The following is a 57,671-nucleotide window of genomic DNA, read 5'->3' as shown; positions in this document are numbered from 1 at the left end:
CGTTGTCGATTGATATGTATCTTCCGGCGCTGCCTGTTATCTCTGAACAGTTTGGTGTGCCAGCAGGTAGCGCGCAGATGACCCTCAGTACCTATATTCTGGGGTTCGCAGTGGGGCAACTGTTCTATGGGCCAATGGCAGACAGCCTTGGACGCAAGCCAGTGATCCTGGGCGGGACGCTGGTGTTTGCGGCGGCGGCTGTGGCCTGCGCACTGGCGCAAACCATCGATCAACTGATCGTGATGCGTTTCTTCCACGGCCTGGCTGCTGCTGCAGCGAGCGTGGTTATCAACGCCCTGATGCGTGATATCTATCCGAAAGAAGAGTTTTCGCGCATGATGTCATTCGTCATGCTGGTCACGACAATTGCGCCATTAATGGCACCGATTATCGGTGGCTGGGTGCTGGTATGGCTGAGCTGGCACTATATCTTTTGGATCCTCGCCATGGCGGCTATTCTGGCGTCGGTGATGATCCTTACACTGATCAAAGAGACTCTGCCGGTAGAGCGTCGCCAGCCGTTTCGCCTGCGTACTACTATTGGCAACTTTGCCTCGCTGTTTCGTCATAAACGTGTGCTGAGCTATATGCTGGCCAGCGGATTCAGTTTTGCCGGGATGTTCTCGTTTCTGAGCGCCGGACCCTTTGTCTACATTGAGATCAACCACGTTTCACCGCAACATTTCGGTTATTACTTCGCACTGAACATCGTATTCCTGTTCGTGATGACTATCATCAACAGCCGCTTTGTGCGTCGGGTTGGGGCATTGAATATGTTCCGTACCGGCCTGTGGATCCAGTTCGTGATGGCTGGCTGGATGGTCTTTAGCACACTGTTTGGGGTAGGGTTCTGGGCCCTGGTTGTGGGCGTTGCGGCGTTTGTTGGCTGTGTGTCGATGGTGTCATCTAACGCCATGGCGGTTATTCTGGATGAATTTCCACATATGGCAGGAACGGCGTCATCGCTGGCAGGGACATTCCGCTTCGGCATTGGCGCCATCGTTGGGGCGCTGTTGTCTCTGGCGACCTTTAACTCGGCCTGGCCAATGATATGGTCGATCGCATTTTGCGCTACCTGTTCAATTCTCTTCTGTCTTTACGCCAGTCGCGCCCAAAAACGGTGATCTATTACACATCCTGGGGGCCTTAAGGCCTCAAGAGTTGATATACATCAACCGCAAATCTATCATTTCCCCTGGTTATGTTTATTTTATGTAAAATCAATTTATGTAAAAAGTCACATCATTGTAGTTAAAAAGGTTGAGTTAGATCGCAGAAACGAGTACATATAGCCCGGAAATATGCCAGAACCATTGAATAATTTTAATTACCTGGTTCGGAAAGCGGCATAAAGACAGGGTGTAAACGTTTACCAACTGTCTGAAGACGTATTGTCAATGATGTGTTAATATTGATGTAAAATAATTGTGAAGTGATTGTGCTTCCAGGGAAAGAAAGTGATGACATTACAACTCTCAATCGTTCATCGTCTGCCGCAGAGCTATCGTTGGTCGGTGGGTTTCGCAGGTTCAAAGGTTGAACCGATTCCGCAAAATGGTCAGAGCAATGAGAACAGCCTGGTGGCGCTCAAATTGCTCAGCCCTGATGGTGACAGCGCATGGTCAGTCATGCATAAGCTCAGCCAGGCCCTCAGCGACATTGAGGTTCCTTGTTCCGTACTGGAATGCGAAGGGGAGCCGTGCCTGTTTGTGAATCGCCAGGATGAATTTGCCGCGACCTGCAGACTGAAAAACTTCGGCGTGGCCATCGCAGAGCCGTTTTCAAATAACAATCCGTTTTGAGCGTCAGCTTAGCGCAAGCAGCTGACGCGTATAGGCTTGCTGTGGCGCGTTAAATACGTGCTCGCATTGCCCTTGCTCCACAACCTCCCCCTGACGTAGCACAATAACCTGATGGCATAACGCGCGTACTACGTGCAAATCATGGCTGATAAAAATATAAGCCAGCCGATGCTTTTCCTGTAAGGACTTTAATAACGTCAGGATTTGCGCCTGTACGGTTCTGTCTAGCGATGATGTTGGCTCATCCAGGATAATCAAGGAAGGTTTGAGAATCAATGCTCTGGCGATGGCAATACGTTGACGCTGACCGCCGGAAAACTCAGCCGGGTAACGATGCCGCGTTTCGCTATCCAGTCCCACTTCCGTCATCACCGCTTTCACCTGCGCCTCGCGTTGTTCGGCTGACAGGGTTGGCTGATGAACGCGTAACCCCTCCTCGATAATCTGTAGCACGCTCAGGCGTGGGTTAAGCGAGGAGTTGGGATCCTGAAATACCACCTGAATACGGTGACGGACCGGCAACAGCTGGCGACGATTTAAGGTATGCAGCGCCTGACCATCGAACACAATACTTCCTTGTGAGGAGATTAACCTCAGGAGCGCCAGTCCGGTAGTGCTTTTCCCCGACCCAGACTCACCTACCAACCCCAGCGTTTCACCGGGCCGCAGAGAGAAACTGATATTGTTAACCACGACGTTGTGGTCCACCACACGCTTCAGGATACCTTTGCGGATGGGGAAGGCGACGTGCAGTTTTTCCACTTCCAGCAGCGGGGCTTGTCCGGCCGGTAAAGGTACCGGGTCGCCGGAAGGTTCACTGTTTAGCAACTTCTGCGTGTAGGGATGCGTGGGCGCAGTGAGCAACTGTGCTGCTTTATTTTGCTCAACGCACTGACCGTTTTGCATGACCGCCACGGTATCGGCCAGCTTTTTCACAATGCTGAGGTTGTGGGTGATGAACAGTAATCCCATGTTCAGCTCGCGCTGTATTTCCCTCAGCAGTTGCAGGATCTGTGCCTGAACGGAAACGTCCAGCGCGGTAGTCGGTTCATCGGCAATCAGCAGCTCCGGTCGTGTCAGCAATGCCATGGCAATCATCACGCGCTGGCGTTCCCCGCCGGACAGTTGGTGCGGGTAGTCTGCGAGACGTTTGGCCGCCTGACGGATGCCGACGCGATCCAGACAGGTCAGGATTTCTGCTCGCGCGGCCTCCCGACGCATTCCCCTATGCAGCGACAGCACTTCATAAAGCTGTTTTTCCAGATTGTGGAGCGGGTTCAGTGACACCATTGGTTCCTGGAAAATCATGGCGATTTTATTCCCCCGCACGCCGCGAAGCGTTTGCTCATCGGCGTGAAGTAATGATTCACCATGAAAACGGATGTCGCCGGAAAGGTAGACGACCGGAGGGGAGGGCAATAACCGTAAAATAGATAGCGCGGTCACGCTTTTACCTGAGCCGGACTCCCCCACCAGCGCCAGCGTTTGTCCGGCATCAACGCGCAGTGACAGATTGTTGACCACGGTGCGCACGGTCTCTTGTTGACGAAAACCTACCGATAAATTGTCAATAGCTAACAGAGGTTGTGTCATCTTAAATCGCCTTGTTGGGATCGAACGCGTCGCGTACCGCTTCACCAATAAAGATCAGAAGCGATAAGAGCAGGGCAACGGAGATGAACGCGGTGATGCCAAGCCACGGCGCCTGCAGGTTGTTTTTACCCTGTAACAGAAGTTCTCCGAGCGATGGCGAGCCAAGCGGTAAGCCAAACCCAAGAAAATCCAGCGAGGTTAGAGTGGTTATCGAGGCGCACAAAATAAACGGTAAAAAGGTCAGAGCGGCAACCATCGCATTGGGTAGCATATGGCGCAGAATAATACTGCTATCGCCCACGCCGAGCGCCTGAGCGGCACGAATATAATCAAAGTTTCGGGTACGTAAAAACTCCGCGCGCACCACGCCAACCAGGCTCATCCAGCCAAACAGCACGGTAATACCCAGCAGCCACCAGAAGTTAGGCTGGACAACGCTCGACAGTAGAATGATGAGAAACAGCGTTGGCATACCGGACCAAACTTCAATGAATCGTTGCCCCCACAGGTCCACCTTGCCGCCATAATAGCCCTGTATTGCGCCAGCCATAATGCCCATCACGCTCGAACATAGGGTGAGCATTAAGCCAAATAAGACAGAAATACGTGTGCCGTAGAGGATCCGTGCCAGTACATCACCGCCGTTGGCGTCTGTTCCCAGCCAGTTTTGTGCAGAAGGCGGGGAAGGGAAGGGCTTATCGGTGGCAAAGTTAATGCTGGTCGCCCCGAAGCGTATTGGTGCCCACAGGATCCAGCCCTGGTTTTCCAGGCGCTGCTGTAGCCACGGATCCTGATAATCAGCCCGGGTCGCCAGCGGTCCGCCGAAGTCGCTTTCACTGTAGTTTTTGAACAGGGGGAAATACCAGCTATTGTCGTAGCGCACCAGTAACGGCTTATCATTGGCAATCAGTTCTGAACACAGACTAAGACCGAACAGCACCAGAAAAATCCACAGCGACCAGTAGCCGCGACGGTTGTGGCGAAAGCGCGCCCAGCGGGCCTGATTGACGGGGCTTAATCGCGACATTAGCGTCCCTCAAAATCAATACGGGGATCGACCAGCGTATAGCTGATGTCGCTGAGAATATTCAGCAGCAGACCGATCAGGGTGAAGATATAGAGTGTGCCAAACATTACCGGATAGTCGCGCGATACGGTGGATTCATACCCCAGTAGTCCCAGACCGTTAAGCGAGAACATCACCTCAATCAGCAGCGAACCGGTAAAAAACATGCTGATAAACGTCGCCGGGAAGCCGGCGATCACCAGCAACATGGCATTGCGAAACACATGTTTCCACAGAATATTTTTCTCGCTGACCCCTTTAGCGCGTGCGGTGACGACATACTGTTTGCGCACCTCATCCAGAAATGAGTTCTTGGTCAGCATAGTCAGCGCGGCAAACCCACCAACTACCGTCGCCAGCACCGGCAGGGTAATATGCCAAAGGTAGTCGGTCACTTTCTGATACCAGGGCAGGGAGTCAAAATTGGCGGAAACCAGCCCGCGCAGCGGGAACAGGTCGTAGTAGCTGCCCCCGGCAAAAAAGACGATCAGCAAAATGGCAAACAGAAAGGCCGGAATGGCATAGCCAATAATAATAAATGCGCTACTCCAGACATCAAAACGGCTGCCGTTGTGAACCGCTTTGCGGATCCCAAGGGGTATCGACACCAGATAGATGATGAGCGTACTCCATAGGCCCAGCGTAACGGAAACCGGCAGGCTGTCTTTGATAAGCGTCAGCACAGAGGCGCTACGAAACAGGCTGTCGCCGAAATCGAAACGAATATAGTCCCAAAGCATTTTGAAATAACGCTCATGAATGGGCTTATCGAACCCGTAGCGCCGAGTGATTTCCGCGATGACTTCCGGGTCCAGACCCCGGCCGCCGCGATAATTACTGTCGCTGATGTTACCAACGCCGGTTTGCGCATGGCTGGCGCGAACGCCTTCGCTACCCGCGCCAGGTAATGCCCCGCTTTGCCCGAACTCAATGGCGGCGACGGCCTGTTCAACCGGACCGCCGGGGGCAATTTGCACGATAAAAAAGTTGATGGTGATGATGGCCCAAAGCGTTGGGATCACCAGCAGCAGACGTCGAATCAGATAAGCGCCCATCTTATTCTCCCTGCCGTCTGGCTGCGGGCAGTTTCGCCGCTTTGTTGACGTCATACCACCAGTTGTCGAGGCCAATGGTATAAATTGGGCGAATAGCCGGATGCGAAAATTTGTCCCACCAGGCGATACGATCCTCGGCCATAAACCACATCGGCAACATGTAGTAATTCCAGGTTAAAACTCTGTCCAGTGCCCGGCCGAGTGGGATCAGTTTGGCTTTATCACCTTGCGCGGCAATGATTTGACCGATCAGCTTATCGATAACCGGGCTTTGCACACCGGGGGCGTTATAGCTGGAGTCAATATATTGAGAAGCCCACAGAATTTGCAGGTCTGAACTCGGCCACGGCATTGCGCGATACAACCTTGGCATCATGTCATAGTCGCGACTGCGTAAGCGGTTGGTGATTTGTGAGTTATCAACCTGGCGAATGTTCATGGTAATGCCTAAGCGTTGCAGGTTGTGCTGGAACGGCAACACCCACTGACTGTTGCTGCCCGCCGGGAGCAATAGTTCAAAGCTCAGAGGTTTACCGCTGACGCTGTTTACGCGCTGCTGCCCCTTGAGTACCCATCCGGCTTGTTCCAGTAAGGTATCGGCTTTCAGCAAGTTCTCACGATCGTAGCCATCGCCTTTTGATTTTGGCGGCTGATAGATTTGGCTGAAGACCTCAGGAGGGAGATCTTTTTTCAAGGGCGCGAGTATCACCAGCTCATCTGCATCGGGGTAATTTGTCGCAGCATATTCGGTATTCTGAAAATAGCTGTTGGTCCGGCTCCAGGCGTTATAGAACAGGGCTTTATTCATCCATTCAAAATCAAAGGCCAGCGTGATGGCTTCCCGCACCCGTCGGTCACTGAACACCGGACGCTGAATATTAAAAGCCAGCCAGCGCGTATCCTGGGCGGATTCATTTTTTTGTTCATCTTTGATGATGTAATGATTCGCAAAATTTTTCCCGGTATAACGCGTCGCCCAGTTTTTGGCATCATTTTCAAGACGCAGATCAAACGCACCGGCCTTAAACGCTTCAAAGGCGACGTTATCATCCAGATAATAGTCGTAGCGGATGGTATCGAAGTTCCAGCGTCCACGATTGACGGGTAGATTAGCGGCCCAATAATCTTTGACGCGCGAATAGACAATATACTGGCCCATCTTCCATTTGGTAATGCGATAAGGGCCGCTGGCGAGCGGTGGCGATGATAAGGGATCGCTGAGCTTATGGTCTTTCCAGTACTTCTCTGGCATCACGGGTAATGAAAACAGGCTGAGCATGTCCTCTTTACTCGGTTTGGCTAATTCAATGCGTACGGTTAATGGCGCGATGGCTTTTACCGTTGTTCCCTTGTAGACCAGACGAAACTGTGGCACGCCTTCAGTCATAAATTTGTGGAAGGTGAATGCGACGTCGCGGGCGGTAATGGGTGATCCATCGTGAAAACGCGCTCGTGGATTAATGGCAATTTCTACCCAGGAATAGTCGTCAGCATAGCGTGCGCTGTCGGCAATGAGCGGGTAATAGCTACCAGGCTCATCGTCAGAGGTTGTAAACAGCGTATCGTAAAGCGTTTCGGTACGTGCGCCTGGATTACCGCGCATTGCATAGCGGTTAAAGTTGTCAAATGTGCCAATGGCGGAGAGGGTGATTTGACCACCTTTAGGGGCTGCGGGATTAACATAATCGAAGTGATTAAAGTTAAACGCGTACTTCGGTTCACCCAGCACGGCAAAAGCATAGCTTTCTTTGATGGATTGCGCCTCGGCGCTAAACCCGATGAGGGCGATAAACAGCAGCAATACGCGAGGGATCATATAAAAGCGATTTCCTTTTCCTGCCACAACCCGACGGGCATCATGCCTGAAAGATAGGAGATGTAGCGGCGAGTGAGAATATATGAATCGCATACTGCGATCACCACGTCGGCTTATTGGGCTGTGCCATCCAACGCACGAAATCAGCAAGCTTTAATGGGCGGCTAATCCAGTATCCCTGGAAAAAATGTACTCCACGTTCGCGCAGCCAACGGGCTTGCTCAGGTGTTTCTACCCCTTCAGCAACCGTCAGCATATTAAGACGTTTAGAGAGTGTCAACACGGCGTCCAGAACCGGAGAGGTCAGGGTTTCCGTCCCAATGGCATTAATAAAGCCGCGATCGATTTTCAGGTAGTCAACGGTAAAGCGTTCCAGATAAATAAGTGCGCTATGACCGGTGCCAAAATCATCAATGGCAATCTCAAAACCTGCTGAATGCAGCCATTCAAATAGCTCGATTGCCTTGTTTTGATGCAGCATATCCCGCTCGGTGATTTCCAGCACCAGTTGAAAATAGTTCGCGGGAAGGCAGGCGTACAGGCGTTGAATATCATCTTTAAACGTCTCGCCGTGTAAGTGCGTTGGCGCGATATTGATCCCCAATTTTGCGCCAGCGGGTAACACTTTTTGCAGCATCGGCGCGTCCTGGGCTATCAGCTTAAAGAGGTGCTGGGTTAGCGGCACAATCATTTTCTGTGATTCTGCGTAATGAATAAAGGCATCCGGGGGGATCTCACCGGTGGTCGGGTGATGCCAGCGTAATAGTACCTCAACACCTTTCACCTCCAGCGTTTGCACCTCTACCACGGGCTGGTACACCACATAAAACTGATTGTGTTTGATGGCGTTAAGGATATCTTTCCCCGGGCGTAAACGGACGGCATAGATGTAGTACCAGAGAAGGAGAGCGGTCATGATCCCGGCCATACATCCGAGCATGATGGCGTATCCAACATCTTTATACGTCCACCGATCCGCGTAAAAACGCACCTCCAACGGGAATGTAGATAAGGCTGCATTATATGATGGGAGAGCAGGGAGTTCAGACACGGGGATTAATTGTTTGGAAAACGTGGTGATAGCCGTCTTCCCGACGATGAGTGCCACACCGTTGAAATCATCTTGCCGGGCGTTATAGAGAAGATAGGGTGCCAGGTTAACATTCAGGGTGGCAAAAACGCCGCTGTTCTGTAATGAATGATTGCGATACCAAATGAGTATTGCCGGTTTATTCGGCATCATTGGCGTACCGGGCTGGAGATCCATATCGATATCTTTCGTCATGTCCAGCACGGGAACCAATTGCTGAAGAGGCGTATTCATTGAACCGGTTGCTGAAGAGCAGAAAGCGATACCGTCTTTTACCAGCAAAAAGGCCCGCACATTCAGGCTAAACGCGGCGCTGGAAGTGAGTTGAGCTGAAGCTTGCGAGCAGGTGTCTTTTACCAGAGGTTGTAGTGTGTTGGTGGTGGTTTCAAGGTCAGCGAAGAAACTTTCAATATAGTTTTGTATGTTAGACGTTAGCGTGTCGTACTTTGCGTTTCGTTGATGCCATGACATAAAAAACTGCAGTGAGCTGACGAGTAACGCGACGACTATCCCCGTTATAACGCAGGTGAGCAGGAGTTTCCGATCGGAAGAAGAGGAGCGCCTTAACATAGTTCCTTATGTTTACCTGAAGTAACCACTTATCCTGTATGAATATAACCTGAAATGACTCATGTTGTGAGATTTTTCTTAGTCACAAGGGCAAAGCAAAAAAAGCACCGCCGTAGCAGTGCTTTTTTATATGTCTCATCAGGATAGCCAAGGGATAGCTGCCAAACGAAATTAACTGCGGCTCAGAACCCGGCGAGCTTCGTTGTAACGTTTTTTCCAGTAAGGCTCGTTCATGCTGGAAATGATAACGCCACTGCTGGTCGAGGCATGTACGAACTGGTTGTTGCCGATATAAATACCGACGTGTCGGCCAGTAGAGCCAGCACGGAACAGAACCAGATCGCCTGTACGCAGATTAGTGCGCGAAACGGATTTACCCGTTTCCTGTTGTTCATAGGTTGAGCGAGGAAGCTCTAAACCAAATTGCTCACGAAACGTACGCTGTACGAAGCTTGAACAATCAATGCCTTTTTTGGTGCTGCCGCCAAGGCGGTAACGCACGCCTTTCCAGTCAGCATATTGGTCCATAATACGTGATTTAACATCGATATTACGTACCATATTTTCAAATTCATCCTGAGAGGCTTGCAGTGAAGAGTTATCTCCATTGCCCACAGCATGCGTCTCAGAATGCATATTCCTGGCGGTGTTCGTTGTGCTACATGCAGAAAGCAGAACCGCAACTGCTATCGCGGGTATGCCCCGCAAGATATATCTCAAAATCGGTTGAGATTTGACCATTTTGTTTGTTTTCCCTTGAAGTCCTTAACGATAAATATCGTTATAAAAAATGCCAAACGTGACGAGACTAATTACCATCGCACGATGAGACAATTCCTTAAGGTCAAATCTGTGGCAGAACGCACAAATTTATTCTAAAAGGGAATAATTATCCCGCGAGGCAAAACGTGTTCGAGATTACCCGATCGTTCCGGTCAATGCGAGTGATTTTACGTGATTTCTTATAAGAAAAATTGATACAGAAAGTGAATAAACGGCATTGTCTAAATTAAGAACAATCAGGGTAAAAAATACGCAACTTACTCATTTTAAACATGAATAAGATGACAGGAGAATGACAATCAGAATGATGAAATATTGCCAGGCATCATCAGGGAATCAGAAGTATCCCTGATGATGTTAATTACTCTGCGTTATTTGTTTAAAAATTGTTTGTTTTTGCCGGGTAGATAATTCACGAACAGAGTGACTAATCGGTCGCTTAATGGCGTCATTAGCCACCAGGGAAGGCCAATCAAGACCACCGTCATGGAACCAACCACGATATCGGTGAGCCAGTGGGCGCCAATCATTACGCGTGGGAAGGCAAAAACCACAGCGATAATAAGGCCGATTATTCCTGCGACTTTTCCGAAATAACGCAGCATGAATGCGGAAAAAATAAGCAACATCATGCCGTGATCGCCAGGAAAACTGTCTTTCGACGCATCTTTGGTCGGAATATGCAGCAGTTCACTGACGCGATAAATATTATCCAGCATCAGGGTTGGGCTGGCACGTTTAACGGGAATAAGCGCCTGGCCCAGCTGATTTAATATCACTGCGGTAAGCAGCATAACCAAACCGATAGCCACAATGCGTCGGCGACCTTCCGATGTCTCTTTGAGCCAAAAGTGCAGCATCAATGCGCCCATTGCCAGCAATGAGCAGCCATCAAATGCCCGGTTATTGGTTATAGCAACAACCCATAAGAACAGCGGACTTTCCACCAGTTTATGGTTAAAGAAGCGGAAAACGCCCGTATCCAGTGAAGACCAGAACCCATGCCCGGCTGGAATATACCAGGACAGAAACAGTGCCAGGCCCGCAATGTTAAGCAGGAGGATTAGAGGGTATCGGGTTTTCATCGTCGTTTACCATTGCTAAAAAACGAAGGCAACCTTACGCGCTAGCGCCTAAACGAAGTCTCAACAATGCGCTCTGTAGCGCATTCCAGTCGGTCTCGGTATCGGCGATGAGTTCAATACGACTATCTGGTGGCGCGACGTTTTGCGTCTCTATATGCCAGTCGTCTCCCTGGCGGTTAATGCGTACCAGTCCTTCTTTAATACGCATTACCCCCTTCACACGTCCAACAGGAGCGAGACGCGACCATTCCAGCAGACCGATAGTATCGAACACCGTATCGGCGTCAAAAATCCAACCGCAGGCCTGATGGCCCTGTCCGCTGTTCAGGCTACGACGCCAGCGCTGCTGTGCGGGTAGACTCAACGCTGCCAGCCCCTTTTTGTCGGCATGACTATGGGCGTGCTCCGCGCTTGCAGGAAGCTCTGCCAGGTTTAGTCGGGGCAAATCCAGTAGCTGTCCGTCAATTTGTCCATGGTCGGCATGAACTAACTGGCGATTACCTCCATAGTGTTGCCACCAGCTTTGCAGGGCGTTTTCGCTTTCCGTCGTAGCACGGTCGGTTTTGTTGGCAACAATGATATCTGCGGCGGCCAGCTGGTCGCGGAAATTGTCATTGGCGACGCTTTTTTCATCCAGTAACAGCCGCGGGTCAAGAATACAGAGGGTCGCACGCAGATCGATCCACGGTTCGTAAACCGGTGCGGTGAGTAAATCCAGAATCTGTTTAGGGTGGCCGAGGCCAGTGGGTTCAATGAGCAGACGGTCAGGTTTTCCCTGACGCAGCAGCGTATTGAGACCAACCTGCATCGGCAGACCGTTAACGCAGCACATACAGCCGCCGGGGATCTCTTTTAACAGCGCACCGCTGTTAGCCAGTAGCGCGCCATCAATGCCAACTTCGCCAAACTCATTAACCAGCACGGCCCACTTCTCAGCAGGATCTTTGTTTGCCAATAAATGAAGAATAGAGGTGGTTTTGCCACTGCCGAGAAAACCGGTGATGAGATTGGTTTTAGTCACATTTACTCCAGATTCATAAATTACCGTAATGGCATTTAACAATCCTGGCGAAAAACGGTGAAAAAGAGAAGGGGTGAGAGGACGAAGACGCGCTTCGTCCTGTTTAATGGCAGAAATCGTTAACTTTTTAACGTATCAATGACAGCCTGATGCGCACCGTATTGGGCAATGCGTTGCCAGGCCTGCTGAATGGCCGCGACAAACTGCGGATTCTGGACGAGATCGGTGGCGAAAATCTCGCGCAGCGAAAGCAGGGCGCTGACACGTTCTGATTCAGTACTCTGTTTAACCAGAGCGGCAATTTTCTCACTTAGTGGGTCACGAATATCAATTGCGGCGCCTGAGTCATCCACGCCGCTCACATAACGCATCCAGCCTGCGACACCGAGCGCCAGCAGCGGCCATTCGCTTTGGCGGGCTAAATGTACGCGGATACCTTCCAACATGCGCTGGGGTAATTTCTGGCTACCGTCCATCGCAATTTGCCAGGTTTTATGTTTCAACGCTGGGTTGGCAAAACGCTCCAACAGGCTTAGGGCATACTGGTCTAAATCAACGTCGGTAATTTGCAGCGTAGGCGCCTGTTCGTTGAGCATCAGACGGTGGGTGGCTTCACGAAATGCGCTGTCCTGCATACAGTCGCTGATGTGCTGGAACCCGGCCAGATAACCGAGATAAGCGAGAAACGAATGACTGCCGTTCAGCATCCTCAGTTTCATTTGTTCCCACGGCAAGACGTTTTCGACCATCTGGACGCCCGCCGTTTCCCATTCTGGGCGGCCACACACAAAATTATCTTCAATCACCCACTGGATAAACGGTTCGCAGCTGATTGCGCAAGGATCGGCAACGCCCAGCTCGCGTGCGATTTCAGCCAGTGACTCTTCGGTAGCGGCAGGAACAATGCGATCCACCATGGTACCCGGGAAGCTGACATGCTCCTGAATCCAGGTTGCCAGTTCTGGTGAACGTTTTTCCGCCATTCCCAGTACGGCGTTTTTTACCACATGACCATTGTCCGGGATATTATCGCAAGAGAGGACGGTAAACGGCTGTAGCCCGCGTTCACGCCGGCGGTGTAGCGCTTCAACAATAATTCCGGGGACAGAGTGCGGTTCAGTCGGTGTTTGCAGATCGTGAGCAATACGTGGATTACTGAGGTCTAACGAGCCTGTAGCCGGATCGATGCAGTAGCCTTTTTCCGTAATGGTTAACGAGACAATAGCCACCTGAGGCTCGCAGAATTTTTCAATAATAGCCGCCAGTGAATCCAGCCTGGCGTTGAGACATTCGTTGACGGAGCCGATAACAATCGGTTGGTTGCCGTTGGCCCCTTTCTCCAGCACGGTAAATAAATGATCCTGTTCGCGCAGTTGGCTCATCAGTCGATCGCCGCTGAACAGACTGATCTCACAAATACCCCAGTCTCCACCCTGCGCATTCAGCACCCTGTCGGTGAGTAACGCCTGATGGGCGCGGTGAAAAGCACCGAAACCAAAATGTACAATCCGCGTTTTTAATTGCTGGCGGTCGTACTGCGGCATCATGACATTTTCCGCCAGTGGCGCTGAGGCAATAGTTTTCATTAAATACACCTGATTAACCATTAATTAACAATGGCAGTATAAAGTTATATGACAGCAAATTGAATTGGTGTGCCTCATTTATCCGGGGAATGTGAGCTTGATCAACCAATCATCGGCAATGTGTTGATCATCTAACGGATGCCTGTATGGTAGTCGTCATTAAGGTGATTTAATTTGGTATAACAACTTGTGGGGTAAAACAATGGAACAAACCTGGCGTTGGTACGGACCTAACGATCCGGTATCGCTTGATGATGTGCGTCAGGCTGGCGCAACGGGTGTTGTAACCGCCTTGCACCATATTCCTAACGGTGAAGTGTGGCCGGTAGAAGAAATTCAACAGCGTCAGGCCATTCTGGCTGAAAAAGGGCTGACCTGGTCGGTGGTGGAAAGTATCCCTGTCCACGAAGATATCAAAACGCGTTCAGGTCAATATCAAACGTGGATTGCCAACTATCAGCAGAGTATCCGTAATCTTGCGACCTGCGGCATCGATACCGTGTGCTATAACTTCATGCCGATCCTCGACTGGACGCGTACCGACCTCGAATATCAGCTGCCGGATGGTTCCAAAGCGCTGCGTTTTGACCAGATTGCCTTTGCAGCTTTCGAGCTGCACATTCTGCAACGCCCGGGAGCTGAAGCGGATTATACCGACGAAGAACAACGCCAGGCGCTGGACTACTTCAATGCCATGAGCGATGCAGAAATTGAAAAGCTGACACGCAATATCATTGCTGGCCTGCCTGGTGCAGAAGAGGGCTATACGCTGGATCAGTTTCGTGCGCGCCTTGCGGAATATGACGGCATCAGTAAAGACGATCTGCGCGAAAATATGGCGGTATTCCTGCGGGCGATTGTGCCAGTGGCAGAAGAAGTCGGCGTGCGTCTGGCCGTGCATCCTGACGATCCGCCGCGCCCGATCCTCGGTCTGCCGCGTATCGTTTCGACTATCGAAGATATGCAGTGGCTGAAAGAAACCGTCGACAGTATTAATAATGGTTTCACCATGTGTACCGGTTCTTACGGCGTGCGCGCTGATAACGATCTGGTGAAAATGATCGAAACCTTTGGCGATCGTATCCACTTCACGCACCTGCGCTCGACCTGCCGTGAAGATAACCCGAAAACGTTCCACGAAGGTGCGCACCTGCAGGGTGATGTGGATATGGTATCGGTGGTGGCTGCCATTTTGAGCGAAGAGCAGCGGCGTAAAAAGGCGGGCGATCTGCGTCCTATCCCGATGCGTCCGGATCATGGACACCAGATGCTTGACGATCTACACAAGAAAACCAATCCGGGCTACTCGGCGATTGGTCGCCTGAAAGGACTGGCAGAAGTCCGCGGCGTTGAGCTGGCGCTGAAACAAACGCAGTTCCGCGACCTGCTGTAAGTCTAACAACAGGGATTGCGCTACAGGTGCAATCCCTGTTGTTCATCAAGGCTGCGCGAGCGCCTGCTCCAGCACTGTCAGCACTTTATTGATCTGCTGTATCTGCAATCCACCAAATCCAAAAAACATAACAGCATCGCTGTTTTCTTTGCGCCATGCGGCTTCTGATCCATTTTCTATATCCGACAGAGTGTCGAAACGGATCCCAGCCAACAGGCAGCTTTGTTGCAACCTGGCGATGAATTCGGTATGTCTGGCAATGCGTAACGAGAGGTGCAGACCTGCCGTTGCGCCAGCGATTTTCCCTTCGGGAAACAGAGTGGACAGGCCATCGCGTAACAGAGTGAGGCGCGTCGCATAGCTGCAGGCCAGCTTGCTGATATGCGTATAAAAAACCTGATTTTGCATCAGTTCGGCTAAAAATTGCTGCAACAACCACTGACTGCCGTTGTTATTGAGCGCTTTCATATTCTGTACCGCCGGAAGCAGTTCATCAGGGCAAATAAGATAGCCAAGCCGTGCGCCTGGCCCCAGCGTTTTAGAAAATGTCCCCATATAGATAACCCGGTTGTGATAATCCATGGCTTTCAGCGCGGGAAGGGGATTGTCCCCATAGGTAAAAACGGCATCGTAATCGTCTTCAATGATGTAAGCGCCGACGCGTTGCGCCCACGTTAATAATGACTGACGGCGCTCCAGCGAAAGCACACTTCCCATCGGATACTGATGAGCTGGAGTAACATAACAAAGCTGGGTTTCATACTCGGGTAAATTATCTGTTTGCAGCCCGTGGTTATCTACGGCAATTGACGTAATGTCTGCACCGTAATAATTAAAAAGATGCCATGCGCCAGAATAACAAGGGGATTCGGTCACAATATGGCACTTTTTTTGCTGACTGGCAGCATGATGAATAATAAATATTTGGCTGAGCAGTGATAATCCTTCCTGAATCCCGTTGGTAATGATGATGTTCTCTGCTCGGGTATTAATTCCGCGGGATAAATTAAGGTATCTGACCAGTTGCTCACGTAGTGAAAATAATCCATTTGGTGAATGATACCGGGTAAATAATTGTTCTTTAAGTATGCTTGGAGCATTATTCCATTTCCGCCAGCTTGACCAGGGAAAAGCGTTGGGGTCGGGGACGCCCATCCGGCAGTAGCACTCTCGTCCAGGCTCGGCGTAAACATCGGTAGAGACCCCGGCAGCTTTAGGTTTTACCGGTGGAGAGCCTTGGGTCACGGGCACATGAGTTGGGGTTATACGTACAGGCGTGGTGAATATCACTTCATAGCCAATGCCGTGTCGGCTCTTGATTAACCCAGCCGCCATCAGCTTATCATAGGCCATCACCACCGTTATTTTAGCAACGTGCAATACCTGAGCCTGCTCACGAATAGAGGGGAGTTTGTCTCCACAAAGCAAATCACCCTGCTGAATTGCCTGGAAATAAAATTGAAATATCTGCAGTTGCAGCGGAGTACGGCTTTCTCTATTGAGCGTCAGTGTTAGCATAAGAAATTCCTTATTTACAGATGGTCACTATATTACGAATTTCTGATCTTTACTATTTGACTCACCTCATAGAGTGGATGCTGTTCCTATAATCTGCTTTCGCTGTCTCTATTTTTGATTTTTATTATCCCTTAGCGTGTCGCTATTAAAAAATGGAGGCAAGCATGTCGTGGATAAGAAAGAACGCATTGTGGTGCGCATTCGTCGGGGCGTTAGTAATGGCCTTGGCTATTTGGGGAACGTGGCAAGGCGTTCATTACACCAGTACCACCGAATTTTGTTTATCGTGTCACTCGATGCGCACGGCTGGAGAGGAATATAAAACCAGCGTGCATTTTCGCAACGCGTCTGGCGTGCGGGCTGAGTGTAAGGATTGTCATATTCCACCGGGCGTTGTTCCAACGCTTATTCGTAAAACTGAAGCCTTAAACGATCTCTATCACACCTTTATTTCTCCTTCTATCGACACTCCGGAAAAGTTTGCTGCCAAACGCTCGGAGCTGGCCCAACGGGAGTGGGCGCGCATGAGCGCGAATAATTCAGCGGCGTGTAAATCCTGCCATAGCTATGAGGCAATGGATCATGGCAAGCAATCGGCAAATGCGGCGGCGCAAATGAGCGCGGCGGCAGCAAAAGACAGTAACTGTATCGATTGCCACAAAGGAATAGCCCATCACAAACCCGATATGAGCAGCGGTTTTCGCGATCGCTTTAAGCAGCTACAGCGTCAGGGAGATACGCCAACGGATGCGTCCACACTGTTCTCATTAAGCGAAAAATCATTGGCGGCAACGGCAGAAAGTCCGGCAGGGAAGGCGCTGTTATTTCCCGCCACCGAGGCCAAGGTGCTGAAAAAAGAAGGCAGTAACGTCCAGCTCGAAATTACGGGCTGGCGTGAAAGCAAAGGGCGTGGACGGGTGATCACCCAGTATATGGGGAAACGCGTTTTCTCCGCCGTGCTCGATGAGCCCCTGATGGCGAACGTAAAAGTGCTACAAACCCAGGTCGATCCTGATTCACATCAGGAATGGCAGCAGGTGAGCGTCACCGCCTGGACCACCGATCAGGACTTTATCAGCACACTTGCGCCAATCTGGGAGTACTCAGATCAAATGCTGCAATCCACCTGTAGCGCCTGTCATAGCACTCCTCCTACGACCCGATATACCGCTAATGGCTGGATCGCTGGATTGAAAGCCATGTCGACCTATTACCGGCTTAATCCGGTGGAGGAACGTACGTTGTTGAAATACCTCCAGACCCACGCCAGCGATGTGTCTGACACCAACAAAAAGTAAGGATAATGTATGGATATTCATGACTTTAATCCGTCCCGCCGCCGTTTTCTCAGCGGTATGTTGGCGGTGGGTGCTGCCAGCGCACTGGCGCCTAATCCGCTGATATCAAAAGTGTGGGCGGCGGGGGAAAATCCCGAACAGTGGATTCAATCAGGTTCGCACTATGGCGCTTTTGAAGCCAAAGTGGTCAACGGTGAGTGGACCGAAACCCGTCCGTTCAAACATGACAAATATCCCTGCGATATGCTGAACGCGGTGCGTGAAGTGGTCTACAACCCGTCGCGGGTGCGCTACCCGATGGTGCGTCTGGACTGGCTGCTTAAACGTGAGAAGTCGGATCGCAGCCAGCGCGGAGATAACCGTTTTGTACGGGTCAGTTGGGATCAGGCGCTGGATTTGTTTTACGAAGAGCTGGAGCGGGTGCAAAAAACCTATGGTTCATCAGGCGTATTTACCGGGCTTGCTGACTGGCAAATGGTAGGCAAATACCATAAAGCGGGCGGGGCGATGGACCGGGGACTTGGCCTGCATGGTAGCTATGTGACAACTGTCGGCGACTATTCTGCGGCAGCGGCCCAGGTCATTTTACCGCATGTGATTGGTTCACTGGAAGTTTATGAGCAGCAGACGTCACTCCCGCTGGTGATTCAAAACAGCAATACCATCGTGTTGTGGGGTTGCGATCCGATCAAGAACTTGCAGATCGAGTTTTTGGTTCCCGATCACGATGCGTTTGGCTACTGGCAGCAGATTAAAGAGGCGGTAGCGCAGAATAAGATGCGCGTTATCAGCGTTGATCCAGTGCGTAGCAAATCTCAAAACTATCTTGGCTGCGAGCAATTGGCGTTGCGGCCACAAACCGACGTCGCGTTAATGCTGGCACTGGCGCATACCCTGTACGAAGAAAAACTGTACGACACGGCGTTTATTACCGATTACACCGTCGGCTTTGAACAGTTTTTACCGTACCTGCTGGGCGAGAGTGATAAACAGCCGAAAAATGCCGAATGGGCGGCAGAAATCTGCGGGCTGACAGCAGAGCAGATCCGAGACTTCGCCCGCCTGTTGGTGAAAGGCCGGACACAGTTTATGGCCGGTTGGTGCGTACAACGCATGCACCACGGTGAGCAGTATCCGTGGATGCTGGTGGTACTGGCCAGTATGGTCGGTCAAATTGGTTTGCCCGGCGGCGGGGTCGGATTTGGCTGGCACTATAACGGCGGTGGAACGGTAACATCGACCGGGCCAGTGCTCTCCGGGCTGGGGAGTATTACTAATCCCCCGCAGGCGAAGTACAAAGCGGATTTTCGCGGCGCATCGGAGCATATCCCCACTTCGCGTATCGTTGACTGCCTGCTTGCGCCAGGCAACAAGATTGCCTTCAACGGTGAGACGTTAACGTATCCTGACATCAAAATGGCGATCTACAGTGCGGCCAATCCATTCCACGCCCAGCAGGACAGGAACCGCATGATCGACGCGTGGAAAAAGCTGGAAACCGTGGTGGTGTTAGATCACCAATGGACCGCGTCGTGCCGTTTTGCCGATATCGTTCTGCCTGTGACCACCCGTTTTGAACGTAACGATATTGAGCAGTTCGGCACGCATTCGAATAAAGGGCTGATGGCGCTGCATCAGATTGTTAAACCGCAATACGAAGCGCGGCATGATTTTGACATCTTTGCCGGGCTGTGTAAGCGATTTGATAAGGAAGCGGTGTACCGTGAAAACCGGAATGAAATGCAGTGGATACAGGCGCTTTATGACGAAGGTGTGAAGATGGGGGCGTCGCTCGGTGTTACCTTACCGGACTTCACAACGTTCTGGCAGGGTGACGGATATATTGAATATCCGCCGGGTCAGCCGTGGGTACGTCACGGCGAGTTTCGTGAGCAGCCAGACCTGAATCCGCTGGGTACGCCGTCAGGTCTTATTGAAATCTACAGCAAAACCATCGCGGGTTTTGCCTATGAGGATTGTCCGGGGCATCCGGTGTGGATGGAACCCTTTGAGCGTACCCATAGCGGCAAAAAAGATAAATACCCGCTGCATTTGCAATCCTGCCATCCGGATAAACGTCTACATTCCCAGTTGTGCTCAAGCGAGGCGTTTCGCAACACCTATGCAGTTGCCGGAAGAGAGCCGCTTTATATCAGCGAACAGGATGCCACCACTCGTGGCTTAAAAGCCGGTGATATCGCCCGCGTTTTTAACGCTCGTGGTCAGGTACTGGCTGGCGTGGTAATCAGTCCGGATTTTACCCCTGGCGTGGTCCGTATTCATGAAGGCGCGTGGTACTCCCCGCAGGAAGGGGGGAAAGCCGGGACATTATGCACCTATGGCGACCCGAACGTGCTGAGTGCGGATATCGGTACTTCACAGCTGGCCCAGGGGCCTTCAGCACATACCGTGCTGGTGGAGGTCGAGCGTTATCAGCAGAAAGCCCCGCAGGTGACGGCTTTCGGTGGTCCGCAGATTGTGAAAGAGGAGGGGACCAGTGCAGCATAATCAAATTCATCAGCAGCGGGCGGCTGTGTACCAGTGGTTTTCGCAACTGTTATTTCGTGAGCTGGATGAAAAACAGCTCGCCAGTCTGGAAAATGGCAATAGCCAGGCATGGATTGCCTCACTCGAGGAGATCCCCGGATTATCTGCCAATGTTAAACGTTTTGAGCGTAGCCTGGGCCGGGTTCTGCGGCGCGACTCCCGACAGCTTGAGTTGGCCGCAGATTTTGCCTCGTTGTTTCTGCTGGCCCCGCCGGCTAGTGTTTCTCCCTATGCGGGGCACTATCCACACACGACGGCGGCAGAAGAACGTCGGCAAATGAATGTGCTGCTGGTTGAGCAAGGGCTGGCGGCTCGGGAGAATGAACCCTCCGATCATATTGCCGTACAGTTGGCATTAATGGCGAGGATGGTTGCTAAAGAGGAGAAATTCTCCGCGCAGTATTACTTTTTGCATCATCATATTCTGTGCTGGGCACCGTTATTTCGCGACGCTTGTCTGGTGCGGGATAATGAGGGGTTTTATCCTCAGGCGGTTAATCTGATAGTGCGTTTTATGCAAGAGGATGAACAGTATCTGGAGTCGCTGCTGATGGATGATTTTTATTTCAGCAGTCAGCGCTGAAAATGACAAAGGGACAGCCTGCGCTGGCGGAGGTAAAGAACAGGCTATCTCGGAGAAAGAGTTCCGTTCACCTCATGTTCATCGTTTCTCTGAAATCCGGATTCCTGTGAACGTGTAAAGGGCGTTCTCCGCCACGCCCTTTACAATCCCGGCTCCCGGCGGGAAAATTGTTGCTACGCAATACCCTCCGCTTATTCCTCCAGGCTATCGGGCCGGGCGCGAGGAAGCGTCCTTGCAAAGCGCGCCCTGAGCCAGCATCCATGCTGGCTCTCCCGGCCTTACGGAAACACGTCGGCAATTTTCAGCCGGACCAGCCCACACCTAACCACCTGTATTTTTTTTTGAATATATCTGAACAGCAAATCAGATTTAACTGGAAGTCAGAGCATTACAGCGATGACCCCGGTCCGGCTGAAAATCGATGAGGCGTTGACGGCTGACCGGGGCTGCCCGCAGGGATGCGGGCAGAGGGGACGGCCTGCAGGGATGCAGGCTCGGCACCGACCCGACAGGCAGACGACATAAGACGAATAACTCGCGTAGCGACGATTTTCCCGCCGGGAGCCTGGGTTGCAAGGGAGGCGGCGGTGAGCCTCCCTTGCACGTTCACGGGTATCTGCGCTTCAGAGAAATGATGAGCATGAGGTGAACGTAACCCTGAGCCGGAATCACATGTTCACCATATATGCTTAAAAGACGAGCTGTCCCTTATCGTCAGCGAGCGGTAGAAAATTAATCTGCGCGGCCCATATAGCGACGTTCTTCGATATGAATACGGATTTTTTCACCCGCACTAAGATACTCAGGAACCTGGATCACCAGACCGGTGCTCAGGGTTGCTGGCTTGTTGCGCGCACTCGCTGAAGCACCTTTAATACCCGGTGAGGTTTCAACGATTTCCAGGTCTACGGTCTGCGGCAGTTCAAGCGCCAGCAGTTGGCCGTCCCAGGTCAGTACCTGCATATCCGGCATACCGCCTTCCGGCATGAACAGCAGCTCTTCTTCAATCTGGTCTTTGGTGAAGGTATACGGGGTATAGTCTTCTTTATCCATAAAGATGTATTCGTTGCCATCGACGTAGGAGAAATCAACCCCGCGGCGGCTCAGGGTGACGGTATCCACGATATCGTCGCCTTTGAAGCGTTCTTCAACTTTCAGACCGGTACGCACATCAGAAAAACGCATTTTGTACAGAGTAGCTGCACCACGTGCGGATGGTGATTGAATATCGATATCTTTTACAATCAGCAGCTTGCCGTTGTAGTTTAGTACCATACCTTTTTTAATTTCGTTCGCTCTTGGCATCGAAAAAATCCTGTAGTGAGGAGTGTCTAAAATATCGCGTAAAACTACTCGCGCCGGGGCATTCAGGCAAGCGGAATTCATGCTTTTGCTGGTGCCAAAAAGGTGGTACTGTGCGCTTCCCGCACAATCCGATGGTTTACGATAAAGAGAGTACTGTATGGAATGCCGTCCGGATTGTGGTGCATGCTGCACCGCGCCTTCAATCTCCAGTCCCATCCCTGGCATGCCTGATGGCAAACCTGCTAATACGCCATGCGTTCAGCTGGATGAATCCCTGCGTTGCAAAATTTTTGCTTCGCCGCTACGACCAAAAGTGTGCGGCGGTTTACAGCCCAGTGCGGAAATGTGCGGACAGACGACGCACCAGGCCATGGTTTATCTCATCGAGCTTGAAGCGCTGACCGCGCCTTAAACGTCCTTGATGCGCGCCAGGCACACAACGGTGGCGACGATCATCACCAGCGCAAACCAGAACACCGCGTGATAGTTCCAGATTTCAGCGGCAATCCCCGCCAGCGATCCGGCAATAATCCAGCCCACGCGAATGGTATTCGTATACAGGGTCGTTGCTGAGCCTGCCTGTCCTGGCATCAGATCCTGGAAATAGAGCATGCCAATTCCGCCGAGGATGCCGATGTAAATCGCATTCAGCAGCTGTAAGCCAAGTAATATCGCCGGAGAGTGAGCCAGCAGCATACCGGCATAAAAGAAGAATCCGGCGACGACGGCAATTCTCATCAACAGACGTTTGCCCAGACGCTTTGCAAAATAGCCAGCAATCAACATGGTCGGGATTTCCAGTCCGGCAGCGGTACCCATCATGATGCCAGCCAGTTTTTCCGGCAGATGCAGTTCGTTGATGATAAACAGCGGCATATTAATGATATAGAGACTATTAGTGCCCCACATTAATGTGCAGATAACAAACAGCAGCAGCGTGTCGCGTCGATTGCGGCGCGGGGCTTCAACTGCGCCTGTTGCGAGCGGCACGTTTTTACTCATCGAGGGTAAAAATAACCAGACCATTACGCCGCAGACAACAAACGCCACCGCTGCGCTGAGATACATCACCGTAAAGCTGAACCCCATGGCCAGCGCGTAGGCCAGCGGTGGGCCAATTACCCAGGCCAGCGAAACCTGCGCACGTAATATTGAGCTGAACATGACAGCTTCCCGACCTGTGCGATCGGCGTGTTCACGGGCGAGAGCAAACATTTGCGGGTTGGCAGTCGATCCAAAGCTGCTGAGGAATACCCCGATAAACAGCAGAATAAAATAGTTACGGTTCCAGGCGAACAGCACGCAGGCCAGCATCCCCAGCACGCAGCAAAACACAATCAGGTTTTTGCGATCGCCTTTTTTATCCGAGCGCCCGGCCAGAAACTGACTCACCAAAATGCCGATCACGGCGCTGCCGGTAAAAAAGAACCCGACCATGCCGGGACGGGCATGGACTTCATCCGTCAGAAAAAGGCTAAGCGTTGGCGTCTGCAACGCACCGGCGATACCCGTCAGAAATGCGACAAGCAGGAACGCCGAAGACGTTAAATCAAACGCCTTGGGTGTGGCGGCTACGGGGGTGTTATGCATGTTTTGATATCAATGATGTGAAGAGACGCGGAGTTTACGCCGCTTGTCAGAAAATAAACAGGGAGCCAAATCAAAATCGGCATCAAAAATCAAAATAGCATTTCAGTCAAAGAATGCTGTTTGCTGACGTTGCTGAATCTGACAAGCTGACGCCGTTTTTCCGTCAGCAGTTTTTTCTCCTTCGCAGAGAAAATGTGCGTTATCTCTAAATTCAGCAAGTAATTTGTCAACTTTACTTGTGTGCTGAAGAAAAAAGAGCAAGACTTCTTGAAACGTTTCAGCGTCATCTCGCCATAACTGATGGAGTCAGGTGACGCCTTTTTTCTCATGTTAGCTGAATCGTTTCAAATCAGCGGGAGAGGAGAACCATGTTCCAGTTATCTGTTCAGGATATTCACCCGGGCGAACAGGCCGGGAATAAAGAAGAGGCTATTCGCCAGGTTGCCGCTGCCTTAGTGCAGGCGGGTAACGTCGCGGAAGGCTACGTCGATGGCATGCTGGCGCGCGAACAACAGACGTCCACGTTCCTCGGCAACGGTATTGCGATTCCTCACGGTACGACGGACACGCGCGATCAGGTGCTGAAAACCGGTGTGCAGGTTTTTCAGTTTCCGCAGGGCGTGACCTGGGGCGAAGGGCAGGTTGCTTATGTGGCAATCGGCATCGCCGCAAGCTCTGATGAACACCTCGGTTTACTGCGTCAGCTGACACACGTGCTGAGCGATGACTCCGTCGCTGAACAGCTGAAATCTGCGACCACGGCGGAAGAACTGCGTGCGCTGCTGATGGGCGAAAAGCAAAGCGAACAGCTGAAGCTTGATAACGAAACGCTGTCGCTGGATGTCGTGGCCAACTCGCTGGTGACGCTGCAGGCACTCAACGCGGCACGACTGAAAGAAGTCGGTGCAGTTGACGCCACCTTTGTGACCAGAGCAATCAATGAGCAGCCGATGAATCTCGGTCAGGGGATCTGGCTGAATGACTGTGCTGAAGGCAACGTTCGTAGCGCTGTTGCGGTCAGCCGTGCAGCAACAACGTTCGATGTACAAGGTGAAGCGGCAGCCCTGCTGGTGACCGTCGCCATGAATGACGATCAACCGGTTGCCGTGCTGAAGCGCCTTGGCGATCTGCTGCTGAATAATAAAGCTGACCGTTTGTTGAAAGCCGATGCGGCAACGGTGCTGGCGCTGCTGACCAGCGATGACGCCTTAACTGATGATGTACTGAGCGCCGAATTTATTGTGCGCAATGAGCATGGGTTACATGCCCGCCCGGGCACCATGCTGGTGAATACGATTAAACAATTTAACAGTGAAATTACCTTGACAAATCTTGATGGAACCGGCAAACCGGCGAATGGACGCAGTCTGATGAAAGTTGTGGCATTAGGTGTGAAAAAAGGACATCACCTGCGCTTTACCGCACAGGGCGAAGATGCTGAACAGGCGCTGAAGGCGATTGGAGAAGCCATCGCGGCAGGTCTGGGGGAGGGCGCGTAATGAGCAGACGTGTTGCGACTATCACCCTTAACCCGGCTTACGACCTGGTGGGCTTTTGCCCGGAAATTGAACGCGGTGAAGTGAACCTGGTTAAAACCACCGGTCTGCACGCGGCAGGGAAAGGAATTAACGTCGCTAAGGTTTTGAAGGATTTAGGTATCGATGTCACTGTGGGCGGCTTCCTGGGTAAAGACAACCAGGATGGTTTTCAGCAGTTGTTCAGCGAACTGGGTATTGCCAACCGTTTTCAGGTTGTCCAAGGGCGTACCCGTATCAACGTCAAACTGACCGAAAAAGACGGTGAAGTTTCTGACTTTAATTTCTCCGGCTTTGAAGTCACCCCGGCTGACTGGGAACGCTTTGTGAATGACTCGCTGAGCTGGCTGGGCCAGTTCGACATGGTGTGCGTCAGCGGCAGTTTGCCGACCGGCGTGAGCCCGGAAGCCTTCACCGACTGGATGACGCGCCTGCGCAGTCAGTGTCCTTGCATTATCTTTGATAGTAGTCGTGAAGCGTTGGTGGCGGGTCTGAAAGCGGCACCGTGGCTGGTGAAACCAAACCGTCGTGAGCTGGAAATCTGGGCAGGCCGCAAACTGCCGGAAATGAAAGATGTGATTGATGCGGCGCATGCGTTGCGCGAGCAGGGTATTGCTCACGTGGTGATTTCACTCGGCGCGGAAGGTGCGCTGTGGGTTAACGCTTCAGGTGAGTGGATTGCTAAACCGCCGTCAGTTGAGGTGGTCAGCACCGTCGGCGCGGGTGATTCAATGGTTGGCGGTCTGATTTACGGCCTGCTGATGCGTGAGTCCAGTGAACATACCCTGCGTCTGGCGACGGCTGTTGCCGCCCTGGCAGTAAGCCAAAGTAATGTAGGTATTACCGATCGTCCTCAGTTGGCCGCAATGATGGCGCGTGTCGACTTAAAACCGTTTAACTGACAGCAGGAGAGGCATAATGAAAACGCTGCTGATTATTGACGCTAATCTCGGCCAGGCTCGCGCTTACATGGCGAAAACCCTGCTTGGAGCGGCGGCACAGAAAGCACATCTGGAAATTATTGATAATCCGAATGATGCCGAACTGGCAATTGTTCTGGGCGATACGCTTCCTGCCGACAGTTCGCTGAACGGCAAAAAAGTCTGGCTGGGCGACATTGGTCGTGCGGTTGCGCACCCTGAACTGTTCCTCAGCGAAGCGAAGGGCCATGCAAAACCTTACAGTGCCCCGGTTGCAACAGCACCTGTGGCCAGCAGTGGTCCAAAACGTGTAGTGGCAGTGACGGCGTGTCCGACCGGTGTTGCTCATACGTTTATGGCTGCTGAAGCGATTGAAACAGAAGCGAAAAAACGTGGCTGGTGGGTGAAGGTTGAAACTCGAGGTTCTGTTGGCGCAGGCAATGCCATTACGCCGGAAGAAGTGGCTCAGGCGGATCTGGTGATTGTGGCAGCTGACATTGAAGTTGATCTGGCGAAGTTTGCCGGCAAACCGATGTACCGCACCTCTACGGGTCTTGCGTTGAAGAAAACCAAGCAGGAGCTGGACAAAGCGCTGGAAGAAGCAACACCGTACCAGCCAACCGGTAAAGCGCAGACTTCAGCAACCGAAAGTAAGAAAGAGAGCGCGGGGGCATATCGTCACCTGCTGACGGGCGTCTCTTACATGCTGCCGATGGTGGTTGCTGGCGGTCTGTGTATTGCACTCTCGTTCGCTTTTGGTATCGAAGCGTTTAAAGAGCAGGGTACGCTGGCGGCGGCGCTGATGCAGATTGGCGGTGGTTCAGCTTTTGCGCTGATGGTGCCGGTTTTGGCAGGTTATATCGCGTTTTCCATCGCTGACCGTCCTGGTCTGACGCCGGGTCTTATCGGCGGTATGCTGGCGGTGAGCACCGGTTCCGGCTTTATTGGCGGGATTATTGCTGGTTTCCTTGCCGGTTATGTGGCGAAGCTTATCAGCACGAAGTTGAAACTCCCGCAGAGTATGGAAGCGCTGAAACCGATCCTGATCATTCCGCTGTTCTCAAGCCTGGTGGTTGGTCTGGCCATGATTTACCTGATCGGCAAACCGGTGGCTGGCATTCTGGAAGGTCTGACCCACTGGCTGCAAACCATGGGTACGGCGAATGCGGTGCTGCTTGGAGCGATTCTTGGCGGCATGATGTGTACCGATATGGGTGGTCCGGTTAACAAGGCGGCGTATGCTTTCGGTGTGGGTCTGCTGAGTACGCAAACTTATGCGCCGATGGCGGCCATCATGGCGGCAGGTATGGTTCCCCCGCTGGCTCTGGGTTTGGCAACGCTGGTTGCGCGCCGTAAGTTCGACAAAGCGCAGCAGGAAGGCGGCAAAGCAGCGCTGGTACTGGGCCTGTGCTTTATCACCGAAGGGGCTATTCCATTCGCTGCCCGTGACCCGATGCGCGTTCTGCCTTGCTGTATCGTTGGTGGTGCGATTACCGGTGCTATCTCGATGGCAGTGGGTGCGAAACTGATGGCGCCACACGGCGGGCTTTTCGTCCTGTTAATTCCAGGCGCAATTACGCCGGTACTGGGCTACCTGCTGGCCATTATTGCCGGTACGCTGGTAGCCGGTCTCTCCTACGCGGTGCTGAAGCGCCCGGAAGATGAGGTTGTGGCAAAAGCGGCATGATTTAATGCTGACATCAGGGGCAGAGATTTCTCTGCCCCTTTTTTTATTGATTAACTGCTGCCTGAAGATAGATATGTAAAACGGTTCAGGCAATCATTGGCGCGATGATAAAACCAAAGGCAACGCCAGCAATGATCCCACCCAGTCCTGGCAGCATAAATGGATGGTTTAAGACATACTTGCCCACGCGTGTTGTCCCTGTGGTGTCGAACTCCATTGCCGCCAGCGAAGTCGGGTATGTTGGTAGAACAAACACCCCGGTTACCGCCACATAGGAGGCCAGAATCGCCCATGTAGGTACGCCGAGCGCAACGGCCAGAGGGATAATCAGCGGCGTTGTGGCGCCTTGCGAGTAGAGAAGTGCGCAGGTACCAAACAGCACCAGCGCCAACAGCATCGGATAAGCCCGTAGAATATCGCCTGCGATATCCTTAATCTCCGCTAAGTGGGCATCAATGAAGGTCGTTCCCAATGTAACAATCCCGAGAATGACGGCCAGTGAACTCATCCCTGCTCGAAATGTGGAGGTCAGGACAATAGCATCGGTTGATGTTTTGCATAACACCACCATCAGGCAAGCGGCAGATAGCATACAAATAATGATGATATCCCGGGTATTCATTGGGTTGCCGGCATCAAATCCGGGGCGTAGCTGCGGGCAGGCGGCAAGAATAACGATGACGACCGTTGCTAACATGAACAGGGCGACTGAGAGTTTGGCACCCGGTACAGTGCTGTTTTGCCCTTCATATTTACGCACCAACCCTTTTTGCAGGCGTTCAAGATAGACTTCATCATCTTGTAGCTCGCATCCCTGACGTGAGGCGATAAAAGCGGCGGCCATCGCGGCAACAAACGAAGCTGGCAGACATACCGCCATAACCTGGATAAAGGTGACACCGTTGCCTTCCATAATGGTCAGCATCGCCGCCATTGCGGCACTGATCGGTGAACCGGATATCGCCACCTGAGAGGCGACCACGGAGCCGGCGAGCGTACGAGAAGGGCGGATACCGGACTCTTTGGCGACTTCGGCAATCACCGGTAGGGTAGAAAATACAATGAACCCTGTTCCGGCCATAATGGTCATCGACCAGGTGATAATCGGTGCAATAATATTGATATATTTAGGATTACGCCGCATGAAATTACCGGCTACGCGAACCAGATAATCCATACCTCCGGCGGCCTGTAGCGCCGATGCTGCCACGACAACTGTCATAATAATGAGAATAACGTCAACGGGGGGCGAACCAATTTGTAGATCAAATCCCAACGTTAAAATAGCCAGCCCCAGCCCGCCGCATAAACCGATACCTATTCCGCCGAGGCGGATACCAAAAAATATTGCACCCAACACGACGATAATTTCTAACCAAACCATAATGGCCTCCGCCAGAGAATAATTTGTTATTAAAATAAGTGTTTGTTTAATGCTTTATTAAACTGGTGACGGCTGTTATTGCGCCAGAAGATGATGTTTGCCAACCCGCTTTTCGTACCATTTAATACCGGCGCGTACTAATGAACCGGTTGAGTCAATATATTTATCTGGTGAGTTTTTGACTGCGTTGGCAAGAATGACGGGGACTTCAGTACATCCCAGTACAATGACTTCTGCACCGCGTGAAAAGAGCATTTCAGCCTGTTCATTCATCAGCGTTTGTGCCCGCTTAAGATCGCCGGCTTTTAAGCAATAAATGCTATCCATGACTTTTTCCTGACCGGATGAATCAGGGCTGACACAGGTTAAGCCAAGAGATTCTATGCCTTTTTGGTAGAGTCCCATGTAAAGGGTGGCGTTGGTAGCAAGTAAACCGATACGTGATTTTCCGCAGTTTTTGACTTCATCCATGGTGGTTTCAACGATACTGAGTAACTCTGTATGACAGCACTCTTTTAATTCATTAAACCAAAAGTGGGCAGTATTACAGGGGATCACAATACACTCCGCACCAGCATCTTCCAGTTTATGCATATAATCACGCATTGCCGGAAGTGGGGAATGACCATGATGCATTAACGCATCAGTTCGATCTGGAATATCAGGGATGGATGAAATAATTAATGGGATATGTTCCTGATCGCGTTGCGCTGCGGTAAAGGTGACGAATTTATTAAAAAGATCGACGGTTGCAGCAGGTCCCATACCACCAAGTACGCCAATTAAACCTTTCACAATATATACCTCTATTACCGATATTTAATATCAGGGCTGGTGTGTGTCTGGTGTCTATGTTTAACAGCAGTGTGTCGTGAGGAGAAATGCAATAATGTATGGTTCAATGCAAAAACTGCATGGGTGCAGTTTCTTTTGCCACCTCAGAAGGCCAGTAATCAGGCTGGTGTCTGAAATTCCGCAGCGATAAGCTGTCGTGGTCGATGGGTAAAGAAACAGCTTAATGTCAAAAACGAAGGTGTTATGCAAAAAACGAATCAACAGATGCTGATGTTGAATATCATCTCCGGGCATATTCAGGCATGATGCTTAAGACTAATTGACATATTTAAACATCCGCGTGACAGGCATGAAAAATATCGAGACAAAATGGTTATATGACTTTTTGACGCTGGAAGCGTGTCGTCATTTTTCCCAGGCAGCGGAGGAGCGCAACCTATCCCAACCGGCATTTAGCCGGCGGATCAAGGCGCTTGAATCCGCCGTTGGGGTGTTGCTGTTTGACCGTACGACGAGTCCACTGCAGCTGACGGAGGAGGGTAAGTTATTCCATTCGCAGACCCGTAGCCTGCTGCAACAGCTGGAATGTAACTTAGATGAGCTTAGTGGTCACAACCTGCTTGGCGTTCCCAATATCAAAATAGCGGCAGCGCATTCTCTGTCGCTGACGATGTTGCCCAGATTAGTACATTCAATGTCAGCATGGGGCGAGGAGTTTGTATACCACGTCGAAGCGATTGACGTAGTCCAGGCAGTGAATACGCTGCGCGAGGGGAAAAGTGATTTCATTATCTCCTTTCGCGATGAAGACTTAATGCAGTCACCTTTCTGCGGCTTGAAGGTGTTTGAGTCTGAGCTGTATCCCGTCTGTGCTGCGGATTCACAGGGTAAGGCGTTGTTTGATATCTATCAGCCGCAGGTGCCGATACTGAACTATACCAGCACATCCTACATGGGAAGATTGGTTAACCGTCACCTGGCGGAGGTGGGTAGTATTTCGGGGCGTACGCTGTTTATGTCTTCGATGAGTGAGCTATTGAAGAATATGGCATTGGATGGGCATGGTATTGCCTGGCTGCCAGCGTGGACGATCGTGAACGAACTACGGGATAAACGCCTGGTTTGTCTGGACACGCCGGAGTTGATGGTGCCTATTCAGGCCTATATTTATAGAATGGATACCCGCCTGAATAAAACGGCTGAGCACTTCTGGCGGATTTTGTACAACCATATGCCAGAGGATCTGGTTTCGCTTAGTTGATACGCGCCAGTTCGCCTGGCGCGTCTGAAAAACCTTCGGTTATGACCAAAGATGCTTTTTAACCTGATCAATTTGTGTACTACCTCTCATTTTCTCTCTCCCTGACAAACTGTATCTATAAAAAATTGTGATTCTGTTCATATCTATCGACTTTATAGCTTGTGGATGGATTTACTTTGTCAAAAACACGCTTACTATGAACACATGTTTGATAGTGAACATGTGCTCTAATAACCTGATGTGTGGCGTTGGTTATTTTTAACGAACTCATTTGTGGCAAATTAATTGCCAGGGGACGTGCTATGCGTGAAAAGGAATACATCGTAACGATTGGCTCGGCCAATATGGATGTTGCTGGGTATTCGCATGCTTCTCTAAATTATGCGGATTCGAATCCAGGTAAGATAAAATTCACTCCCGGTGGCGTTGGACGCAATATCGCACATAATCTCGCGCTGCTGGGTAAAAATTCTTGGTTGCTAACAGCGGTTGGTAACGATTTTTATGGTCAATCATTATTGGCACAAACTAATCAATCAGGAGTACATGTCGACAAGTGTCTTATCGTTTCCGGAGAGAATACATCCAGTTATTTATCGCTGCTTGATAATACTGGTGAAATGCTGGTGGCTATTAATGATATGAGTATCACCGAGCATATTTCAGCAGAATTTTTATCACAGCATTTTGATTTTATTAGGCAGGCAAAAGTCATTATCGCCGATTGCAATATCAGCGAAGACGCTCTGGCATGGGTACTGGAAAACGCCGGAGATGTTCCGGTGTTTGTTGACCCGGTGTCGGCCTGGAAGTGCGTAAAAATTCGCGGCCGCTTTGCAAAAATTCACACCCTCAAACCAAACCGCCTTGAAGCCGAAACGCTCAGCGGTATTGCGCTTTCTGGGCGTGATGACGTTAGCAAAGTCGCCGCGTGGTTTCATGATCGCGGCTTAAACCGGCTGGTGCTCAGCATGGGCGGCGACGGCGTTTATTACAGTGATATTGCGGGGAGTTGTGGTTGGTCACTCCCCATTAAAACTCGCGTCATTAATGTCACAGGGGCTGGTGATGCGATGATGGCTGGACTGGCCGCCTGCTGGGTAGACGGCATGCCCTTTATTGATTCGGTTCGATTTGCGCAGGGGTGTTCATCAATGGCATTAGCCTGTGAATATACCAATAACCCTGATTTGTCTGTTGCGAATGTTAGCTCAATAGTGGAGAACACAGAATGTCTGAATTAACTCTTTCCTCTGAATTATTACAAATATCACCAGAAGTCCAGGAAGCATTAAACAGTAAAAAACCGATTGTTGCGCTTGAATCAACCATTATTTCTCATGGAATGCCATTTCCGCAGAATGCTCAGACAGCGATTGAAGTAGAAGAAACTATTCGTAAGCACGGCGCTGTTCCTGCGACCATTGCCATTATCGGCGGAATAATGAAAGTAGGTTTAAGTAAAGATGAAATTGAATTGCTTGGACGAGAAGGACATAGCGTTACGAAAGTAAGTCGTCGTGATTTGCCATTTGTGGTCGCGGCAGGGAAAAATGGTGCCACCACCGTTGCCTCTACGATGATTATTGCCGCGCTGGCTGGAATTAAAGTATTTGCGACAGGGGGAATTGGTGGCGTTCATCGTGGTGCTGAACATACGTTTGATATTTCCGCGGATCTGCAGGAACTGGCACATACCAATGTCACGGTAATTTGTGCTGGTGCTAAATCTATTCTGGATCTTGGCTTAACGACTGAATATTTAGAAACCTTTGGCGTGCCGTTAATTGGATATCGAACCCAAGCGTTACCGGCATTTTTCTGTCGTACCAGTCCGTTTGAAGTCAGTATCCGTCTGGACAACGCTAAAGAGATTGCCCGCGCGATGGCGGTGAAATGGCAAACGGGTCTTAATGGAGGCCTGGTTGTCGCTAATCCAATCCCGGAGCAGTTTGCCATGGCAGAAGAGAAAATTAATGCGGCAATAGATCAGGCGGTAAAAGAAGCGGAAGAGCAGGGCGTCGTGGGTAAAGAAAGTACGCCGTTCCTGCTGGCGCGAGTTGCGGAGCTGACCGGTGGCGACAGCCTGAAATCAAATATTCAACTGGTGTTCAACAACGCGGTGCTGGCCTGTGAAATTGCGAAGGAGTATCAACGCCTCGCCTGACAGAATTTCCCGGGCAGAATGCGGTCGCCCGCGAATATCAAACCTACCAAAACCTGGCGATAACGCCGGGTTTCCTGACATGAAGGGAATTTCATTATGGATATAATGAGAAGTGTTGTGGGTATGGTGGTATTACTGGCCATCGCGTTTCTGCTGTCAGTAAATAAAAAACGTATTAGTCTGCGCACCGTTGGGGCTGCGCTGGTACTGCAAATTGCCATCGGCGGTATTATGCTCTATTTCCCGCCGGGAAAATGGCTGGTTGAACAGGCCGCGCTCGGCGTCCACAAGGTGATGTCATATAGTGACGCGGGTAGCGCATTTATCTTCGGCTCCCTGGTTGGGCCAAAAATGGATGTGCTGTTTGACGGGGCTGGGTTTATCTTCGCCTTCCGGGTGCTCCCGGCCATCATTTTTGTGACCGCACTCATCAGTCTGCTCTATTACATTGGCGTGATGGGGCTATTGATCCGCATCCTCGGCGGTATTTTCCAGAAGGCGTTGAACATCAGTAAGATCGAGTCATTTGTCGCAGTAACCACGATTTTCCTCGGGCAAAACGAGATCCCGGCAATCGTGAAACCGTTTATTGACCGCCTTAATCGTAATGAACTGTTTACCGCTATTTGTAGCGGGATGGCCTCGATTGCTGGCTCAATGATGATTGGTTACGCCGGAATGGGCGTCCCGATTGACTATTTGCTGGCGGCATCATTGATGGCAATCCCTGGCGGCATTTTGTTCGCCCGTATGCTGAGTCCGGCAACGGAAGAATCTCGCGTCACCTTTGAAAACCTGTCATTTACTGAAACACCCCCGAAAAGCATCATCGAAGCGGCGGCCAGTGGGGCTATGACCGGGCTGAAGATCGCCGCAGGCGTTGCGACGGTGGTAATGGCATTTGTCGCCATTATCGCGCTGATTAACGGCATTATCGGCGGAATTGGCAGTTGGTTTGGTTTTGGCCACGCCACTCTGGAAGGGATCTTTGGCTATGCGTTAGCCCCGCTGGCGTGGATTATGGGCGTGGACTGGAGCGATGCGACGCTGGCAGGTAGTCTGATTGGACAGAAGCTGGCGATCAACGAATTTGTCGCTTATCTCAACTTCTCGCCGTATCTGCAAACGGGCGGAACGCTGGACGTGAAGACCATCGCGATTATCTCGTTTGCGTTGTGTGGTTTCGCGAACTTCGGTTCGATTGGCGTCGTGGTCGGGGCATTTTCGGCGATTGCGCCACAGCGTGCGCCGGAAATCGCGCAACTTGGAATGCGTGCGCTGGCAGCAGCAACGCTGTCAAACCTGATGAGCGCGACAATAGCCGGTTTCTTTATCGGACTGGCATAAAATAAAGTTTGTAGGCCGGATAAGCGTAGCGCTATCCGGCAGACATTCAAGCTGTTTGCAGCAAATACAGAGCGTTATCCGCAGAGAGCGTTGGGTTGTTGATACTGACGCTGGCCCGCGATAATGCCGCGCAGGCCATGGCAAAGCGCGCGCTTTCACGAAACTCACTGCCTTCCAGAAAGCTGTACAGTAATCCCGCCATAAAAGCGTCATCGGCACCAAAACTGTCTACCACCGTATGCTCAGGCGGCGTCAATAAAAACTGTTCGCCGTCCTTTTCGCTGCAAAAAACGGATTCATCTTCCAGGCAGACAAAAATGCGTTTTACCCCTTGCTGATGCAGGCTATTGACGGCCAGTACGCGATCCGCATCAGTATGAATAGGTTGGCCCCATAAAATCGCCAGCTCTTTCTGCGTGGGTTTTAGCGTATGAATACGCGTAAACCAGGTTTTCATTTTTTCCGCTTTGAACTCTGAAACGGTGTCAATAAATACCGGAATATCATCGGCAATAGTAAAGACCCACTCAATGGCTTCGGCGGTCAGATTGCAATCGGCCAGTACGACACCGGAATGGCGAATCAAATCTCGCGAACCGTTAAGCAACTGCGGCGTCAATTGTTGCAGGATATGGGTATCGTTAATGGCCAGTACGGTCTCTTCCTGTTGATTAGCGATCGACAGGTAGGTTGAGGTGTTGTGTCCATGCAGACGAATGCAGCTGGAAACGTTAACCCCAGCCTGACGCGTTTGTTCCAGCAATGTTTCGCCATAGAAGTCACTGCCAACAGCGGAAATTAAATGTACGTCGCGGCCCAACAGCGCCAGGTTGTGGGCGATGTTACGTCCTACACCGCCTGCTGAGCAATGAATGCTGCCAGGGTTAGAGGCTGCCTGCGGATAATGGATGTCTGCAACCCCCCGGATATCCATGTTGATAGCACCGACAACCACGCAATAATCCTGTTCGGTAAGGATATAACCTTTACCTTTGATCATGCCTTTACGCATTAAATCCATAATATGCGCAGCGACGCGTGAACGGCTGATCTGCAAAATATCGGCGATTTCATTCTGCTGAATCAACGGATTGCGGCGCAAGATCTTAAGGATCTGCTTTTCCCTGTCGTTCATGATTAGGCCACCGCTTTTTCAGTTTGCTGGGCTTTCAGCCAGGCAATCTCTTCTGCCCAGATATCTGGATTAATGGTTTCCAACACCAGCGGAATGCCGTCAAAACGATTGTCCTGCATGATCCAACGGAAGGCATCGTGGCCAATATTGCCTTCACCTAAGCTGTGGTGACGGTCAACGCGGCTGCCAAACGTGCTCTTGGCGTCGTTCAGGTGCATACCGCGCAGATACTTGAAGCCGACAATTCGTTCAAATTCCGCAAAGGTCTTTTCGCATTCCTCAACGGATCGCAAATCGTAACCGGCCGCGAAGGCGTGGCAGGTATCAATACAGACGCCGACACGGGATTTATCTTCTACGCCGTCGATAATGGCGGCCAGGTGCTCAAACTTAAAGCCAAGGTTGCTGCCCTGTCCGGCGGTATTTTCAATGACCGCCGTAACGCCCTGGGTCTGGGCGAGGGCGATATTGATCGATTCCGCAATGCGCGCCAGACATTCATCTTCCGGAATCTGCATCAAATGGCTACCCGGGTGAAAGTTAAGCAGGGATAAGCCAAGCTGTTCGCAGCGTTGCATTTCGTCAAGAAACGCGTCACGCGATTTTTCCAGCGCATCGCTGACCGGGTGACCGAGGTTAATCAGGTAGCTGTCGTGAGGCAGGATTTGCGCGGAAGTATAGTGATACTTCTCGCAGGCAGATTTGAAATCATCAATGATTTCGGTGGTCAGCGGCGCGGCACGCCACTGACGCTGATTCTTGGTGAACAGGGCGAATGCGGTCGCTTCGATTTCTGCGGCTCGAATAGCGGCGTTAGCCAGACCGCCAGCGGCGCTTACGTGCGCTCCGATGTATTTCATAAATTAAACCCGCCATACTCAAATGCAAAAGGAGGAAGTATAGCGGGTTAATGGAGGTGAGTCGTGCTCGTTTATGCCATCAGCGCGTGGATAGCGAGGTTAATCGCGCCACCGCCTACAATCAGCCAGACAAACAGCAGCAGGGCCATCAGTAACGGTTTAGCACCGGCTTTTTTCAGGGCGCTAACGTGAGTGGTCAGCCCCAGTGCGGCCATCGCCATTGCCAGCAAAATGGTATCCAGTGTTACCAGCATGTTCACTATCGACTGCGGCAGAAAGTGGAACGAGTTAAAAATCGCGACCACAATGAACAGGATGGCAAACCACGGAATGGTGATTTTGCTCTTCTCACCACCGGAGGCCGGAGACAGCTGTTTAACGCGGGCGGCCAACAGGATAAGAAACGGTGCCAGCATCATGACGCGCAGCATTTTGGCAATAACTGCGGCATTTTCCGCATCCGGGTTAATGGCGTGCCCGGCAGCCACTACCTGTGCCACTTCATGCATGGTGGAACCAATGTAAATGCCGTAGGTTTCCGGGCTAAACCAGTGTGCCAGCAGCGGATACATTGCCGGATACAGGAAGATAGCGATGGTACCGAAGATCACTACGGTGGCGACAGCGACGGTTACCTTACTGGCTTCCGCTTTCACTACAGGCTCGGTTGCCAACACGGCGGCGGCACCACAAATGCTGCTCCCCGCGCCAATCAGCCAACTGGTGTGGCGGTCCAGACCAAACACTTTTTGCCCCAGGAAACAGGCAATCATAAAGGTACTGCTTAGCGTTAACACATCAATCACGATACCGCTGACGCCGACGTCAGCAATTTGCGCGAAGGTGAGGCGGAAGCCGTAGAGGATGATCCCCAGACGTAATAAATGTTGTTTAGCAAACAGCACACCGCCGTCACAGCTTTTCCAGATGTGCGGATAGACGGTGTTGCCGAGAACCATCCCCAGTAAGATTGCTAAGGTGAGGGCGCTGAACCCGGCACCTGCAACGGCGGGAATGGATCCACCCCATAAGGCGACCCCAGTGATAACTGCACTCAGGGCGAGCCCCGGAATAAAATGCCACGCTGTACGACGATGAGTCTGCAAGGTGAGTTCTGTCATATCCTTCTCCTTTATCTGGGTAAAAGAGTACGGCGAAGTGGTTTAAAAATAAAATTGATTATATATTTATAATTAATCTATATAAGTGGTATACCCGTCATACTTCAGGTTGCATGTACGCTGGCTGCAACTCGAATTATTTAGGGTATAAGTAACGGTTATCCGGTGGAAAACGACTATGCATATCACCCTGCGACAACTTGAAGTGTTTGCTGAGGTATTAAAAAGCGGCTCAACGACCCAGGCGTCTGTCATGCTGGCATTGTCGCAGTCGGCGGTGAGTGCGGCACTTACCGATCTGGAAGGGCAACTCGGCGTGCAACTGTTTGACCGTGTTGGTAAACGACTGGTGGTCAACGAACACGGGCGCTTGCTCTACCCACGGGCGCTGGCGCTACTTGAGCAAACGACCGAAATCGAACAGCTTTTCCGCGAAGATAATGGCGCTATCCGGGTTTATGCCAGTAGCACCATTGGCAACTATATTCTCCCTGCCATGATCGCCCGCTATCGGCATGATTTCCCCGATTTGCCGCTGGAGCTTAGCGTGGGCAACAGCCAGGACGTGATCAATGCGGTGCTGGATTTCCGGGTAGACATCGGGCTGATTGAAGGGCCGTGTCACAGTACGGAAATTATCTCTGAACCGTGGCTGGAAGACGAGCTGGTGGTGTTCGCCGCACCGTCGTCACCGCTTACAAAGGGACCCGTTACGCTGGAACAACTGGCTGCTTCGCCGTGGATACTGCGTGAACGAGGATCGGGTACGCGTGAACTGGTGGATTACCTGCTGTTGTCTCATTTGCCGAGATTTCAGATGGCAATGGAGTTGGGTAACTCCGAGGCCATTAAGCATGCGGTGCGCCATGGCCTCGGGATCAGCTGTTTGTCACGGCGGGTCATTGCCGAGCAGTTACAGGCGGGAACGCTGAGCGAAGTTCCTGTGCCGCTTCCGCGTTTGGTCCGCACGCTGTGGCGTGTTCATCATCGACAAAAACATATCTCCAATGCCATTACGCGCTTTTTGCACTACAGCGACCAGGTAGAGCAGGGGGAATAGGACGTTCACTGTCGTAGCGACTCCTTTTTGCATAATGGCGGTTACGTTTTAACCGCCTTGCACCCTCTATTTTCTGCTTTACTTATAATCCGCGGCCAGTCATGAAGGTCTCTTATAACAGCGCATTTGTGCCGGAAGAATGCCGTTTCGTCTGCTACAATCGCGCCTCATTTTTTGGATGGATAGCATTTTCACATGGTTTCCGAAACTAAAACCACAGAAGCGCCCACGCTACGTCGTGAACTGAAGGCGCGTCACCTGACGATGATTGCCATTGGAGGCTCCATCGGTACAGGTCTTTTCGTTGCATCTGGTGCAACTATTTCTGCAGCGGGTCCTGGCGGCGCGTTGTTCTCTTATATTCTGATCGGTCTGATGGTGTATTTCCTGATGACCAGCCTCGGTGAACTGGCGGCCTATATGCCGGTTTCTGGCTCGTTTTCCACCTACGGTCAGAACTACGTAGAAGAAGGCTTTGGCTTCGCGCTGGGCTGGAACTACTGGTACAACTGGGCGGTAACGATTGCCGTTGACCTGGTGGCCGCACAGCTGGTGATGAGCTGGTGGTTCCCGGACACGCCGGGTTGGATCTGGAGTGCGCTGTTCCTCGGCGTGATCTTCCTGCTGAACTACATTTCCGTTCGCGGATTTGGTGAAGCGGAATATTGGTTCTCACTGATCAAAGTTACCACCGTCATTATCTTCATCGTAGTTGGCGTAATGATGATTTTCGGTATCTTCAAAGGCGCTCAGCCGGTGGGCTGGAGCAACTGGACGACCGGTGATGCACCGTTTGCCGGTGGTTTTGCTGCGATGATTGGCGTGGCGATGATCGTCGGCTTCTCCTTCCAGGGGACGGAACTGATCGGTATCGCGGCAGGTGAATCTGAAGATCCTGAAAAGAACATTCCACGTGCGGTACGTCAGGTATTCTGGCGAATCCTGCTGTTCTATGTGTTCGCGATTTTGATTATCAGCCTGATTATTCCGTACACCGATCCGAGCCTGCTGCGCAACGATGTGAAAGACATCAGCGTTAGCCCGTTCACGTTGGTATTCCAGCATGCGGGTCTGCTGTCTGCGGCAGCGGTGATGAACGCAGTTATCCTGACGGCGGTGCTGTCTGCAGGTAACTCCGGGATGTACGCTTCCACGCGTATGCTTTACACCCTGGCATGTGACGGTAAAGCGCCACGTATTTTCGGTAAACTGTCTCGTGGCGGCGTACCGCGTAACGCGCTGTATGCGACCACCGTGGTGGCGGGGCTGTGCTTCCTGACCTCGATGTTTGGCAACCAGACCGTATACCTGTGGCTGCTAAATACTTCCGGGATGACGGGCTTTATCGCCTGGCTGGGGATCGCCATTAGCCACTATCGCTTCCGTCGCGGTTATGTGCTGCAGGGCCACGATGTGAAGGATCTGCCGTACCGTTCTGGCTTCTTCCCGCTGGGTCCGATCTTCGCCTTTGTGCTGTGCCTGATTATCACTCTCGGCCAGAACTACGAAGCGTTCCTGAAAGACAGCATTGACTGGGGCGGCGTGATGGCTACCTATATTGGTATCCCGCTGTTCCTGATTATCTGGTTTGGCTATAAGCTGACCAAAGGAACCCATTTTGTCCGCTACAGCGAAATGAAATTCCCGGGTCGCGTGAAGAAATAACAGTATAAAAAGCATAACAAAAACCCCGGCATGATGAGTGCCGGGGTTTTTTATTGCGTCAAACTTAGAAGCTGTAAGTCATGCCAACCGTGTAACGACGACCATCGAGAACGGTGTCGTAGGTATCGTAATCGATTTGCTTATCCAGCACGTTATACACGCCAGCGGTCATCAACAAATCCTTGGTGGCATAGTAACGTAAACCCACATCGACCTGCGTATAGGACGGCGTACCCTGCGCCATGGAAGTACGGCTCAGGTATTCAGACGTTTTTCCACGCAGATTCAGGCGGCTCCAGAAACCGAGATCCTGCGTGGCCTGCCAGTCCAGCGTCGTGTTAAACATATGCTTCGGCATTTTGTTCAACGGCTGGCCGGAGAACTGACCGCTTTTCTGCTCAGATTCCGTGTAGGTGTAGTTCGCAGTCCAGTTGACGTCAGAGGTTATTTTCCAGCCGAAGGTGGATTCTACGCCACGCATATTGGCTTTATCGACGTTAACGCGATCGCTGACGAAGTCATAATGGGTATTGCCGATGGTGCAGGCCGGATCGGAACTGCTGTTACAACGGCGCACTTCAGTGATTTTGTTCTTGAAGTCGGTATTGAACAGGGTGACGCCTGCGTTGAGGTTATCGCCGTTATCCCACAGTAAGCCGATTTCTTCGCTGAGGCTTTTCTCCGGCTTCAGGTCCGGGTTGCCGACAATGATTCCGTTCAGACGACCGCCGCCGGTGACCTGTCCCCAGTTTGCTGATGACTGGCGCAGGTCTGGCGCACGGTAGCCCGCCGAAACGCCGCCTTTTAAGGTCCATTGATCGCTCAGATGCCATACGCCATAGCCGCGTGGCGTCCAGTTGTCACCGTAGTTCTCATCTTTATCCATACGCAGACCGCCGGTCAGCGAGAAGGTATCGGTAACGGCCCATTCATCTTCAGCAAACAACGCCCAGCTCCAGCGGGTCAATTTGTTCAGCCCATCAGCCGCTTGCAGCTGGTTGCCGTTATCACGCAGTTTCTCATAACGGTATTGCCCACCTAGCGTCAGGGTATGCGCCCCAAGGAAGACCTGGTTCTGGCTATTGAAAATCGTATTGTAAGACTTCATTTTGCGACCCGGGTTTTCGCTCTCTTCCTGCTGGACATAGCTGGTGGAGTTGAAGTCATCGTAATAACCGCTATGGGTTAAAGAATACGTCGTGTGCACATACTTGCTTTCGCTTTTGCTGTTTGGCTTACAGCTTCCGTTGCGGCAGTTTTCCTCAGCCATAGATTTGCCTGGGGTACTGTCACGATCCTGCAATTCACGTGCGTAATCGAAATCGATGTCGTTTTTATCATCTGGCGTAAAGTTCAGGGTTAAGCCCCCGTTACGCATACGCTGTTCATTGTAGCCATTGAGGATTTTATCTTCCGCCCGATGGGAGAATAACCCGGTCACCTTCGCGCCAAGTAATCCGTCAATCAGTGGCCCAGACGCATAGGCGTTGGTCTGGTAAATATCGCCGGAGTCTCTGTCTTCCTGGAAAGTGGCATCGCCGTGCAGAGAACCGGTCCAGGCTTTGGTATTCGACACTTTCTTGGTGATGACGTTAATGACACCGCCCATCGCGTCGGAGCCGTACAGTGATGACATCGGGCCACGGATGACTTCGATACGCTCGATGGATTCAAGCGGCGGCAGCCAACCTTGTTCAATACCTGAGTTGTCGCTATTAGGACGTGTGCCGCGGGTGCTGATGCGTTTACCGTTGACCAGGAAGAGCGTGTATTGCGAAGCCATACCGCGAATACTGATATCGCTGCTGCTCCCCCCGCCGGTGACGACGACGCCAGGGACATCTTTTAGCGCATCGGTGACATCGCGATAGGCTTTGTCCTCAATCTGCTGCTTGGTAATAACAGATATCGAAGCCGGGGCATCCTGAATTTTCTGCTCAAAGCCGGTAGCGGTAACTACCACGGTATCTTGTTCAGCGGCATGGCCGAGTGATGGGAGACTGGCGACGCATACTGCGGCAGCTACAGCCTTAACGTGAGGTATAGTCATTTGTATCATTCCATTTAAATGAATCAAACTGCGCGTCATGTGAAAGGCCATGACAATTGTATGTATTTGTCTTTTAAGGACTCTTTTCAGTAAAGAAGCGGGGGGATTGTACAAAAGTATGAATATTTGTAAACACAAATGATAATAGAAATCATTTGTGTTTGATATGGTTTAGGGTGAAATGCTTTTTTAATCAATAAGATAGTGAAGGAAGAAAAAAGGAGAAAAAGTGAAGAAATGATGGAGGGATGAAGAAGATGGACACCTTTTTGACGCTGAAAGAACCCAACCGAAAGACAGCGGCGATGGCGCCACTGTCCTGTTATGGCTGGCTTATAGTCGATGGAATTTGGCGAGTAAGGCCAGTGACAAGGTGGTTAACAGGATTGCGATCACGGCATAGAGATAGACTCCAGACCACTCCCAGTTGTTCTTCACTAATATCACCGGTACGCCTGCTAACGCCGCGCCGACATAGCTAAACAATCCGCGGAAGCCAGTTATCGATCCCGCCGCATCTTTGTGAGTGACGTCCAGACAACCTACGGCAAAAAGCATATGCGGCCCGTACAGGGCGAAACCCATTATGGTGAAGAGAATGGCCGTAATGGTATATGAGGTATCCTGAACCAGTGGGATTAAGGTAATACATACGCACAGCATTAATGCGAATATTAAGCCTGTCATCCAGCGGTTACTTTTAAACATAAAGTCAGATAAGTAACCCGCCAGTAGCCCTCCGGCAAGTCCACCGGCTTCAAACCACGAGATAATGGAGTTGGCTTTAATCAGACTCCAGCCATGCACCTGAGAATAGTAAATTTGCGGCCAGTCATTGAGGATGGTGCGGGCAATATAAACGGACATATCGCCAATGATAATAATCCACACTAATGGGTTAATCAGGATATATTTGACGAAAATCAGCCAAAAGGAGAGATTTACCGGACTGGCTTTCACTTGGGCAAGCTCTGTTGGATCCTTACGCCATTCGCCAACGTTAGGCAAACCTAAGGTCCCGGGACGGTCTTTAATCGTAAAGAGCGCTACGATCCCCATCAGCAAGGAGATTGCGCCCGGTACATAAAAACCCATTTTCCAGCTACCGCTCCAGACAATCGCGAAACTTGTCAGCAGTGGGGCGAGACTACCGCCAATATTATGCGCCGCTTCAACGACCGCCCACCAACGTCCGCGTTCATTCTTGGAAAACCAGGATGCCATGATCTTTGCCATTGGTGGAAAACTGGTGCCCTGGAGGATAGCATTGAGGCTGTACAACACATAAAACGCGGCAACGCTGTCGGAAAAACCAAACAGAATATTAACGATCCCCACGCCAATGAGCGCCGGGCCGGTCATGGCTTTCGGATTGATTTTATCAACCAGCATGCCGCCAACAAACTTCATTGAGCCATACAGGATGTAAAACAGTGAAGACATGATGGCAAAATCTTCTGCGGTCAGAGTGGTATCTGACAGCATGGCCGGCATGGCGGCTGAGAAGTTTTTACGTGTTAAATAAAAGACCGCGTAAGAGATAAAAACCGAGGTAATAATCTCTATCCTGAATTTTTTGTAAGTATGGTCAATCTCTTTTTTTTCTTTTACAACCGGCTTATCAGCCTGGCTGAATATAAATGATTTCAAGCTCATATGATCTTCCCTTCAGACAGTGCTTGTGGGGTTATAATCCATTTTCGATAAAGAACAAAAGCGACTCGAATCCGTGAAAATTAATCTGATTGTTAATTAAATTTCTGACCGCGGGTTTTGCTCGCCAGGCAATACCAGTGCCAGCATACGTGAGCATGGGAATATCGTTGGCACCATCACCGCAGGCGATAATATTATGCTGAGGCATCTGCAGAGAGTCGGCAAGCATGGCCAATGTTTTTTGCTTATTTTCTGCATTCATGATTGGCGCGGAAATATTATCTGTCAGCATACCATTCCTGACTTCAACGGTATTTGAAAATATATAGTCCAGCTGATATTTCTGTTGTAAGCGGTGGGTGAAAATATCCAGTCCGCCGGAAATGATCGCTGTTTTAAATCCTTTCTGCTTGAGGAATGGCAAAATGGTGGTGATGCCGGGAGAGGCCGTCATCCGATCGCATACGGCATTAATGACATGGATGTGTGTCCCTTTTAACATTCCGATGCGCCGGGTGAAACTGTTATTGAAATCCAGTTTTCCTTCCATCGCTTGCCGCGTCAGTTCTGTTATCCGATCGGTGATGCCTAGCGCGCGGGCGATCTCATCCACACCTTCTTCCTCGATAAACGTCGAGTCCATGTCAAAGGCGATGATCCCGTTCGTCGGGATGATTTGCGGTTTTAGGAAAAAATCAAATTGCTGAGTGAACGATGTAGCCCTTAGTTTCTTGTATATGTCATCGGTGAATATTTCATCGGGTATTGATAATTTTAAATACGGTTTATTGAATGCGGCTATAGATAATTGTTCCAGTGCGCACGGATATTGTTTGGTCTCGGTATTTAGAAATGTATTGTGCAGCCATGCCTGAAGTTTTTCAGGATCTTTTGCACTAATAAAATAAATAATTGCCATTATGTCACTCCTGTAAATTAAGGTTATTGTAATAGTAGAGGGTGACGATTGAATCCTGCTTTATCACAGATGTGAATGTTAAAAAAAAGATAAAATAGTATTGTTTTTTATACCAATAAATAAACAAAGTCTGAAAGGTATCATTGTTGATATACACGTCACGGTCTGTTGCTACTGGCGGTATATTCTATTTTGACTAACAGGGATGGGTCTAAAATGGAAAGTTGTATTGATATTTTTAAAGTCGTCATTGGGCCTTCCAGTTCAAGAACAGTAGGGCCAATGCGTGCCGCGTTTAACTTCATTTCACAATTATAGCTACAGGAGATCTTACCGCTAACGCGAGAAATCGAGGTTGAGCTATACGGCGCGCTCTCATTAAGCCGCAAGTGTCATAACGTTGATATCGCTCTTTATCTGGGGCTGTTGGGCAATCAGCCGGATGATGTTGATTTACGCCAGCAGATGGATCTCATTAAACGTGCTGAACAGGACGGCACCCTGACGCTTTCTCCTTCAGTTACCGTGACGGTCGCGATTAAGCCGAATCAACAACCGCATTCTGGCCATCCCTATGCGATGACGTTTCGTGCCAGGGATGATTATTTTACGTTGTATGAAGAATCATGGTTTTCAACCGGCGCCGGCCAGGTTCGCAAACCCGGCGAGCCGGCACCCGAGAGAGCCGCGCAAAAAAACGCATTTCCTTTTGCGTTTCAAAATGCCGCGCAGCTGCAGGAACTGTGTCAGCGTAATGGACTATCCGTTGCGGCATTAATGATGAAAAATGAATTACAGGTGCATTCCCAGGCGGCGTTGCATGACTATTTCGCGTACGTTTGGGCGATAATGCAGCAGGCCGTCCATCGTGGTCTGCATACTGAAGGCCTACTGCCAGGCTCGTATCAGGTGCCGCGCAGGGCCTGCTCGCTCTATAAATTACTGGCAATGAAACCCTCTGCTAACGACTTTCTCACCAACCTCAACTGGGTGAATGCGTTTGCGATTGCCGTCAGCGAGGAAAACGCCGCTGGAGGGCGAGTGGTGACCGCGCCGACCAATGGTGCGAGCGGTATCATCCCTGCGGTCCTCAGTTGGTACGATAAGTTTGTCTGTAAGTTGGATAGCGCATCGGTTATCCGCTTTTTCCTCACCGCTGGCGCCATCGCGCTACTGTTCAAACAAAACGCGTCTATTTTAGGTTCTGAGGTTGGGTGTCAGGGAGAGATCGGCGTGGCCAGTTCGATGGCCGCAGCCGGATTAGCGGAACTGATGGGGGCGTCAGTTGCTCAGGTGCTGAATGCCGCAGAAATCACCATGGAGCACCATCTCGGACTGACCTGCGATCCGGTTGGCGGGCAGGTACAAATTCCCTGCGTCGAACGAAACGCGATTTCGTCCGTAAAAGCGATTAACGCCGCAACGATGGCGATGAGCCGTGTCAGCGAGCCATGCGTTTCGCTCGATGAGGTGATTGCCGCCATGTATGAAACGGGTAAAGACATGAGCGCGAAGTACCGTGAGACGTATCACGGCTGCCTTGGGAAAATTCAGCCCAAAAATCGGGGAGGGCGGCATGAAATATAACACCATGAATAATGATGAAATCATCTTGTCATTATGCGCTCGCATCAGAGAAACGCGGATTTCTCTGGCGCTAACGCAGCAGCAACTTGCTGACCGCGCACAGGTCGGCATTGCGACCATTAAACGCATTGAGAAAGGCGGCGGCCTCAATCTGGACACACTTATCTCCCTGTTGCGTGCACTGAATAAGTTGCATCACCTGGATGCAATCTTATTCGAGTCTGAAGTGCGTAATTTTAACGAAGGTTATGAAGGCGGTGAGAGCGTGGGGAGATTACAGGTACGCCAACAGGCGGCCGATCTAAATCGTAAAGCGTCCGCGCCGCAGTCAGAAGAGATGAGCTACAGCGCGGCAATAGAAAATACGCTTTACTGGTGATCACTTCAGCAAATACTGGGCATGAAAGCGCAGGTGATCCTCAATAAACGACGCAATAAAGTAATAGCTGTGGTCGTAACCTGGCTGGATGCGTAGTGTCATTGGCCATGCGGTTTGACGGGCTATTTCGGCCAGCACTGCGGGCTGCAACTGATCGGCAAGAAACTGATCGCTGTCTCCTTGATCAATTAGCGTCGGAATCGCGTCTGCGGGCTTGCTGGCCAGCATTAATTCGCAGCTGTCCCACTCAGCCCATTGTGTTTTATCTTCACCCAGATAAGCGCTAAAAGCCTTTTCGCCCCACGGAACGCGACAAGGGTTTACGATCGGCGCAAAGGCTGAAACGCTGGCGTATCTCCCGGGATTTTTCAGCGCCATAATCAATGCGCCGTGACCCCCCATAGAGTGCCCGCTGATCGCGCAGCGATCGCTGACGTTAAACTGCGAATGAATCAGTGCCGGAAGCTCATCACGCAGATAGTCATACATACAAAAATGCGTTGCCCATGGCTGCTGAGTGGCATTGAGGTAAAATCCCGCGCCCTGGCCTAAATCGTAACCATCATCGTTGGCAACCTGCTCGCCGCGCGGGCTGGTGTCTGGCATCACCAGAACAATGCCGAGCTCAGCCGCGATGCGCTGTGCGCCGGCTTTGGTGGTGAAGTTTTCATCATTGCAGGTCAGGCCCGACAGCCAGTACAGCACCGGAGGTGGGGCGTTATCGCGGGGGGGCGGAAGAAAAATACTGAAGGTCATGGCGCAATTTAACGTGGCGGAGTCGTGACGCCAGCGTTGCTGCCAGCCTTCAAAACAGCGGTGCTCTTCAAGCATTTCCATGCGTGGCTCCTTGTTGTGTTGAACCTGTATGTGTTTGCGAACTCACCATAATACAGATTATTCATTGCACTGTGAGTAACTTTCACTTCCGCATTGAGCAAACATACTTCATCATCTATATAACTTTACATTAACACTCAACGTCACCGGGCTGAACAGAAAGTGAAGTTGCTACAGTTAAAAGGCTGTGCCAATTTCAATAATTATCGCGGTGAATACTGGATTATGTGCGCCGCCTCACGCACAATGTTCTGGCTGTGATACAGCCTAAAAACTTTGCCCCATGCAGGGCAGAGGCGCCCCACCTGCAGGAGAAGAAGAAATGTCATCACTCAGTAAAGAAGCGGCTCTGGTTCATGAAGCGCTGGTTGCGCGTGGTCTCGAAACCCCGCTGCGCCCGCCCGTGCAAGAGATGGATAACGAAACACGCAAACGTCTTATCTCTGGCCATATGACCGAGATTATGCAATTGCTCAATCTCGATTTGAGCGATGACAGTCTGATGGAAACTCCTCATCGCATTGCGAAAATGTATGTCGATGAGATTTTCTCCGGCCTCGATTACGCCAACTTCCCGAAAATCACCGTCATTGAAAATAAAATGAAGGTGGACGAGATGGTCACGGTCCGCGATATTACGCTGACCAGCACCTGCGAACACCACTTTGTCACTATCGATGGCAAAGCGACGGTGGCGTATATTCCGAAAGATTCGGTTATTGGTCTGTCGAAGATTAACCGCATTGTGCAGTTCTTCGCCCAGCGCCCACAGGTACAGGAACGCCTGACCCAGCAAATTCTCACCGCGCTGCAAACGCTGCTCGGGACGAATAATGTGGCGGTGTCGATTGATGCGGTGCATTACTGTGTGAAAGCGCGCGGCATTCGTGATGCGACCAGTGCGACCACCACCACTTCTCTTGGTGGATTGTTTAAGTCCAGCCAGAACACGCGTCAGGAATTCCTGCGCGCAGTACGTCATCACAACTGATTAGGGCAGGAACCATGGAGCGTAATGTCACGCTGGATTTTATTCGTGGCGTCGCCATTCTTGGTATCCTGCTTCTCAATATTAGCGCCTTTGGCTTGCCAAAGGCGGCGTACCTCAATCCTGCCTGGTATGGCGACATCACCTTATCCGATGCCTGGACCTGGGCGCTGCTCGATCTCTTTGCGCAGGTAAAATTCCTCACGCTGTTTGCGCTGCTGTTCGGTGCCGGTCTGCAAATGCTGCTCCCACGCGGTAAACGCTGGATCCAGTCACGGCTTACGCTGCTGGTGCTATTGGGTTTTATTCACGGTTTATTCTTCTGGGATGGCGATATCCTGCTGGCATATGGCTTGATCGGCCTGATTTGCTGGCGGCTGATCCGGGATGCGCCGTCGGTAAAAAGCTTATTTAACACTGGTGTGCTGCTGTATCTGGTGGGCGTTGGCGTACTGGTGCTGTTGGGTGTGATCTCCGGGAGCGAAACCAGCCGCGCCTGGACGCCGGATGCTTCAGCGTTGCTGTATGAAAAATACTGGAAAGTGAACGGCGGAATGGAAGCAATCAGCAATCGCGTGGATATGATGTCCAATAGCTTGCTGGCGTTGGGTGCTCAGTACGGCTGGCAACTGGCGGGGATGATGCTGCTCGGCGCGGCATTAACGCGCAGCGGTTGGCTAAAAGGGCAGTACAGTTTGCAGCACTATCGACGTACCGGCGTGCTGCTGGTCATTATTGGGATGGCGATAAACCTGCCTGCTATCATCGCTCAATGGAATCTGGACTGGGCCTACCGCTGGTGTGCTTTCCTGTTACAAGCCCCGCGAGAGCTGGGAGCGCCGATGCAGACCATTGGTTACGCCGCGCTGATGTACGGTTTCTGGCCGCAGCTTAGCCGTTTAAAATGGGTCATTGCCGTCGCCTGTGTGGGACGCATGGCATTAACCAACTATCTGTTACAAACCTTAATCTGTACCACGCTGTTCTATCAATTCGGCTTATTTATGAAATTCGACCGGCTGGAGCTGCTGTATTTCGTCATCCCGGTCTGGGTCATTAACTTACTTTTCTCCGTGATATGGCTACGTTATTACCGCCAGGGCCCGGTGGAATGGCTGTGGCGTCAATTAACCCTGCGTGCTGCAGGGACATCATTACCGCGAACATCCAGATAACGATCTGGATCACATTCATTAACAAAATGGATGTAAGCGCTTTCATTCCTGTGACATCACTCACGCAGTCCGTTTCATTGTGCTGACAAAATACCCAGCCTGGGGTGTCTGCGGGCAGCCGCAATCTAAAACAGGGCAGTGAATATGGTAACCATTCGTGATGTGGCACGGCAGTCTGGCGTTTCTGTAGCGACCGTTTCCCGCGTACTGAATAACAGTGCGCTGGTGAGTCCCGATACGCGTGAAGCGGTAATGAAAGCAGTCACTCAGCTTGGCTATCGACCTAATGCCAACGCACAAGCGCTGGCGACGCAGGTAAGCGACACGATTGGTGTTGTCGTCATGGATGTATCAGATGCGTTTTTTGGCGCGCTGGTAAAAGCCGTGGATATGGTTGCCCAGCAGCATCAGAAGTATGTCCTGATTGGCAACAGCTACCATGAGGCGGAAAAAGAACGTCATGCCATTGAGGTGTTGATTCGCCAACGCTGTAACGCATTGATTGTACACTCTAAAGCACTGAGCGATCGGGAACTGGCCGAGTTTATGGATCAAATCCCCGGCATGGTGCTGATCAATCGCCTGGTACCGGGTTACGCCCACCGTTGCGTCTGCCTGGATAACATCAGCGGCGCTAAAATGGCGACCCGTATGTTGCTGAATAATGGTCATCAACGCATCGGTTATCTGGCATCAAGCCATCGTATTGAAGATGACACCATGCGCAAAGAAGGGTGGTTAACTGCTCTGAAAGAGCAGGGGATTGTTGCGGCAGAAAGCTGGGTCGGCACCGGTTCGCCCGATATGCAGGGCGGAGAGTCTGCGATGGTGGAATTGCTGGGGCGCAATTTACAACTGACGGCGGTCTTCGCTTATAACGACAATATGGCAGCTGGCGCACTGACCGCGCTAAAAGATAACGGTATCGCTATTCCATTACACCTTTCAATCATTGGCTTCGATGATATTCCCATCGCGCGTTACACCGATCCGCAGCTAACCACCGTGCGCTATCCCATTGCCTCTATGGCAAAAATGGCGACGGAGCTTGCACTACAGGGCGCGGCTGGCACGTTGGATCCGCAGGCGACGCATTGCTTTATGCCGACGCTGGTACGTCGCCATTCAGTGGCGCTGCGGCAGAATGCGGCACCGATCACTAACTTATAACGCAGCGCGATGTAACCGCTTTCAATATGTGAGTAAATTCACAGTATATTAACAATGCGATAGCTATGATGACACTGTTTGTTGCGCTGTAACTACTATGTAACGGTGAATAATCACTTTCATCGAGGTATAGCTGCCTTAAACGATAATTAAAGCCTGTTTTGGGAGCGTTGCCAGACACGGAAGAAATATTTTTAAAAGTGAGCTTCGGCGTTCAGTAACACTTCAGTAACGTTCTGCCTGCCGAGCATTTATCTCAAGTACTACCCTGCATAATAAAACCGGAGATACCATGAATAAGAAGGTGTTGACCCTGTCTGCTGTAATGGCAAGCATGTTATTCGGCGCGGCTGCGCACGCTGCTGATACCCGTATTGGTGTGACTATCTATAAGTATGACGATAACTTTATGTCAGTGGTACGTAAGGCTATTGAAAAAGATGCCAAAGCAGCGCCAGATGTACAACTGCTGATGAACGACTCGCAGAACGACCAGTCCAAACAAAACGATCAGATCGACGTGCTGCTGGCAAAAGGCGTTAAAGCACTGGCGATTAACCTGGTTGACCCGGCAGCTGCAGGCACGGTCATTGAAAAAGCACGCGGACAGAACGTACCGATCGTGTTCTTCAACAAAGAACCTTCTCGCAAGGCGCTGGACAGCTATGACAAAGCGTATTACGTCGGTACTGACTCTAAAGAATCCGGTATTATTCAGGGTGATTTGATTGCTAAACACTGGGCAGCTAACCCGAACTGGGACCTGAACAAAGACGGCAAAATTCAGTTTGTTCTGCTGAAAGGCGAACCGGGACACCCGGATGCTGAAGCACGTACTACTTACGTGATTAAAGAGCTGAACGACAAAGGCATTAAAACTGAGCAACTGCAGTTAGATACTGCAATGTGGGATACCGCTCAGGCGAAAGATAAGATGGATGCGTGGATGTCCGGTCCGAACGCGAACAAAATCGAAGTCGTTATCGCCAACAACGATGCGATGGCAATGGGCGCAGTTGAAGCGCTGAAGGCACACAATAAAACCAGCGTACCGGTATTTGGCGTGGATGCCCTGCCTGAAGCACTGGCGCTGGTGAAATCTGGCGCTATGGCCGGTACCGTGCTGAACGATGCTAATAACCAGGCGAAAGCCACCTTTGATCTGGCGAAAAACCTGGCTGATGGCAAAGGTGCGGCAGATGGTACTAACTGGAAAATTGAGAACAAGATTGTTCGCGTTCCGTACGTAGGTGTCGATAAAGATAATCTGGCCGAGTTCACCAATAAGTAAATACTCCGTCTGTGGGCGCAATTTCATTGCGCCCTTAATAACGCACTCTGCAAGGCCAACAAGGTATAATTATGGTCAGCACACATACTCAGTCGTCAGGCGAATACTTGTTGGAAATGACCGGCATCAACAAGTCCTTCCCCGGCGTTAAGGCGCTTGATAATGTCAATTTAAAAGTCCGCCCGCATTCTATTCACGCCTTAATGGGGGAGAATGGCGCGGGGAAATCAACATTATTGAAATGTCTTTTCGGCATCTATCAAAAAGATTCCGGCAGTATTTTATTTCAGGGTAAAGAAATCGACTTTCATTCTGCTAAGGAAGCGCTTGAGAATGGTATTTCGATGGTACACCAGGAATTAAACCTGGTATTACAACGCTCTGTGATGGACAACATGTGGCTGGGACGCTATCCCACCAAAGGCATGTTTGTCGATCAGGAAAAAATGTACCGCGATACCAAAGCGATATTTGATGAACTGGATATTGATATCGATCCGCGTGCGCGCGTCGGCACATTATCCGTTTCACAAATGCAGATGATTGAAATTGCGAAGGCGTTCTCCTATGACGCCAAAATCGTCATCATGGATGAACCAACTTCATCGTTAACCGAGAAAGAAGTTAATCATCTGTTCACCATCATCCGTAAGCTGAAAGAGCGTGGATGCGGTATTGTTTATATTTCTCACAAAATGGAAGAAATCTTCCAGCTGTGTGATGAAATTACCGTTCTACGCGACGGCCAGTGGATTGCGACCCAGCCGCTGGAAGGGCTGGATATGGATAAGATCATCGCCATGATGGTAGGGCGTTCACTGAACCAACGTTTTCCGGATAAAGAAAACAAACCTGGTGAAGTCATTCTGCAAGTGCGTAACCTGACCTCGCTGCGTCAGCCGTCGATTCGTGATATCTCGTTTGATTTACACAAAGGGGAAATTCTCGGGATTGCCGGTCTGGTCGGCGCAAAACGCACGGATATTGTTGAAACGCTTTTTGGTATTCGTGAGAAATCATCGGGTACGATTACGCTACACGGCAAAAAGATTAATAACCACAGTGCAAATGAAGCCATCAACCATGGTTTTGCGCTGGTCACGGAAGAGCGCCGCTCAACCGGTATTTATGCGTATCTGGACATTGGTTTTAACTCGTTAATTTCTAATATCCAAAATTACAAAAACAAAGTCGGTCTGTTGGATAATTCCCGCATGAAGAGTGATACCCAGTGGGTAATTGACTCCATGAGGGTGAAAACACCGGGCCATCGTACGCAAATTGGTTCACTTTCTGGCGGTAATCAGCAAAAGGTGGTTATTGGTCGTTGGTTATTAACGCAGCCAGAAATTCTGATGCTGGATGAACCGACGCGTGGAATCGATGTTGGCGCGAAATTTGAAATTTACCAGTTAATTGCTGAACTCGCGAAAAAGGATAAGGGGATTATTATTATTTCCTCTGAAATGCCGGAGCTGCTGGGTATTACCGATCGTATTCTGGTGATGAGCAATGGTCTCGTTGCCGGAATTGTTGACACTAAAACAACAACGCAAAACGAAATCCTCCGTCTTGCGTCTTTGCACCTTTAAGATTAGGGGCTCCTCATGAGTGCGTTAAATAAGAAAAGTTTTCTTACTTACCTGAAAGAAGGCGGAATTTACGTTGTTCTTTTGGTTTTGCTGGCGATTATTATTTTCCAGGATCCCACTTTCTTAAGCTTACTAAACCTGAGTAATATTCTCACACAATCCTCGGTGCGTATTATTATCGCATTGGGTGTGGCTGGACTGATTGTTACCCAAGGGACCGACCTGTCGGCGGGGCGTCAGGTTGGCCTGGCGGCAGTGGTTGCAGCGACTTTGTTGCAGTCGATGGAGAATGCCAACAAGGTGTTCCCGGAAATGGCGACGATGCCGATCATTGTAGTGGTGCTGATTGTCTGCGTGATTGGTGCCATTATCGGTCTGGTGAACGGTATTATCATTGCTTACCTGAACGTGACGCCGTTTATTACCACCCTGGGTACGATGATTATCGTTTACGGGATCAACTCCCTGTACTACGACTTCGTCGGTGCATCGCCAATCTCTGGCTTTGACAGCGGATTTTCAACCTTTGCACAGGGCTTTATTGCACTGGGCAGTTTCCGACTCTCCTACATCACCTTCTACGCGCTGATTGCCGTGGCCTTTGTGTGGGTGCTGTGGAACAAGACCCGCTTCGGTAAAAACATTTTCGCCATCGGCGGAAACCCGGAAGCAGCGAAAGTGTCTGGGGTAAACGTTGCGCTGAACCTGTTGATTATCTATGCGTTGTCTGGCGTGTTCTATGCCTTCGGTGGTTTGCTGGAAGCCGGGCGTATCGGCTCGGCGACCAACAACCTCGGCTTTATGTATGAGCTGGATGCGATTGCGGCGTGCGTGGTTGGTGGCGTGTCGTTCAGCGGCGGGGTAGGTACCGTGTTTGGCGTGGTGACCGGTGTGATTATCTTCACCGTCATCAACTACGGTCTGACCTACATCGGCGTAAACCCTTACTGGCAGTATATTATCAAGGGCGGCATTATCATCTTCGCGGTCGCGCTGGACTCACTGAAGTACGCGCGTAAGAAGTAATCGTACAACGTAAAAAGCCCGGTGCAGCGCAACCTGCACCGGGCTTTTTTATCTGCGTTACAACGTTAACGCATGTTCTTTCTCTCCGGGTTTAAATTTCACCTCGCCCAGATCAATACAGGCTACCGGGCAAACGTGACCGCACAATAAACATCCCACACATTTTTCCGTATTGCAGTGCGGTGTACGGGTTTCCTCATTCCATTCCATCGCCTGATGCCCGCCGTCATAGCAGGAGATGTAGCAACGACCACAGCCGACGCATTTATCAAGATGGATGTTCGGATAGACAATGTAGCTACGGTCAAGCTCCTCGGCGGGGATGATTTTGGCATTGGCCAGACCCACCATCTCCTCCAGTGAGTCAAACCCTTGATCGGCGAGGTAATGTGACAGCCCGCTGATCATGTCCTCCACAATCCGATATCCATACTGCATGATCCCGGTGGTCACCTGCAGCGTGGCCGCGCCTAACAGTAAAAACTCGGCGGCATCTTCCCAGGTCTCAATTCCTCCAATGCCGCTAATCGGGAAATCGCGCAATTCGGGATGCGTGCGCAACTGTTGGATAAATCGCAGGGCGATAGGTTTAACGGCCTTGCCGGAGTAGCCGGAAATACTGGATTTACCGTTGACGACCGGCATCCCGATTTTCCTGTTCAGGTCGATGTTAGTGATGGATTTAACCGTATTGATGGTCGCGATGCCGTCGGCTCCTCCGCGTTTTGCCGCCAGCGCCACCTCACACATATCACCAATATTTGGTGTCATTTTAGCCAGCATTGGCAGGGGCGAACCGCGTTTAACCGCCCGACAGTATTTTTCAACCAACTCAGGGCTTTGTCCTACATCGCTGCCCATAGCATGCGAGGTCATTTGCGGGCAGGAGAAGTTACACTCGATCATATCTGCACCCGCTTCTTCAACCAGGCGGGCCAGTTCCTGCCATTGCTGCTCATTTTCCCCCATGATCGACGCAATCAGGACCTTATCCGGGTAGTCTTGTTTCAGTCGCCGAATAGCAGCCAGATTCTCCTCCAGCGGATGCTCGGCAATTTGCTCCATGTTTTTGAAGCCAATAAAGCCGGTATCTTCTTTGCTGAGATGGTCAAAGCGCGGGGAGACTTCATTCGCAATAAAGAACCCGATCGTTTTAAAAACAATGCCGCCCCAACCGCTATCATAGGCTTTGGCGCACATTTCATAGCAGTTGCCCACCGGAGAGGAAGAGAGGCAGAACGGGTTGGGAAATTTGACGCCGCAAAAGGTAATAGAAAGATCTTTCGTTAACATGAGCAAGCTCCCTCTAAATAGTGATGAATGGCCTGAGCGGCTTCTTTTCCGGTTTTCACGGCGTAAACGACCGTTTTATCGCCTTCAACAATATCGCCCGCAGCAAACAGAGCCGGATCGGCGGTTTGGTAGTTTTGCGTATTGATAAGATTGCGTTGTGGCTTTAACGTGGCGAAATTATCAAGCTGAGCGTGTTGACCGACGGCAAGAATAATGTGATCGGCTTCTAGCGTGAGTTCGCCTGGCAGGCGTACGTGCTTAAAGGTAACTTGATTTCCGCTTACCGCCACGGGCGTGAAACCGTCAATAATCGACACGCCTAATGCCTGGGTGCTGCTGAATTCTTTATCGCTGGCCGGAAAATCAGCCAGTTCTTCACGCGCGACACAAGTGACTGACGGGCAGCCCAGCAGTTTCAACGTACTGGCGACATCCATCGCCACATCGCCACCGCCGATGATCAATACACTTTTGGCGACGGTAATATCGCCGCTGGCTTGTCGGGCGCGTTGCAGAAAATCGACGGCAATTTCAACGTGATTCGCTTTCTCAAAAAGAGGCAATGTTGAGCCGTAAGACATACCTGGGGTAACCAGTACGGCGCGATATTCTGCTTTGAGTTGCTCAACGGAAAGGGCATTGCCGACTTCACAATTGCACTTGATGGTCACGCCCATTTCAACGATACGGGCAATTTCATGATCCAAAACCGAATGCGGCAAACGAAACTCTGGGATGCCATAGCGCAACCAGCCGCCTGGCTGAGCCTGTTTTTCGAAGATGGTTACGTCATAACCAAGATTGCTCAGCGTTACGCTGGCCTGTAATCCTGCCGGACCTGCACCGATAATGGCGACCTTGCCCAGCGTTTTTGTTGCTGGCTGATATATTTTCATCGCGGTCTGCTGTTCAAAATCGGTTATAAAGCGCTGCAGACGCGCAATATCAATAGGTTTATCAATTCCTGAACGCGTACACCCGCGCTGGCATAATTTTTCGGTTGGGCAAACTCGAGCACACACCGCACCGAGCGCATTATTTTCGCGGATAGTTTCGGCTGCGCCTTTAAA

Annotated in this window: 46 protein-coding genes and 1 pseudogene (2 of these 47 only partly in view); 24 read left to right on the top strand and 23 right to left on the bottom strand. The window is 50.9% G+C overall.

What is annotated here, in order from left to right; genetic code table 11:
* Together C2U41_RS13545 and C2U41_RS13535 are read left to right on the top strand one after the other, a co-directional pair.
* Positions 1-1,124, top strand: partial view of a Bcr/CflA family multidrug efflux MFS transporter gene (locus C2U41_RS13545; protein WP_103848667.1) — the 3' portion only. Its footprint begins 67 nt before the window's first position; 1,124 of the gene's 1,191 nt are visible here — the last part of the coding sequence; the start codon falls outside the window, past its left edge; it ends in the stop codon at positions 1,122-1,124.
* Positions 1,125-1,457: 333 nt separating this feature from the next.
* A complete protein-coding gene (locus tag C2U41_RS13535) occupies positions 1,458-1,802 on the top strand; it encodes a YejG family protein (RefSeq protein WP_085951589.1) in 345 nt (114 codons plus the stop codon).
* Between the two features lie 3 nt (positions 1,803-1,805).
* Here C2U41_RS13535 and yejF read toward each other — a convergent pair whose 3' ends face one another.
* The 9 genes from yejF to C2U41_RS13485 all read right to left on the bottom strand — a co-directional run bounded on the left by yejF (position 1,806) and on the right by C2U41_RS13485 (position 13,467).
* Positions 1,806-3,395, bottom strand: coding sequence for a microcin C ABC transporter ATP-binding protein YejF (gene yejF / locus C2U41_RS13530; RefSeq protein WP_032936626.1), 1,590 nt, complete (start codon positions 3,393-3,395; stop codon positions 1,806-1,808).
* A gap of 1 nt (position 3,396) precedes the next feature.
* The gene (locus tag C2U41_RS13525) at positions 3,397-4,422 is read right to left on the bottom strand and encodes an ABC transporter permease (RefSeq protein ID WP_032936628.1); all 1,026 of its coding nucleotides are present in this window, start codon (positions 4,420-4,422) and stop codon (positions 3,397-3,399) included.
* Entirely contained in the window at positions 4,422-5,516 is a 1,095-nt protein-coding gene (locus tag C2U41_RS13520; RefSeq protein WP_003834575.1) for a microcin C ABC transporter permease YejB, read from the bottom strand. Before C2U41_RS13520 ends, C2U41_RS13525 begins: the two co-directional genes overlap by 1 nt.
* Before the next feature lies 1 nt (position 5,517).
* The gene (locus tag C2U41_RS13515) at positions 5,518-7,332 is read right to left on the bottom strand and encodes an extracellular solute-binding protein (protein ID WP_103848666.1); all 1,815 of its coding nucleotides are present in this window, start codon (positions 7,330-7,332) and stop codon (positions 5,518-5,520) included.
* A gap of 100 nt (positions 7,333-7,432) precedes the next feature.
* A complete protein-coding gene (locus C2U41_RS13510) occupies positions 7,433-8,992 on the bottom strand; it encodes a cyclic di-GMP phosphodiesterase (RefSeq protein ID WP_003840059.1) in 1,560 nt (519 codons plus the stop codon).
* Positions 8,993-9,163: 171 nt separating this feature from the next.
* Positions 9,164-9,733, bottom strand: coding sequence for a bifunctional murein DD-endopeptidase/murein LD-carboxypeptidase (gene mepS / locus C2U41_RS13505; RefSeq protein WP_003027474.1), 570 nt, complete (start codon positions 9,731-9,733; stop codon positions 9,164-9,166).
* A 413-nt stretch (positions 9,734-10,146) separates the two neighbouring features.
* Entirely contained in the window at positions 10,147-10,860 is a 714-nt protein-coding gene (locus C2U41_RS13495; RefSeq protein ID WP_032949667.1) for a phosphatase PAP2 family protein, read from the bottom strand.
* Between the two features lie 34 nt (positions 10,861-10,894).
* A complete protein-coding gene (locus C2U41_RS13490; protein WP_003027465.1) occupies positions 10,895-11,881 on the bottom strand; it encodes a CobW family GTP-binding protein in 987 nt (328 codons plus the stop codon).
* Positions 11,882-12,000: 119 nt separating this feature from the next.
* A complete protein-coding gene (locus tag C2U41_RS13485) occupies positions 12,001-13,467 on the bottom strand; it encodes a mannitol dehydrogenase family protein (protein WP_049016379.1) in 1,467 nt (488 codons plus the stop codon).
* Positions 13,468-13,669: 202 nt separating this feature from the next.
* Between C2U41_RS13485 and uxuA the strand changes: the two genes are divergently transcribed.
* Positions 13,670-14,860, top strand: coding sequence for a mannonate dehydratase (gene uxuA, locus C2U41_RS13480; RefSeq protein WP_003845159.1), 1,191 nt, complete (start codon positions 13,670-13,672; stop codon positions 14,858-14,860).
* A 45-nt stretch (positions 14,861-14,905) separates the two neighbouring features.
* Here the strand turns inward: uxuA and pdxR are convergent, their stop codons facing one another.
* Positions 14,906-16,378, bottom strand: coding sequence for a MocR-like pyridoxine biosynthesis transcription factor PdxR (gene pdxR / locus C2U41_RS13475; RefSeq protein ID WP_103848665.1), 1,473 nt, complete (start codon positions 16,376-16,378; stop codon positions 14,906-14,908).
* A gap of 164 nt (positions 16,379-16,542) precedes the next feature.
* Between pdxR and torC the strand changes: the two genes are divergently transcribed.
* From torC to torD, 3 genes are read left to right on the top strand one after another with little or no spacing between them, the layout of a single operon-like run.
* Positions 16,543-17,676: a pentaheme c-type cytochrome TorC gene (gene torC, locus C2U41_RS13470; RefSeq protein WP_054528598.1), complete on the top strand. Its 1,134-nt coding sequence runs from the start codon at positions 16,543-16,545 to the stop codon at positions 17,674-17,676.
* 9 nt (positions 17,677-17,685) lie between these two features.
* Positions 17,686-20,184 carry a trimethylamine-N-oxide reductase TorA gene (torA, locus tag C2U41_RS13465; protein ID WP_103848664.1) on the top strand — a complete coding sequence of 833 codons (2,499 nt, stop codon included), beginning with the start codon at positions 17,686-17,688 and terminating at the stop codon, positions 20,182-20,184.
* Positions 20,174-20,806, top strand: a complete 633-nt coding sequence (gene torD, locus C2U41_RS13460) for a molecular chaperone TorD (RefSeq protein ID WP_103848663.1) — start codon at positions 20,174-20,176, stop codon at positions 20,804-20,806. The genes torA and torD overlap by 11 nt, the downstream gene beginning before the upstream one ends.
* Before the next feature lie 732 nt (positions 20,807-21,538).
* Here the strand turns inward: torD and yeiP are convergent.
* Positions 21,539-22,111, bottom strand: a complete 573-nt coding sequence (gene yeiP, locus C2U41_RS13445; protein ID WP_003027452.1) for an elongation factor P-like protein YeiP — start codon at positions 22,109-22,111, stop codon at positions 21,539-21,541.
* A gap of 157 nt (positions 22,112-22,268) precedes the next feature.
* Here yeiP and C2U41_RS13440 point away from each other — a divergent pair, with 157 nt between their 5' ends.
* Positions 22,269-22,523: a YkgJ family cysteine cluster protein gene (locus C2U41_RS13440; protein ID WP_003027451.1), complete on the top strand. Its 255-nt coding sequence runs from the start codon at positions 22,269-22,271 to the stop codon at positions 22,521-22,523.
* Here the strand turns inward: C2U41_RS13440 and setB are convergent.
* The gene (gene setB / locus C2U41_RS13435; protein WP_016150664.1) at positions 22,520-23,701 is read right to left on the bottom strand and encodes a sugar efflux transporter SetB; all 1,182 of its coding nucleotides are present in this window, start codon (positions 23,699-23,701) and stop codon (positions 22,520-22,522) included. The two genes, C2U41_RS13440 and setB, sit on opposite strands and share 4 nt — an antisense overlap.
* A 368-nt stretch (positions 23,702-24,069) precedes the next feature.
* On the opposite strand from setB, the gene fruB reads away from it, so the two are divergent.
* From fruB to fruA, 3 genes are read left to right on the top strand one after another with little or no spacing between them, the layout of a single operon-like run.
* Positions 24,070-25,200, top strand: a complete 1,131-nt coding sequence (gene fruB / locus C2U41_RS13430) for a fused PTS fructose transporter subunit IIA/HPr protein (protein ID WP_103848662.1) — start codon at positions 24,070-24,072, stop codon at positions 25,198-25,200.
* Positions 25,200-26,138, top strand: a complete 939-nt coding sequence (fruK, locus tag C2U41_RS13425) for a 1-phosphofructokinase (protein ID WP_003027446.1) — start codon at positions 25,200-25,202, stop codon at positions 26,136-26,138. The genes fruB and fruK overlap by 1 nt, the downstream gene beginning before the upstream one ends.
* A 16-nt stretch (positions 26,139-26,154) precedes the next feature.
* Positions 26,155-27,843 (top strand): PTS fructose transporter subunit IIBC, encoded by a 1,689-nt coding sequence (gene fruA, locus C2U41_RS13420; protein WP_003840084.1) that lies wholly within the window; start codon positions 26,155-26,157, stop codon positions 27,841-27,843.
* A gap of 85 nt (positions 27,844-27,928) precedes the next feature.
* On the opposite strand, the gene C2U41_RS13415 is transcribed toward fruA, so the two are convergent.
* Both C2U41_RS13415 and C2U41_RS13410 read right to left on the bottom strand, forming a co-directional pair.
* Positions 27,929-29,227 carry an anaerobic C4-dicarboxylate transporter gene (locus tag C2U41_RS13415; protein WP_003845167.1) on the bottom strand — a complete coding sequence of 433 codons (1,299 nt, stop codon included), beginning with the start codon at positions 29,225-29,227 and terminating at the stop codon, positions 27,929-27,931.
* 75 nt (positions 29,228-29,302) lie between these two features.
* Positions 29,303-30,022 (bottom strand): aspartate/glutamate racemase family protein, encoded by a 720-nt coding sequence (locus tag C2U41_RS13410; protein WP_003840089.1) that lies wholly within the window; start codon positions 30,020-30,022, stop codon positions 29,303-29,305.
* 349 nt (positions 30,023-30,371) lie between these two features.
* Here C2U41_RS13410 and hypT point away from each other — a divergent pair, with 349 nt between their 5' ends.
* The 4 genes from hypT (at position 30,372) to C2U41_RS13390 (ending at position 34,797) form a co-directional block, all read left to right on the top strand.
* On the top strand, positions 30,372-31,283 hold the full coding sequence (hypT, locus tag C2U41_RS13405) for a hypochlorite stress DNA-binding transcriptional regulator HypT (RefSeq protein WP_048217323.1): 912 nt from the start codon (positions 30,372-30,374) through the stop codon (positions 31,281-31,283).
* A gap of 302 nt (positions 31,284-31,585) precedes the next feature.
* A complete protein-coding gene (locus C2U41_RS13400) occupies positions 31,586-32,527 on the top strand; it encodes a pseudouridine kinase (protein ID WP_003027434.1) in 942 nt (313 codons plus the stop codon).
* The gene (locus C2U41_RS13395; protein ID WP_103848661.1) at positions 32,515-33,450 is read left to right on the top strand and encodes a pseudouridine-5'-phosphate glycosidase; all 936 of its coding nucleotides are present in this window, start codon (positions 32,515-32,517) and stop codon (positions 33,448-33,450) included. Before C2U41_RS13400 ends, C2U41_RS13395 begins: the two co-directional genes overlap by 13 nt.
* A gap of 96 nt (positions 33,451-33,546) precedes the next feature.
* Positions 33,547-34,797, top strand: a complete 1,251-nt coding sequence (locus C2U41_RS13390) for a NupC/NupG family nucleoside CNT transporter (protein WP_048217324.1) — start codon at positions 33,547-33,549, stop codon at positions 34,795-34,797.
* Between the two features lie 46 nt (positions 34,798-34,843).
* Here the strand turns inward: C2U41_RS13390 and C2U41_RS13385 are convergent, their stop codons facing one another.
* From C2U41_RS13385 to C2U41_RS13375, 3 genes are all read right to left on the bottom strand, one after another.
* Positions 34,844-35,932 carry a sugar kinase gene (locus C2U41_RS13385; RefSeq protein ID WP_003027430.1) on the bottom strand — a complete coding sequence of 363 codons (1,089 nt, stop codon included), beginning with the start codon at positions 35,930-35,932 and terminating at the stop codon, positions 34,844-34,846.
* Positions 35,933-35,934: 2 nt separating this feature from the next.
* A complete protein-coding gene (nfo, locus tag C2U41_RS13380; protein ID WP_003027428.1) occupies positions 35,935-36,792 on the bottom strand; it encodes a deoxyribonuclease IV in 858 nt (285 codons plus the stop codon).
* Between the two features lie 71 nt (positions 36,793-36,863).
* Entirely contained in the window at positions 36,864-37,913 is a 1,050-nt protein-coding gene (locus C2U41_RS13375; RefSeq protein ID WP_003840098.1) for a YeiH family protein, read from the bottom strand.
* A 178-nt stretch (positions 37,914-38,091) separates the two neighbouring features.
* On the opposite strand from C2U41_RS13375, the gene yieE reads away from it, so the two are divergent.
* Entirely contained in the window at positions 38,092-38,973 is an 882-nt protein-coding gene (gene yieE, locus C2U41_RS13370; RefSeq protein ID WP_003840099.1) for a DNA-binding transcriptional regulator YeiE, read from the top strand.
* 195 nt (positions 38,974-39,168) lie between these two features.
* Positions 39,169-40,638, top strand: coding sequence for a lysine-specific permease (lysP, locus tag C2U41_RS13365; RefSeq protein ID WP_003027419.1), 1,470 nt, complete (start codon positions 39,169-39,171; stop codon positions 40,636-40,638).
* Positions 40,639-40,702: 64 nt separating this feature from the next.
* On the opposite strand, the gene C2U41_RS13360 is transcribed toward lysP, so the two are convergent.
* From C2U41_RS13360 to serB, 3 genes are all read right to left on the bottom strand, one after another.
* The gene (locus C2U41_RS13360) at positions 40,703-42,688 is read right to left on the bottom strand and encodes a ligand-gated channel protein (protein WP_048217325.1); all 1,986 of its coding nucleotides are present in this window, start codon (positions 42,686-42,688) and stop codon (positions 40,703-40,705) included.
* A gap of 333 nt (positions 42,689-43,021) precedes the next feature.
* Entirely contained in the window at positions 43,022-44,344 is a 1,323-nt protein-coding gene (locus tag C2U41_RS13355; protein ID WP_103848660.1) for an MFS transporter, read from the bottom strand.
* A gap of 31 nt (positions 44,345-44,375) precedes the next feature.
* Entirely contained in the window at positions 44,376-45,263 is an 888-nt protein-coding gene (serB, locus tag C2U41_RS13350; protein ID WP_103848659.1) for a phosphoserine phosphatase SerB, read from the bottom strand.
* A 216-nt stretch (positions 45,264-45,479) separates the two neighbouring features.
* On the opposite strand from serB, the pseudogene C2U41_RS13345 reads away from it, so the two are divergent.
* Positions 45,480-46,850, top strand: a pseudogene (locus tag C2U41_RS13345) (L-serine ammonia-lyase).
* Positions 46,840-47,229 (top strand): helix-turn-helix domain-containing protein, encoded by a 390-nt coding sequence (locus C2U41_RS13340; RefSeq protein ID WP_003840109.1) that lies wholly within the window; start codon positions 46,840-46,842, stop codon positions 47,227-47,229. Before C2U41_RS13345 ends, C2U41_RS13340 begins: the two are co-directional and overlap by 11 nt.
* Here C2U41_RS13340 and fghA read toward each other — a convergent pair whose 3' ends face one another.
* Complete coding sequence (gene fghA / locus C2U41_RS13335) at positions 47,230-48,066, bottom strand: S-formylglutathione hydrolase (RefSeq protein ID WP_103848658.1); 837 nt, start codon at positions 48,064-48,066, stop codon at positions 47,230-47,232.
* 322 nt (positions 48,067-48,388) lie between these two features.
* On the opposite strand from fghA, the gene folE reads away from it, so the two are divergent.
* From folE to mglC, 6 genes are all read left to right on the top strand, one after another.
* The gene (gene folE, locus C2U41_RS13325; protein WP_003027410.1) at positions 48,389-49,057 is read left to right on the top strand and encodes a GTP cyclohydrolase I FolE; all 669 of its coding nucleotides are present in this window, start codon (positions 48,389-48,391) and stop codon (positions 49,055-49,057) included.
* 14 nt (positions 49,058-49,071) lie between these two features.
* Positions 49,072-50,229 carry a DUF418 domain-containing protein YeiB gene (gene yeiB / locus C2U41_RS13320; protein ID WP_103848657.1) on the top strand — a complete coding sequence of 386 codons (1,158 nt, stop codon included), beginning with the start codon at positions 49,072-49,074 and terminating at the stop codon, positions 50,227-50,229.
* Between the two features lie 144 nt (positions 50,230-50,373).
* The gene (gene galS / locus C2U41_RS13315) at positions 50,374-51,399 is read left to right on the top strand and encodes an HTH-type transcriptional regulator GalS (protein WP_003027402.1); all 1,026 of its coding nucleotides are present in this window, start codon (positions 50,374-50,376) and stop codon (positions 51,397-51,399) included.
* 292 nt (positions 51,400-51,691) lie between these two features.
* Positions 51,692-52,690 carry a galactose/glucose ABC transporter substrate-binding protein MglB gene (mglB, locus tag C2U41_RS13310; protein ID WP_003027399.1) on the top strand — a complete coding sequence of 333 codons (999 nt, stop codon included), beginning with the start codon at positions 51,692-51,694 and terminating at the stop codon, positions 52,688-52,690.
* Between the two features lie 71 nt (positions 52,691-52,761).
* Positions 52,762-54,282, top strand: coding sequence for a galactose/methyl galactoside ABC transporter ATP-binding protein MglA (gene mglA, locus C2U41_RS13305; RefSeq protein ID WP_003027396.1), 1,521 nt, complete (start codon positions 52,762-52,764; stop codon positions 54,280-54,282).
* 15 nt (positions 54,283-54,297) lie between these two features.
* Positions 54,298-55,308 carry a galactose/methyl galactoside ABC transporter permease MglC gene (mglC, locus tag C2U41_RS13300; protein WP_003027393.1) on the top strand — a complete coding sequence of 337 codons (1,011 nt, stop codon included), beginning with the start codon at positions 54,298-54,300 and terminating at the stop codon, positions 55,306-55,308.
* A gap of 57 nt (positions 55,309-55,365) precedes the next feature.
* Here the strand turns inward: mglC and preA are convergent, their stop codons facing one another.
* Together preA and C2U41_RS13290 are read right to left on the bottom strand one after the other, a co-directional pair.
* Complete coding sequence (gene preA / locus C2U41_RS13295; protein ID WP_103848656.1) at positions 55,366-56,601, bottom strand: NAD-dependent dihydropyrimidine dehydrogenase subunit PreA; 1,236 nt, start codon at positions 56,599-56,601, stop codon at positions 55,366-55,368.
* On the bottom strand, positions 56,595-57,671 hold the 3' portion of the coding sequence (locus tag C2U41_RS13290; RefSeq protein WP_103848655.1) for an NAD(P)-dependent oxidoreductase. Its footprint extends 165 nt past the window's final position; only the last 1,077 of its 1,242 coding nucleotides appear in the window; its start codon lies beyond the right edge, outside the window; its stop codon occupies positions 56,595-56,597. The genes preA and C2U41_RS13290 overlap by 7 nt, the downstream gene beginning before the upstream one ends.

It is taken from the genome of Citrobacter freundii complex sp. CFNIH4 (genome assembly GCF_002934505.1).
GTDB classification, from domain to species: Bacteria; Pseudomonadota; Gammaproteobacteria; order Enterobacterales; family Enterobacteriaceae; genus Citrobacter; species Citrobacter freundii.
Note: the sequence above shows the minus strand (reverse complement) of the source record. Positions and strands in the feature narration are given on the sequence as shown.

Coding starts and splice junctions, on each gene's coding strand:
- torA (WP_103848664.1), top strand. CDS start 17,686: ATGGATATTCATGACTTTAATCCGTCCCGCCGCCGTTTTCTCAGCGGT.
- mglA (WP_003027396.1), top strand. CDS start 52,762: ATGGTCAGCACACATACTCAGTCGTCAGGCGAATACTTGTTGGAAATG.
- C2U41_RS13385 (WP_003027430.1), bottom strand. CDS start 35,932: ATGAACGACAGGGAAAAGCAGATCCTTAAGATCTTGCGCCGCAATCCG.
- yeiP (WP_003027452.1), bottom strand. CDS start 22,111: ATGCCAAGAGCGAACGAAATTAAAAAAGGTATGGTACTAAACTACAAC.
- fruB (WP_103848662.1), top strand. CDS start 24,070: ATGTTCCAGTTATCTGTTCAGGATATTCACCCGGGCGAACAGGCCGGG.
- mepS (WP_003027474.1), bottom strand. CDS start 9,733: ATGGTCAAATCTCAACCGATTTTGAGATATATCTTGCGGGGCATACCC.
- C2U41_RS13510 (WP_003840059.1), bottom strand. CDS start 8,992: ATGTTAAGGCGCTCCTCTTCTTCCGATCGGAAACTCCTGCTCACCTGC.
- C2U41_RS13440 (WP_003027451.1), top strand. CDS start 22,269: ATGGAATGCCGTCCGGATTGTGGTGCATGCTGCACCGCGCCTTCAATC.
- C2U41_RS13485 (WP_049016379.1), bottom strand. CDS start 13,467: ATGAAAACTATTGCCTCAGCGCCACTGGCGGAAAATGTCATGATGCCG.
- torC (WP_054528598.1), top strand. CDS start 16,543: ATGTCGTGGATAAGAAAGAACGCATTGTGGTGCGCATTCGTCGGGGCG.
- C2U41_RS13390 (WP_048217324.1), top strand. CDS start 33,547: ATGGATATAATGAGAAGTGTTGTGGGTATGGTGGTATTACTGGCCATC.
- C2U41_RS13525 (WP_032936628.1), bottom strand. CDS start 4,422: ATGTCGCGATTAAGCCCCGTCAATCAGGCCCGCTGGGCGCGCTTTCGC.
- C2U41_RS13400 (WP_003027434.1), top strand. CDS start 31,586: ATGCGTGAAAAGGAATACATCGTAACGATTGGCTCGGCCAATATGGAT.
- nfo (WP_003027428.1), bottom strand. CDS start 36,792: ATGAAATACATCGGAGCGCACGTAAGCGCCGCTGGCGGTCTGGCTAAC.
- yeiB (WP_103848657.1), top strand. CDS start 49,072: ATGGAGCGTAATGTCACGCTGGATTTTATTCGTGGCGTCGCCATTCTT.
- C2U41_RS13515 (WP_103848666.1), bottom strand. CDS start 7,332: ATGATCCCTCGCGTATTGCTGCTGTTTATCGCCCTCATCGGGTTTAGC.
- mglC (WP_003027393.1), top strand. CDS start 54,298: ATGAGTGCGTTAAATAAGAAAAGTTTTCTTACTTACCTGAAAGAAGGC.
- C2U41_RS13355 (WP_103848660.1), bottom strand. CDS start 44,344: ATGAGCTTGAAATCATTTATATTCAGCCAGGCTGATAAGCCGGTTGTA.
- C2U41_RS13340 (WP_003840109.1), top strand. CDS start 46,840: ATGAAATATAACACCATGAATAATGATGAAATCATCTTGTCATTATGC.
- folE (WP_003027410.1), top strand. CDS start 48,389: ATGTCATCACTCAGTAAAGAAGCGGCTCTGGTTCATGAAGCGCTGGTT.
- C2U41_RS13495 (WP_032949667.1), bottom strand. CDS start 10,860: ATGAAAACCCGATACCCTCTAATCCTCCTGCTTAACATTGCGGGCCTG.
- C2U41_RS13360 (WP_048217325.1), bottom strand. CDS start 42,688: ATGACTATACCTCACGTTAAGGCTGTAGCTGCCGCAGTATGCGTCGCC.
- C2U41_RS13415 (WP_003845167.1), bottom strand. CDS start 29,227: ATGGTTTGGTTAGAAATTATCGTCGTGTTGGGTGCAATATTTTTTGGT.
- yieE (WP_003840099.1), top strand. CDS start 38,092: ATGCATATCACCCTGCGACAACTTGAAGTGTTTGCTGAGGTATTAAAA.
- uxuA (WP_003845159.1), top strand. CDS start 13,670: ATGGAACAAACCTGGCGTTGGTACGGACCTAACGATCCGGTATCGCTT.
- hypT (WP_048217323.1), top strand. CDS start 30,372: ATGAAAAATATCGAGACAAAATGGTTATATGACTTTTTGACGCTGGAA.
- preA (WP_103848656.1), bottom strand. CDS start 56,601: ATGTTAACGAAAGATCTTTCTATTACCTTTTGCGGCGTCAAATTTCCC.
- pdxR (WP_103848665.1), bottom strand. CDS start 16,378: ATGCTAACACTGACGCTCAATAGAGAAAGCCGTACTCCGCTGCAACTG.
- setB (WP_016150664.1), bottom strand. CDS start 23,701: ATGCATAACACCCCCGTAGCCGCCACACCCAAGGCGTTTGATTTAACG.
- fruK (WP_003027446.1), top strand. CDS start 25,200: ATGAGCAGACGTGTTGCGACTATCACCCTTAACCCGGCTTACGACCTG.
- C2U41_RS13375 (WP_003840098.1), bottom strand. CDS start 37,913: ATGACAGAACTCACCTTGCAGACTCATCGTCGTACAGCGTGGCATTTT.
- yejF (WP_032936626.1), bottom strand. CDS start 3,395: ATGACACAACCTCTGTTAGCTATTGACAATTTATCGGTAGGTTTTCGT.
- serB (WP_103848659.1), bottom strand. CDS start 45,263: ATGGCAATTATTTATTTTATTAGTGCAAAAGATCCTGAAAAACTTCAG.
- C2U41_RS13395 (WP_103848661.1), top strand. CDS start 32,515: ATGTCTGAATTAACTCTTTCCTCTGAATTATTACAAATATCACCAGAA.
- C2U41_RS13520 (WP_003834575.1), bottom strand. CDS start 5,516: ATGGGCGCTTATCTGATTCGACGTCTGCTGCTGGTGATCCCAACGCTT.
- fruA (WP_003840084.1), top strand. CDS start 26,155: ATGAAAACGCTGCTGATTATTGACGCTAATCTCGGCCAGGCTCGCGCT.
- fghA (WP_103848658.1), bottom strand. CDS start 48,066: ATGGAAATGCTTGAAGAGCACCGCTGTTTTGAAGGCTGGCAGCAACGC.
- mglB (WP_003027399.1), top strand. CDS start 51,692: ATGAATAAGAAGGTGTTGACCCTGTCTGCTGTAATGGCAAGCATGTTA.
- lysP (WP_003027419.1), top strand. CDS start 39,169: ATGGTTTCCGAAACTAAAACCACAGAAGCGCCCACGCTACGTCGTGAA.
- galS (WP_003027402.1), top strand. CDS start 50,374: ATGGTAACCATTCGTGATGTGGCACGGCAGTCTGGCGTTTCTGTAGCG.